This window comes from Streptomyces sp. NPDC040718 (assembly GCF_055593565.1).
Map to the genome: position 1 here is coordinate 1 of NZ_JBVIXO010000006.1, position 55,240 is coordinate 55,240.

General features: G+C 69.7%; 51 protein-coding genes and 15 pseudogenes. 28 read left to right on the plus strand and 38 right to left on the minus strand.

Going from position 1 to position 55,240, the window contains the following annotated elements; translation table 11 throughout:
• Nucleotides 1–149: 149 nt before the first annotated feature.
• Nucleotides 150–524, minus strand: a complete 375-nt coding sequence (locus tag ACZ597_RS16805) for an ankyrin repeat domain-containing protein (protein ID WP_471330161.1) — start codon at nucleotides 522–524, stop codon at nucleotides 150–152.
• Nucleotides 525–584: 60 nt separating this feature from the next.
• On the opposite strand from ACZ597_RS16805, the gene ACZ597_RS16810 reads away from it, so the two are divergent.
• The 3 genes and pseudogenes from ACZ597_RS16810 to ACZ597_RS16820 all read left to right on the plus strand — a co-directional run.
• Nucleotides 585–1,190 (plus strand): hypothetical protein, encoded by a 606-nt coding sequence (locus ACZ597_RS16810; RefSeq protein WP_471330163.1) that lies wholly within the window; start codon nucleotides 585–587, stop codon nucleotides 1,188–1,190.
• On the plus strand, nucleotides 1,187–3,853 hold the full coding sequence (locus ACZ597_RS16815) for a helicase associated domain-containing protein (RefSeq protein WP_471330166.1): 2,667 nt from the start codon (nucleotides 1,187–1,189) through the stop codon (nucleotides 3,851–3,853). The genes ACZ597_RS16810 and ACZ597_RS16815 overlap by 4 nt, the downstream gene beginning before the upstream one ends.
• A 15-nt stretch (nucleotides 3,854–3,868) precedes the next feature.
• Nucleotides 3,869–4,136 (plus strand): annotated as a pseudogene (locus tag ACZ597_RS16820) (IS5/IS1182 family transposase); the annotation flags it as partial.
• 9 nt (nucleotides 4,137–4,145) lie between these two features.
• On the opposite strand, the gene ACZ597_RS16825 reads toward ACZ597_RS16820, so the two are convergent.
• The 5 genes from ACZ597_RS16825 to ACZ597_RS16845 all read right to left on the minus strand — a co-directional run bounded on the left by ACZ597_RS16825 (nucleotide 4,146) and on the right by ACZ597_RS16845 (nucleotide 7,776).
• Nucleotides 4,146–4,736 (minus strand): hypothetical protein, encoded by a 591-nt coding sequence (locus tag ACZ597_RS16825; protein WP_471330169.1) that lies wholly within the window; start codon nucleotides 4,734–4,736, stop codon nucleotides 4,146–4,148.
• Entirely contained in the window at nucleotides 4,733–5,992 is a 1,260-nt protein-coding gene (locus ACZ597_RS16830) for a DUF7224 domain-containing protein (RefSeq protein ID WP_471330171.1), read from the minus strand. Before ACZ597_RS16830 ends, ACZ597_RS16825 begins: the two co-directional genes overlap by 4 nt.
• 3 nt (nucleotides 5,993–5,995) lie before the next feature.
• Nucleotides 5,996–6,787, minus strand: a complete 792-nt coding sequence (locus tag ACZ597_RS16835) for an ATP-binding cassette domain-containing protein (protein WP_471330174.1) — start codon at nucleotides 6,785–6,787, stop codon at nucleotides 5,996–5,998.
• Nucleotides 6,788–6,859: 72 nt separating this feature from the next.
• Nucleotides 6,860–7,276, minus strand: a complete 417-nt coding sequence (locus tag ACZ597_RS16840; protein WP_471330177.1) for a hypothetical protein — start codon at nucleotides 7,274–7,276, stop codon at nucleotides 6,860–6,862.
• 83 nt (nucleotides 7,277–7,359) lie between these two features.
• Nucleotides 7,360–7,776, minus strand: coding sequence for a hypothetical protein (locus ACZ597_RS16845; protein WP_468802323.1), 417 nt, complete (start codon nucleotides 7,774–7,776; stop codon nucleotides 7,360–7,362).
• 701 nt (nucleotides 7,777–8,477) lie between these two features.
• On the opposite strand from ACZ597_RS16845, the gene tpg reads away from it, so the two are divergent.
• Nucleotides 8,478–9,035 carry a telomere-protecting terminal protein Tpg gene (tpg, locus tag ACZ597_RS16850; protein WP_471330180.1) on the plus strand — a complete coding sequence of 186 codons (558 nt, stop codon included), beginning with the start codon at nucleotides 8,478–8,480 and terminating at the stop codon, nucleotides 9,033–9,035.
• A gap of 51 nt (nucleotides 9,036–9,086) precedes the next feature.
• Here tpg and ACZ597_RS16855 read toward each other — a convergent pair whose 3' ends face one another.
• From ACZ597_RS16855 to ACZ597_RS16910, 12 genes and pseudogenes are all read right to left on the minus strand, one after another.
• Nucleotides 9,087–10,160, minus strand: coding sequence for a hypothetical protein (locus ACZ597_RS16855; protein WP_471330183.1), 1,074 nt, complete (start codon nucleotides 10,158–10,160; stop codon nucleotides 9,087–9,089).
• A complete protein-coding gene (locus tag ACZ597_RS16860) occupies nucleotides 10,157–10,906 on the minus strand; it encodes an AAA family ATPase (protein ID WP_471330185.1) in 750 nt (249 codons plus the stop codon). The genes ACZ597_RS16855 and ACZ597_RS16860 overlap by 4 nt, the downstream gene beginning before the upstream one ends.
• On the minus strand, nucleotides 10,903–12,498 hold the full coding sequence (locus ACZ597_RS16865) for a Mu transposase C-terminal domain-containing protein (RefSeq protein ID WP_471330188.1): 1,596 nt from the start codon (nucleotides 12,496–12,498) through the stop codon (nucleotides 10,903–10,905). Before ACZ597_RS16865 ends, ACZ597_RS16860 begins: the two co-directional genes overlap by 4 nt.
• A gap of 1,098 nt (nucleotides 12,499–13,596) precedes the next feature.
• Nucleotides 13,597–13,833, minus strand: coding sequence for a hypothetical protein (locus tag ACZ597_RS16870; protein ID WP_471330190.1), 237 nt, complete (start codon nucleotides 13,831–13,833; stop codon nucleotides 13,597–13,599).
• 95 nt (nucleotides 13,834–13,928) lie between these two features.
• Entirely contained in the window at nucleotides 13,929–15,386 is a 1,458-nt protein-coding gene (locus tag ACZ597_RS16875; RefSeq protein ID WP_471330192.1) for an NF041680 family putative transposase, read from the minus strand.
• Between the two features lie 439 nt (nucleotides 15,387–15,825).
• Nucleotides 15,826–16,233, minus strand: coding sequence for a hypothetical protein (locus ACZ597_RS16880; RefSeq protein WP_471330195.1), 408 nt, complete (start codon nucleotides 16,231–16,233; stop codon nucleotides 15,826–15,828).
• A gap of 89 nt (nucleotides 16,234–16,322) precedes the next feature.
• Nucleotides 16,323–17,345 carry a UDP-N-acetylmuramate dehydrogenase gene (locus ACZ597_RS16885; protein WP_471330198.1) on the minus strand — a complete coding sequence of 341 codons (1,023 nt, stop codon included), beginning with the start codon at nucleotides 17,343–17,345 and terminating at the stop codon, nucleotides 16,323–16,325.
• Between the two features lie 18 nt (nucleotides 17,346–17,363).
• Nucleotides 17,364–18,389 carry a serine hydrolase domain-containing protein gene (locus ACZ597_RS16890; RefSeq protein WP_471330200.1) on the minus strand — a complete coding sequence of 342 codons (1,026 nt, stop codon included), beginning with the start codon at nucleotides 18,387–18,389 and terminating at the stop codon, nucleotides 17,364–17,366.
• Nucleotides 18,386–19,723, minus strand: coding sequence for a hypothetical protein (locus tag ACZ597_RS16895; RefSeq protein WP_471330203.1), 1,338 nt, complete (start codon nucleotides 19,721–19,723; stop codon nucleotides 18,386–18,388). Before ACZ597_RS16895 ends, ACZ597_RS16890 begins: the two co-directional genes overlap by 4 nt.
• Nucleotides 19,724–19,728: 5 nt before the next feature.
• The gene (locus tag ACZ597_RS16900) at nucleotides 19,729–20,457 is read right to left on the minus strand and encodes an LbetaH domain-containing protein (RefSeq protein WP_471330206.1); all 729 of its coding nucleotides are present in this window, start codon (nucleotides 20,455–20,457) and stop codon (nucleotides 19,729–19,731) included.
• Nucleotides 20,458–20,808: 351 nt separating this feature from the next.
• Nucleotides 20,809–21,267: a hypothetical protein gene (locus ACZ597_RS16905; RefSeq protein ID WP_471330208.1), complete on the minus strand. Its 459-nt coding sequence runs from the start codon at nucleotides 21,265–21,267 to the stop codon at nucleotides 20,809–20,811.
• A gap of 221 nt (nucleotides 21,268–21,488) precedes the next feature.
• A pseudogene (locus ACZ597_RS16910) lies at nucleotides 21,489–22,541 on the minus strand (IS630 family transposase).
• A gap of 724 nt (nucleotides 22,542–23,265) precedes the next feature.
• Between ACZ597_RS16910 and ACZ597_RS16915 the strand changes: the two are divergent.
• The 5 genes and pseudogenes from ACZ597_RS16915 (at nucleotide 23,266) to ACZ597_RS16935 (ending at nucleotide 29,056) form a co-directional block, all read left to right on the plus strand.
• Nucleotides 23,266–25,113 (plus strand): hypothetical protein, encoded by a 1,848-nt coding sequence (locus ACZ597_RS16915; protein WP_471330210.1) that lies wholly within the window; start codon nucleotides 23,266–23,268, stop codon nucleotides 25,111–25,113.
• Between the two features lie 127 nt (nucleotides 25,114–25,240).
• Nucleotides 25,241–26,680, plus strand: a pseudogene (locus tag ACZ597_RS16920) (NF041680 family putative transposase).
• Between the two features lie 32 nt (nucleotides 26,681–26,712).
• Entirely contained in the window at nucleotides 26,713–26,979 is a 267-nt protein-coding gene (locus ACZ597_RS16925) for a hypothetical protein (RefSeq protein ID WP_471330212.1), read from the plus strand.
• Nucleotides 26,980–27,074: 95 nt separating this feature from the next.
• Nucleotides 27,075–27,482 carry a hypothetical protein gene (locus ACZ597_RS16930; protein WP_471330214.1) on the plus strand — a complete coding sequence of 136 codons (408 nt, stop codon included), beginning with the start codon at nucleotides 27,075–27,077 and terminating at the stop codon, nucleotides 27,480–27,482.
• 132 nt (nucleotides 27,483–27,614) lie between these two features.
• Nucleotides 27,615–29,056 (plus strand): annotated as a pseudogene (locus tag ACZ597_RS16935) (NF041680 family putative transposase).
• 366 nt (nucleotides 29,057–29,422) lie between these two features.
• Here ACZ597_RS16935 and ACZ597_RS16940 read toward each other — a convergent pair.
• The 3 genes and pseudogenes from ACZ597_RS16940 to ACZ597_RS16950 form a co-directional block, all read right to left on the minus strand.
• Nucleotides 29,423–30,584, minus strand: a pseudogene (locus ACZ597_RS16940) (IS3 family transposase).
• 54 nt (nucleotides 30,585–30,638) lie between these two features.
• Nucleotides 30,639–30,839, minus strand: a complete 201-nt coding sequence (locus ACZ597_RS16945; RefSeq protein ID WP_471331369.1) for a hypothetical protein — start codon at nucleotides 30,837–30,839, stop codon at nucleotides 30,639–30,641.
• A gap of 282 nt (nucleotides 30,840–31,121) precedes the next feature.
• Nucleotides 31,122–31,259: pseudogene (locus ACZ597_RS16950) on the minus strand (hypothetical protein); the annotation flags it as partial.
• 138 nt (nucleotides 31,260–31,397) lie between these two features.
• On the opposite strand from ACZ597_RS16950, the gene ACZ597_RS16955 reads away from it, so the two are divergent.
• The 4 genes and pseudogenes from ACZ597_RS16955 to ACZ597_RS16970 form a co-directional block, all read left to right on the plus strand.
• Nucleotides 31,398–31,640, plus strand: a complete 243-nt coding sequence (locus tag ACZ597_RS16955; RefSeq protein WP_471330216.1) for a helix-turn-helix domain-containing protein — start codon at nucleotides 31,398–31,400, stop codon at nucleotides 31,638–31,640.
• A gap of 99 nt (nucleotides 31,641–31,739) precedes the next feature.
• Complete coding sequence (locus ACZ597_RS16960) at nucleotides 31,740–32,165, plus strand: hypothetical protein (RefSeq protein ID WP_471330218.1); 426 nt, start codon at nucleotides 31,740–31,742, stop codon at nucleotides 32,163–32,165.
• Between the two features lie 386 nt (nucleotides 32,166–32,551).
• Nucleotides 32,552–32,680, plus strand: a complete 129-nt coding sequence (locus ACZ597_RS16965; protein ID WP_471330219.1) for a hypothetical protein — start codon at nucleotides 32,552–32,554, stop codon at nucleotides 32,678–32,680.
• Between the two features lie 46 nt (nucleotides 32,681–32,726).
• Nucleotides 32,727–32,897: pseudogene (locus ACZ597_RS16970) on the plus strand (IS5/IS1182 family transposase); the annotation flags it as partial.
• Between the two features lie 95 nt (nucleotides 32,898–32,992).
• On the opposite strand, the gene ACZ597_RS16975 reads toward ACZ597_RS16970, so the two are convergent.
• Nucleotides 32,993–33,235: a hypothetical protein gene (locus ACZ597_RS16975; protein ID WP_471330220.1), complete on the minus strand. Its 243-nt coding sequence runs from the start codon at nucleotides 33,233–33,235 to the stop codon at nucleotides 32,993–32,995.
• 342 nt (nucleotides 33,236–33,577) lie between these two features.
• Between ACZ597_RS16975 and ACZ597_RS16980 the strand changes: the two are divergent.
• The 3 genes and pseudogenes from ACZ597_RS16980 to ACZ597_RS16990 all read left to right on the plus strand — a co-directional run bounded on the left by ACZ597_RS16980 (nucleotide 33,578) and on the right by ACZ597_RS16990 (nucleotide 35,406).
• Nucleotides 33,578–34,508, plus strand: a pseudogene (locus ACZ597_RS16980) (IS481 family transposase).
• Nucleotides 34,484–34,851: pseudogene (locus ACZ597_RS16985) on the plus strand (helicase associated domain-containing protein); the annotation flags it as partial. The pseudogenes ACZ597_RS16980 and ACZ597_RS16985, both read left to right, overlap by 25 nt.
• A gap of 216 nt (nucleotides 34,852–35,067) precedes the next feature.
• Entirely contained in the window at nucleotides 35,068–35,406 is a 339-nt protein-coding gene (locus tag ACZ597_RS16990) for a hypothetical protein (RefSeq protein WP_471330222.1), read from the plus strand.
• Between the two features lie 972 nt (nucleotides 35,407–36,378).
• On the opposite strand, the gene ACZ597_RS16995 is transcribed toward ACZ597_RS16990, so the two are convergent.
• Nucleotides 36,379–36,681: a transcriptional regulator gene (locus tag ACZ597_RS16995; protein WP_471330224.1), complete on the minus strand. Its 303-nt coding sequence runs from the start codon at nucleotides 36,679–36,681 to the stop codon at nucleotides 36,379–36,381.
• On the minus strand, nucleotides 36,681–37,133 hold the full coding sequence (locus ACZ597_RS17000) for a hypothetical protein (protein WP_471330226.1): 453 nt from the start codon (nucleotides 37,131–37,133) through the stop codon (nucleotides 36,681–36,683). The genes ACZ597_RS16995 and ACZ597_RS17000 overlap by 1 nt, the downstream gene beginning before the upstream one ends.
• A 1,016-nt stretch (nucleotides 37,134–38,149) precedes the next feature.
• On the opposite strand from ACZ597_RS17000, the pseudogene ACZ597_RS17005 reads away from it, so the two are divergent.
• The 3 genes and pseudogenes from ACZ597_RS17005 to ACZ597_RS17015 form a co-directional block, all read left to right on the plus strand.
• Nucleotides 38,150–38,344, plus strand: a pseudogene (locus ACZ597_RS17005) (DUF2201 family putative metallopeptidase); the annotation flags it as partial.
• Nucleotides 38,345–38,562: 218 nt separating this feature from the next.
• Nucleotides 38,563–39,087, plus strand: coding sequence for a hypothetical protein (locus ACZ597_RS17010; RefSeq protein WP_471330228.1), 525 nt, complete (start codon nucleotides 38,563–38,565; stop codon nucleotides 39,085–39,087).
• A gap of 273 nt (nucleotides 39,088–39,360) precedes the next feature.
• Nucleotides 39,361–39,960, plus strand: a pseudogene (locus ACZ597_RS17015) (ATP-binding protein); the annotation flags it as partial.
• A gap of 43 nt (nucleotides 39,961–40,003) precedes the next feature.
• Here the strand turns inward: ACZ597_RS17015 and ACZ597_RS17020 are convergent.
• On the minus strand, nucleotides 40,004–40,546 hold the full coding sequence (locus ACZ597_RS17020) for a DUF6882 domain-containing protein (RefSeq protein ID WP_471330230.1): 543 nt from the start codon (nucleotides 40,544–40,546) through the stop codon (nucleotides 40,004–40,006).
• 610 nt (nucleotides 40,547–41,156) lie between these two features.
• A complete protein-coding gene (locus tag ACZ597_RS17025) occupies nucleotides 41,157–41,423 on the minus strand; it encodes a hypothetical protein (protein ID WP_471330232.1) in 267 nt (88 codons plus the stop codon).
• Between the two features lie 208 nt (nucleotides 41,424–41,631).
• Between ACZ597_RS17025 and ACZ597_RS17030 the strand changes: the two genes are divergently transcribed.
• The 4 genes from ACZ597_RS17030 (at nucleotide 41,632) to ACZ597_RS17045 (ending at nucleotide 43,511) form a co-directional block, all read left to right on the plus strand.
• Nucleotides 41,632–41,820: a hypothetical protein gene (locus ACZ597_RS17030; RefSeq protein ID WP_471331299.1), complete on the plus strand. Its 189-nt coding sequence runs from the start codon at nucleotides 41,632–41,634 to the stop codon at nucleotides 41,818–41,820.
• A 778-nt stretch (nucleotides 41,821–42,598) separates the two neighbouring features.
• Complete coding sequence (locus ACZ597_RS17035) at nucleotides 42,599–42,865, plus strand: hypothetical protein (protein WP_471330234.1); 267 nt, start codon at nucleotides 42,599–42,601, stop codon at nucleotides 42,863–42,865.
• A complete protein-coding gene (locus ACZ597_RS17040) occupies nucleotides 42,862–43,233 on the plus strand; it encodes a hypothetical protein (RefSeq protein ID WP_471330237.1) in 372 nt (123 codons plus the stop codon). Before ACZ597_RS17035 ends, ACZ597_RS17040 begins: the two co-directional genes overlap by 4 nt.
• Nucleotides 43,230–43,511: a hypothetical protein gene (locus ACZ597_RS17045; protein ID WP_471330239.1), complete on the plus strand. Its 282-nt coding sequence runs from the start codon at nucleotides 43,230–43,232 to the stop codon at nucleotides 43,509–43,511. Before ACZ597_RS17040 ends, ACZ597_RS17045 begins: the two co-directional genes overlap by 4 nt.
• Before the next feature lie 44 nt (nucleotides 43,512–43,555).
• Here ACZ597_RS17045 and ACZ597_RS17050 read toward each other — a convergent pair whose 3' ends face one another.
• The 5 genes from ACZ597_RS17050 to ACZ597_RS17070 form a co-directional block, all read right to left on the minus strand.
• A complete protein-coding gene (locus ACZ597_RS17050) occupies nucleotides 43,556–44,248 on the minus strand; it encodes a DUF6215 domain-containing protein (protein ID WP_471330242.1) in 693 nt (230 codons plus the stop codon).
• Nucleotides 44,249–44,297: 49 nt separating this feature from the next.
• Nucleotides 44,298–44,810, minus strand: coding sequence for a DUF3376 domain-containing protein (locus ACZ597_RS17055; protein ID WP_471331302.1), 513 nt, complete (start codon nucleotides 44,808–44,810; stop codon nucleotides 44,298–44,300).
• 268 nt (nucleotides 44,811–45,078) lie between these two features.
• A complete protein-coding gene (locus ACZ597_RS17060; protein WP_471330244.1) occupies nucleotides 45,079–45,297 on the minus strand; it encodes a hypothetical protein in 219 nt (72 codons plus the stop codon).
• 212 nt (nucleotides 45,298–45,509) lie between these two features.
• Nucleotides 45,510–46,175, minus strand: a complete 666-nt coding sequence (locus tag ACZ597_RS17065) for a hypothetical protein (protein WP_471330247.1) — start codon at nucleotides 46,173–46,175, stop codon at nucleotides 45,510–45,512.
• Between the two features lie 327 nt (nucleotides 46,176–46,502).
• The gene (locus tag ACZ597_RS17070) at nucleotides 46,503–47,009 is read right to left on the minus strand and encodes a winged helix-turn-helix transcriptional regulator (protein ID WP_471330250.1); all 507 of its coding nucleotides are present in this window, start codon (nucleotides 47,007–47,009) and stop codon (nucleotides 46,503–46,505) included.
• Between the two features lie 94 nt (nucleotides 47,010–47,103).
• Here ACZ597_RS17070 and ACZ597_RS17075 point away from each other — a divergent pair, with 94 nt between their 5' ends.
• Nucleotides 47,104–47,871, plus strand: coding sequence for a class I SAM-dependent methyltransferase (locus ACZ597_RS17075; RefSeq protein WP_471330253.1), 768 nt, complete (start codon nucleotides 47,104–47,106; stop codon nucleotides 47,869–47,871).
• A gap of 209 nt (nucleotides 47,872–48,080) precedes the next feature.
• Nucleotides 48,081–48,164: pseudogene (locus ACZ597_RS17080) on the plus strand (IS5/IS1182 family transposase); the annotation flags it as partial.
• Between the two features lie 71 nt (nucleotides 48,165–48,235).
• On the opposite strand, the gene ACZ597_RS17085 reads toward ACZ597_RS17080, so the two are convergent.
• The 3 genes and pseudogenes from ACZ597_RS17085 to ACZ597_RS17095 form a co-directional block, all read right to left on the minus strand.
• On the minus strand, nucleotides 48,236–48,667 hold the full coding sequence (locus ACZ597_RS17085; RefSeq protein ID WP_471330255.1) for a VOC family protein: 432 nt from the start codon (nucleotides 48,665–48,667) through the stop codon (nucleotides 48,236–48,238).
• 294 nt (nucleotides 48,668–48,961) lie between these two features.
• On the minus strand, nucleotides 48,962–49,237 hold the full coding sequence (locus tag ACZ597_RS17090; protein ID WP_471330258.1) for a hypothetical protein: 276 nt from the start codon (nucleotides 49,235–49,237) through the stop codon (nucleotides 48,962–48,964).
• A gap of 58 nt (nucleotides 49,238–49,295) precedes the next feature.
• Nucleotides 49,296–49,841 (minus strand): annotated as a pseudogene (locus tag ACZ597_RS17095) (NF041680 family putative transposase); the annotation flags it as partial.
• A 17-nt stretch (nucleotides 49,842–49,858) separates the two neighbouring features.
• Between ACZ597_RS17095 and ACZ597_RS17100 the strand changes: the two are divergent.
• Nucleotides 49,859–50,380: pseudogene (locus ACZ597_RS17100) on the plus strand (transposase family protein); the annotation flags it as partial.
• A gap of 66 nt (nucleotides 50,381–50,446) precedes the next feature.
• Here ACZ597_RS17100 and ACZ597_RS17105 read toward each other — a convergent pair.
• Nucleotides 50,447–51,016: an SMI1/KNR4 family protein gene (locus ACZ597_RS17105; RefSeq protein WP_471330261.1), complete on the minus strand. Its 570-nt coding sequence runs from the start codon at nucleotides 51,014–51,016 to the stop codon at nucleotides 50,447–50,449.
• Between the two features lie 269 nt (nucleotides 51,017–51,285).
• Between ACZ597_RS17105 and ACZ597_RS17110 the strand changes: the two genes are divergently transcribed.
• On the plus strand, nucleotides 51,286–51,495 hold the full coding sequence (locus tag ACZ597_RS17110) for a hypothetical protein (protein WP_471330264.1): 210 nt from the start codon (nucleotides 51,286–51,288) through the stop codon (nucleotides 51,493–51,495).
• 256 nt (nucleotides 51,496–51,751) lie between these two features.
• On the opposite strand, the pseudogene ACZ597_RS17115 reads toward ACZ597_RS17110, so the two are convergent.
• The 3 genes and pseudogenes from ACZ597_RS17115 to ACZ597_RS17125 all read right to left on the minus strand — a co-directional run.
• A pseudogene (locus ACZ597_RS17115) lies at nucleotides 51,752–52,246 on the minus strand (transposase); the annotation flags it as partial.
• 155 nt (nucleotides 52,247–52,401) lie between these two features.
• Nucleotides 52,402–53,058, minus strand: coding sequence for a response regulator (locus ACZ597_RS17120; protein ID WP_471330267.1), 657 nt, complete (start codon nucleotides 53,056–53,058; stop codon nucleotides 52,402–52,404).
• Complete coding sequence (locus ACZ597_RS17125; RefSeq protein ID WP_471330270.1) at nucleotides 53,055–54,197, minus strand: sensor histidine kinase; 1,143 nt, start codon at nucleotides 54,195–54,197, stop codon at nucleotides 53,055–53,057. The genes ACZ597_RS17120 and ACZ597_RS17125 overlap by 4 nt, the downstream gene beginning before the upstream one ends.
• Nucleotides 54,198–54,359: 162 nt before the next feature.
• On the opposite strand from ACZ597_RS17125, the gene ACZ597_RS17130 reads away from it, so the two are divergent.
• A complete protein-coding gene (locus ACZ597_RS17130; RefSeq protein WP_471330273.1) occupies nucleotides 54,360–54,851 on the plus strand; it encodes a DUF6326 family protein in 492 nt (163 codons plus the stop codon).
• The last annotated feature ends 389 nt before the right edge of the window (nucleotides 54,852–55,240 follow it).

Consider the following 55,240-nt stretch of genomic DNA (forward strand, 5'->3'; position numbering starts at 1 on the left):
CTTCGGGCCGGTGTCCTGCGCTTCGCTCCGGACGGTTCGGGTCTCCGCTTCGCTCCGTCCCGAACGGCCCGCTGTGCGGGCCTGGGTGACCCCGTTTCACGGGGTCCGGGCCTTCGGCCCGTTGGGCGTCCGCTTCGCTCCCGCCCTTTTCAGTCCTTCCGGCTTCGCCTCCAGGACCGCAGCCCGCTTCGCGGGCGGCTGACAGCAGCCGAGGTGATCCGGTCTATCAGGCGGTGGGCGATGTCGTGACCGTAGTGGTCGGCCAGGTCGACCGCGCTCATGCGCCCCGGAGGTTGCGGTCTCGGATCGGCCCCGTAGGCCAGCAGGATCACGGTGAGCCGACTGTCGATCGGAGTCCCCGACTGGAGTGCCGAGTCCCCCTCCAGGTCGATGGCATGCTCCAGCAGAGTCATCCCGCGGCACACCTCGTTGACGTCTGCGCCTTCGTTGAGGAGGCGGGTCAGCTCGACGTAGTCGCTGGACTCGACGGCCTGGTGGGCGGGCGTCCAGGGATTCTCGATCATCCGATTCCCTTCATCGGTCGTCAGTCGTGTGCTGACCCTAGCATGATGCAGCATGTACCATTGGAGAAATACCACCACACCTTCCAGATGCATCGAGTGAGGTTTTGGATGCCTGTCTACGCATACAATCCGAGGGAATTAGCACAAATTTCTGTGCTCAGGGAAGCTCTTGGCATAGATCTGCGCCAGGTGAAGGAACGGTTGCGGGCGGCACTCGAGCATGAGGAACTCGCCCTCGCCGCACCCCAGGAGGCAGGCAGGCTGACCGCGCTGGACATCGCCTCGTGGCGGCACATCGAATGGGCCCGCATCGCACGCGTCATGGCTGAGCAGCAAATGGCCGTCTACGCCGCAGATGAGGATCCCCGAGTAGTCCGCCGGGAAGAGCAACGAGCGCAGCGCATGGCCGAAGAAGCCACCTGGGATGAACGGGCTGGCGGCATCCTGCCCGTCGAGGTGCGGCGGCACCGCATCTACCGGATCACGGCCCGGCCTGCTGCGGCGGGAGAGCCTCCCCTGATCCGTCACATCTTCGCCGCCTCCGCCGGCGCGGCCGTCGAACACGCCCAGGCAATGTTCCGCCGGCCCTGCGGCGTCTACCAAGACGGCGAATACCGGATCACCTACGTCGTGCAGGTCCTTCCCGAATCGGGTGATTTCTTTTGATCCAGCTCCGAGAACATCAAGTGGATCAAAAAGCGAGATTCCGCGAGTGGGTGGGATTTCCTGCAAGATCCTCCATTCCACCGGAGGGGGCCCGCAGCACGATCGTGTCCGCGACGGGATCGGGCAAGACGATCACGGCCGCCGCGTGCGCGCTGGAGTCGTTCGCGGACGGCCGGATCCTCGTCACCATCCCCACCCTGGACCTGCTCGCCCAGACCGCCCAGGCGTGGCGTCTGGTCGGCCACCGGGGTCCGATGGTCGCGGTGTGTTCGCTGGAGAACGACCCGGTGCTGAACGAGCTGGGCGTCCGCACCACCACCAACCCGATCCAGCTCGCCCTGTGGGCCGGGCACGGGCCCGTAGTCATGCTCGCCACATACGCCTCCCTCGTGGACCGCGAGGACGCCGATGCACCCAAGGGCCAACAGAAGATTCGCGGGCCCCTGGAGGCCGCCCTCGCGGGCGGAGAGCGGCTCTACGGCCAGCAGATGGCAGGCTTCGACCTCGCCATCGTCGACGAAGCCCACGGAACCGCCGGCGACCTCGGACGACCCTGGGCCGCCATCCACGACAACACCCGCATCCCCGCCGCCTACCGGCTCTACCTCACCGCCACCCCCCGCATCCTCGCCGCGGCCCGACCCCAGAAAGGCGCGGAAAGCCAGGAGGCCGAGCTCGCGAGCATGGCCGACGACCCCGACGGCACCTGCGGGGCGTGGATCGCCGAGCTCGGCCTGAGTGAGGCGATCGAGCGGGGCATCCTCGCCGGGTTCGAAATCGACGTCCTCGAGATCCGCGACCCCGAACCCGTCATCGGCATCCTCTCAGGGGAGTCCCTGCGAGGCCGGCGCCTGGCACTCCTGCAGACCGCGCTCCTGGAACACGCCGCCGCGCACAACCTGCGTACGGTCATGACCTTCCACCAGAAGGTCGAGGAGGCCGCCGCGTTCGCGGAGAATCTGCCCGAGACCGCCGCCGAGCTCTACGCCACCAATGTCTCCGACAGCGATCTGGCGGCCGGGGAGCTGCTGCCGAAGTCGTCGATCGACGCCAAGCTGTACGAGCTGGAGGCCGGCCGCCACGTCCCGCCAGACCGGGTCTGGTCGGCCTGGCTGTGCGGAGACCACCTCGTCACCGAGCGCCGCGAGGTCCTGCGCCAGTTCGCCAACGGCATCGACGCGCACAACCGGCGCGTGCACCGGGCTTTCCTCGCGTCCGTACGGGTCCTCGGGGAAGGCGTCGACATCACCGGCGAGCGCGGGGTCGAGGCGATCTGCTTCGCCGACACCCGCGGCTCCCAGGTCGAGATCGTCCAGAACATCGGCCGCGCGCTCCGGCTCAACCGGGACGGCTCCACGAAGGTCGCCCGCATCATCGTGCCGGTGTTCCTGGAGGTCGGCGAGGATCCGACCGACATGGTCGCTTCCGCCAGCTTCCGGCCTCTTGTAGCGGTCCTCCAAGGCCTGCGCAGTCACGATGAGCGTCTCGTCGAGCAGCTCGCATCCCGGGCCCTGACGAGCGGCAGGCACAAGGTCCACCTCCGCCGCGACGAGGCCGGGCGGATCGTCGGGACCGGCGGCGAAGGCGAGGACCAGGAGGACGACACCGACGCGGCCGCCGAGTCGGCGCTGCTGCACTTCTCCAGCCCGCGCGACGCGGCCACGATCGCTGCGTTCCTGCGCACCCGGGTCTACCGGCCCGAATCCCTGGTGTGGCTGGAGGGCTACCAGGCCCTGATCCGGTGGCGGGCCGAGAACGGGATCACCGGCCTGCACGCCGTCCCGTACGACACCGAAACCGAGGTCGGCGTCACCAAGGCGTTCCCGCTCGGACGGTGGGTCCACCAGCAGCGCAAGGCCCTGCGCGCCGGGGAACTCGAGGACCGGCGCAAGACCCTGCTGGACGCCCCGGAGGCCGGGATGGTGTGGGAGCCCGGCGAGGAGGCGTGGGAGGCCAAGCTCGCCGTGCTCCGGTCATACCGGAAGGCCACCGGGCACCTCGCGCCCCGACAGGACGCCCTGTGGGGCGAGGACGACGAGATGGTGCCCATCGGCCAGTACATGGCCAACCTCCGCCGCAAAGGCGCCAAGAACGGCCTCGGAAAGAACCAGGACACCGCAACAACCCGAGCCGCGCAGCTGACCGCGATCGACAAGGACTGGAACTGCCCCTGGCCACTCGACTGGCAACGCCACCACCGCGTCCTCGCCGACCTGGTCGACGCCGACGGCCACCTGCCCGACATCGCCCCCGGCGTCCTCATGGACGGCGACGACATCGGCAAGTGGCTCCAGCAGCAGAAACAGCCAGCCACCTGGGCGCGGCTCCTGCCCGAACAGCAGAAGCGGCTCACCGCGATCGGCGTAGAGCCCGCTCAGGCGCCGCCTCCGGCCCCTGCCACCGCTCGTGGAGCAAAGGGGCAGGGCAAGGCGCAGCAGGCGTTCCAGCGGGGCCTGGCAGCCCTCGCCCAGTGGGTGGAACGGGAAGGCACCCACCGGCCGGTCCCACGCGCCCACGCCGAGGAGATCACGGTCGAGGGCGAGGCGCAGCCGGTGATCGTGAAGCTGGGCGTGTGGATCTCCAACACCAAAACCCGACGCCACAAACTCACCCAGCAGCAGCTCGACGCGCTACGGGAACTCGGCGTCAACTGGGCACAGTAGCAAGTCGCGCCCTGGCCCCGTCACCGGCGACGGCAACCGTTCGCTGACCGCGGCTACGACACAACAAGTACCGACGTCAGCTTCGCACCCGCGGCATCACGCCGAAGATCGCCCGCGAGGGCACCGGCAAGACCAGACGGTCCTCGAGCGAACCTTCGTTGGGCTCCACCAATTCACAGGCCTCCGGGTCCGCTACGAGATCCGAGCCGGCCTCCACCACCTCGGACTGCTCCACCTCGCCTGCAGCATCATCTGCTTACGCCGACTCCGGACGTCGTTCTGAAACGATCGGTCATAGGGTGACGCGCGGGGGCTTGAGGCTGCTGAATGTCGCCCCGGCGATGAGGACCGCCACGCCCGCCAGGAAGGCGGGCATGCTGGCCGCAGGGTGCAGGACGATGGCCCACGGCTGCGCTCCACGACCGCCGCTCTTCCATCCCCCCACGGCAAGAACCAGGGGGATAGCGGTCAGGACCGGTGATGTGATCCGGGGGCCGGCAAGGGGGACGAGGAGCAGCGCAAGTCCGAGGTAGAAGGCGGTGTTCCGGCCGATGGCCAGGGCCACGGGGGCGGCTCCCGCGAAATGACCGAGGACGGCCATGGCCAGGGTAAGGGCTGCACATCCGCCGGCAAGGAGGGTGTCCCAGCGGTGGACTGCCCGCACGGCCACGGTTTCCGTGGCGTTCCGGGCGCGGCCGGTAAAGGCGAGCCAGATCACGGCGGGGATGACGGTGATCAGCGCGGCGAGAAGGAAGTTCCCGGCACCGCCGACCATCGCGGGGATGGGGATGCGGCTCTGTCCGAACGCCAGGCCGACGACGGCCGTCACAGTGGTGACGGCGGCGAGTATAGGAATGTTGCGGGATGCTGCCCACCAGTTCACCGGCCCGCTCCTTCAGGGTTCAGGGCCGGTTTCTTGTCGCATCCGGTGAGCGCGGCCCGGTTCGCTTCGTACCAGGCGTGCTGACGGGCGGAGGGCAGCGTGAGGATCTGCTGGGCAAGTTTCGCGTCGTCGGGGGAGACACGGCCCTGGGCCGGCGCCGGGGGTGCTTGGGTGGCGATGGCCGTCAGCCATGCGGTGAGCGGGCCCCGGGCGGGGAATGCAGGGTACGTGTGGCTGGTTCGGGCGCATTCGGGTATGGGGGGCAGGAGGGTGTTGGCGAGGTTGGCGGTGATGTCCTGCTCGCGAACCTGGCCCTTGCCTCCGAAACCGGCCTGTCCGGGCTTGAGATCACGGCTTTGGGTGAGTGAGGAAACCGCGGGAAGCCCCGCGTCTTTCAGGCGGCTGCTGTAGGCGCGAGTGGTCGCCACTATCCGCGTGCGCTCCGGGGTCTCGGGCCACAGGCACACTTCCGGAACGCCGGCGGTATCGCAGACCAGCGCGTCGGGGTTCCGCTCTGCGACCGGGTTGTAGCCCATGCTCACGACCATGAGCACCGAGGCCGCTGACGCGACGACGAGGGCGGCCAGAGGCTTCCACCTATCGGTCTGGGCGATCGCGAGGAGGCATGCGGTGATGATCCCGCCGCTGAACAGAAGCGGTGCCCACACAGCCACAGGGTCGATCACCGATCCGACCGAGCAGCAGCTGTCATAGGCGCCCGCGACCAGGTGGCGGGGCCACGGGGTGTCCCAGGACCCGGGGAACGCGGTCAGGCAGAACCCGACAACCATCGCCAGCGGTGCGGCCGCAAGGTGCGGAAGGCGGCCGCCCAAGAGGTGTCCGGCCAGTGTGGCGGCGGCCATCAGCAGCGCGTACACCACGAACATGCCCAGGTGGGAGAGAGACGGAAGAGTTGCCGCGGCCGAGACCGCGACACCGACCGCGATGAGCATCCCGGCAACGCCCATCACCCAAACCGGGGCCAGCAACGGCAGCACGATGGCGAGCCGGCTGCGGGAAGGAGCTTGCCCGAAGACGTTGCCCCTCCGTAGGCGTGCGCCTTCCCACGCTCCGCTCGCCGCGCACGCGGCGGCAGCGAACGGGATGGCATATGAGGCGTTGCCGAGCACCGACGGCCCGTACCCCGGGACAGTGCCCGCGGTGATCGGGGCCGACAGGAGCAGCAGGACGTAGCCCGCCAGGAAGACAAGCATGAATCCGGCGGAGGAGGACCGCAGGAGAGTGGTGATGCGCATCGGTCAGATCTCCCGTCCGACGAGCATCATGTAGGCGGCTTCGGCCTGGTCGCGTCCGCGTGTGGCGGTCGGCGCCAGGGCGTGGAAGTCGGCGGGGCCGCCCTGGAAACAGATCTTTCCGTGGGCGAGGACCGCCACCTGTGTATACAGGTCGGCGAGGTCTTCGGTCTGATGCGTGGAGACGACCACCTGCACACTGTCGGCCAGGTCCTCGACGAGCTCACGGAACACCAGGCGTTGCGTGGGGTCGAGGCCGGCGGTCGGCTCGTCCATCAAGATCAGCTTGCTGCGGTGGGTCAGCGCCCCGGCGATTCCCATGCGGCGGAGCTGACCGCCGGACACCTGGTGGCTCTTGCGCCCCGCAAGGCGGGTGAGGTCGACCCGGCGCAGCGCGTCCTCGGACGCCTTCCACGCCACGTCCTTCGGCATGCCTTTGAGCCATCCCGCATAGGCGACCTGCTCGCGTACGGTCAGCCCGGGCATGGGGGTGATCTGCTGGGGGATCCACGCCACGCGTTCACGGTAGGCGGCCAGATGGCGGCCCTTTGCGGCGCTTCCCTCGAAGGTGACCGACCCGGACGAGGGCGACAGGTGGGACGCGGCTATGGCCATCAGAGTGGACTTGCCGGCTCCGTTCGGGCCGAGGAGGACCGTTGCCCGTGCGTCAATCCGGAGACTGAACTGACTGAAGACGGGCGCATTTCGGCCGTAGCGGAAGGAAACTTGATCAAAAATCAGAGACATGGAAGAACGCACAATCCGCCTTCCCGCTGCCAGCAGGAAGGCCTTGCTCATGGGAGAGTGGAGACCAGAGGGTCCCGGTGCTGAATCCACCGGGACCCTCGTACTACGTGTTCAACGCCGGCACTACCAGCCGACCTTCACGTAGCGGACGGAGATGTACGTGCCGCTGGACACGTCTGTCAGCGCGAAGTAGTAGTTGCCCGCGTCGTCGGGGTCGCCGTAGTCGACCCACCCGCAGTAGTTTCTCCGGGTTCCCTTGCTCCGGTCCGGGGCGCTGGGGACGTCCTTCCACAGACGCAGATCGGCGTAGTTGAACCCGCCACCGCCGTCCGCTGTGCAGCCTTCGAAGTAGATGCCTGTGTAGTCCGAGCTGCTGTTGCTGTCATACCAGCGCCGCGACTCGTTACCTGCCCGCCACGAGCCGATGGACGACTCGAATTGACCTTCCGTCGCCCCGGCGTGTGCCGGAACCACGGACACCGTACCCAGTAACGCGGCCCCGGCCATCGCACCGGCCCACGACCTTGCACCGATCTTCACTCGATCCCTCTCATGTCTCGGGCGCCGCCTTGTCTGAGCGCCGCCTGGGAGCCGGCAGGTCCGGCTCCGGATTCGATCTGCGGCTACCAGCCGACCTTGACGTAATCGATCTTGATGAAGTCGCCTTGGCCGATGTCCGCCAGTTGGAAGTAGTAGTTGCCCGCATCGTCGGGATCGCCGTAGTCGACCCACCCGCAGTAGTTGTTCCTGGTGCCCTTGCTGCGATCCGGGGCGCCGGGAACGTCCTTCCACAGGCGCAGCGACGCGTAGTCGTAGCCCCTGAAGTCGTCCGACTGGCATCCCTGGAAGTAGATGCCGGTGTAGTCGGAGCTGCTGTTGCTGTCATACCAGCGGCGTGACTCGGTCGGGGCCGTCCACCATGAGATGTAGGACTCGAACTGGCCCTCGGTGACGCCCGCGTTCGCCGGCGTGATGCCGCCGATCCCCAGGAGCGCAACACCGGCCATCAGACCGGCTGTCTTCTTTCGCCAAGCACTCATCGGATCTCCTTCCCTTCTCGTTGACCCTGTGTGAGGGAATGACGGAGGGAGGAAGCATTCGTACAAGTGCCTCCCCCCAAGGCGCCTTGAACCATATCCGCAGAACACCTCATTCTGCGGCAGGTGTTCGAGTGTGGCTCAATTGCACACCTGACCCTTACGCCCCGTACAACACGGGCCATGTGCAAGAACCACGGCCAGAGAGATTGCAGATAGTCAACAAATTGTCTCGATCATGAGCCCGCCCCCACACCCGCCCCGCTGGCGATGTTCGGACTCGGGCCCGCACCCTGGCTGCTCTTCGTGGAGAACATCGCCGCGTTCACCGGCCTCCGCGAAATCCTCGGCACCTGACCCGACCTCAGCCAGGTCGGATGGCTCGCCTTCGGCGAAGGCGACTACCTCACGGCCTCCTTCCCCACCTCACTGATCTCCCGCGAACGCAACCACGCCGTGTGCGAACCACCGGTTCCGTGACAGCGCCCGACAAACCCAAACGCCACCCCGTGTCAGTGCAGCAAGGCAAGCACCACCTTCGTGTCAGCGAGCGCAACACCCCTGAAGGCTCCACCAACGGGCGTGGGGGGACCTCTACCGCACCGGGGATGCCAGCGCCAGCCGTATGCCGGATACCGCCCGCCGTCGCGAGGTGGTGGCAAGAGTGGAGTGAGAGGCGGTGTCGTAGGAGGGCTGGTGGGATCGTGCGTGCCATAGGTGAGGGGCTGGAGCGGCTCCTGTACACCCGGCCGGTGCCTGCGACGACGGCTGATCAGCTGAAGGCTCTGCTGCGGTGGGAGCGGGGCTCCACCCGGCGGGTAGCCGTCGTCCTGGGAGTGTCCCAGCGGACCGTCCAGCGGTGGGTCACCCGCAAACCGGGCAGCCAGGGGCGCCCGAGCCCCCGCCACGAGCAGAAGATCGCGGAGCTCGTGCGGGCCCGTTGGCAGCCGCTGATCCGTGCCCGCCGGCGTGCCGCGGCCGAGGAAGGCGGTGTGGTCGTCCACACCCGCGCCCGGTTCGGGTTCAAGGCCGGTCCCGGCAGCTCGGACGACCCGCGTATGCGGCGCGTCACGGGGCGCCTGGACCCCACGGTGACGCGGCAGATCTTCGCCGCCCTGGACGCGGGCGCGAGTGAGGAGCAGCACGAGCTGGTCATCGGCCGGGCTCTGGGGCACATGTACTTCCGCGACGCCGGCATGCGCGCCCACGGTCTCCACGTCACCCTCCGGGACATCGACTTCATCGAGTTCGCCCTCCAGTAGGGCCGAGGGCGTGCTCCGTGGCCGTGGTCAGCGGGCGTCCGGCGCCGGCCGCTACCCGCGTGCTTCCCGTACCTCGCGCCAGTCCCACACCACCGTGCCGGGCCTGCCGGCACGGTGGGTGCCGGGCGGCTGGGGTGGGCGGAGCCTGGCGGTTTCGGCCAGGCGCAGCAGGGCCGGGCGCTCTGACGGCTCGGCCAGCAGATACGCAGTGCAGGTGAGTCGGGCGAAGCGGGTGGCCGCGTGAAGGAAAACGGCGGCCCAGGCGGGGACGGGGTGGGTGGCGCAGCCGTCGGTGAAGCGGGTCCGGTCGTGGAGGGCCAGGAGGGCGGGGGCGTCGTGGAAGTCATCGCTGCGGGCAGTGGCCAGCTGTTGGAAGGAGGCGCCGGTGAAGAGGGTGGAGGCCAGTGCCGCGGCCAGTCGCGGGTGGGCGGTCGCGGCGTGGATCCGGGCGACCGCGTGGGCGGCCTGGGCGGTGGTGACAGGTTCGGGGGCGGGCCGTTGTCTCCAGTCGATCGGGCCGGGCAGGCAAGGGCCCGTGCACGGGCCCGGGCTGTCGTAGGAGACGAGCCGGTCCAGGGATGGCAGGGTGAGCCACCGGCCCGGCCCGCAGGCAGCGGATGCGGCGGCCTGTGCAGACGCGCCGGCCGCAGAAGGGCTCCCGTCGAAGTAGAGGACGCGGGCCGCGGCCAGGGTGGCGGTGCGGGTGTGAGGGACGGCGGCGAGAGCGCGGGTAAGGGCGGCGGTCAGGCGGGGGCGGTGGACAACGAGGGTGAGATGGATGCCGGTCTGCCGCCACAGGGCCAGGAGGCGTTGGAGGCGGCGGTCATCGAGCAGGTGGGCGCGCAGGACCGTCAGGCGGGTCACGGCCAGGGCCGCCGTCCACGCCGAGGCCGCCTCCCACAAAGGCGGGCGGCCGTGCGGGAAACGGCCCGGCAGGTGGGCCGGCTTGCCCAGCGCGAAGAGCAGGTCCCCGGCCAGAGCGGTGTCGCTGGTCGTACCCGGCGCGGGATGCAGGGTGACGCGGCCGGCGTGCGGGGCGTGGGCGGCCAGCGCGGTGTGGGTGAACGCGGCGTCGTCCCCGGAGTCGAGGACGACGGCCAGGCGGGGCGTGGCGGGTGTGGTCATGCGAGGCGGCTGAAGGCCCAGCGCAGCAGGTCGCGGTCCGGGCGCGGGCGGCCGGTGCGTTCCAGGGCGGTGCGCATGTGGGCAGTGAGCTGGGCCCAGGCGCGGAAGTTGCCGTGGGCGGCCTGTTCGTCGGCGAAGGTGATGTCCGCGGGGTCTGCGTCCTCCCAGACGGGGTGGAAGAGCGGGACGACGTCGAGGACCTCCTCGGGTGTGAGGCGGGTGAACTGCTGCCAGATGAAGATCCGGGAGGACAGCATCGGCTCGCGGCGCAGCACGGTGTGGGCGCCTGCGCCGCCGACGAAGACGATCGCGATCTGGGTGGCGGGCTCGTCCCACAGGTAGCGGAAGTACTCGAACGCCTCGCCGTTGAGCCACTGCGCCTCGTCGACGAGGAAGGTGCGGGGCCGCTCGGACAGGGCGGTCTTCAGCAGGCGGTCGAACTCGCTGGGGTGGCGGGGCGGCTCACCGGGCAGGCGGAGCGTCTCGAACAGCTCGTAGCGGACCGCGCGGGCGGTGGGGCGGGCCCGGAAGGTGACCCGGCAGACCTCCTCGCCCCGGGTGTCCTCCAGCTCGTGCAGGCAGGTGTTGACCGCCAGGGTCTTACCGAAGCCGGCATTGCCGTGGATGCACATCATCGCCCGCGCGGCGACCGTGTCCACGATGTTCTCCCGAGCGGTCAGCAGCGCCCTCGTGGTCACGATCGCGGCATCGGGCAGGTCGACGTACTGGTACGTGGGCGCGGTCACCGCACACCACCGCCCGCAGCACCATCCCCGGCACCGGTGACACCGGCCTCCGGTCCGCCGCCGGGCTCGTCTTCATCCGGCGCGGGTGACGTCTGCGGCCGGGTACGGACCGCGAGGGAGGCCGGGGTACGCCAGTCAGACGGAGGCGCCGCCGGCGGGATCAGGTCCGGCAGCGCCAGCCTCGACATGTCCGTCCGATCAGCCGCCGACAGCTCGGCAGCGGCTTCGACCGCGGACACGGCGTCCAGCCGCTCCGGCTTCCCCGGCCGCGTCACCGCGGCATAGCGCTCGCGCTGGACCGCGGCGAGGTCCTTGCGCAGACGCCGGCTGCGCGCGGCCCGCGCGGTGCGGACCTGGGTGATCTGTTCCGGGCTCGCCTCGTCGGCGACGGTCGCGGGGCCCAGGTAGCGGCCGGTCGTCGCGTCGAAGACCTCGATCCGGTGATCGTGGTGCGGCATGAACCGCACCCGCACCCCCGTACCCGCCAGGCCCGTCATCCACGGCCCCACATAGTCCCGCCTGCGGAACCGCACACCGCGGGTGGAGACCACCCTGACACGGCCATCGTCCTCCAGCGTGAACGTCCACAACTCCTCCGGGCTGACCTCCCGCACCGGAGTCGGATCCGCCTCCCAGGCCTGAAGAGGCGACTTCCCGCCCAACGGACCCGGCTGGTGCACGGTGTTCCACCACTCCACCCAACCCAGCAGCCGGGCGGTGAACTCCTCGAAATCAAGCAGCAGCTCGTCCCTCGGCCGGGCCCGGCGCCGGCCCGGGCGCGGCTGACGCACATAGCCGGGCAACGCGGCGAGGAACATCACCTCCACCGCCCGGTTCAAGCCCTCGACCGTGCCCTTCAGATGCGGGGTGTAGGCGGGAAGGTCCTCCACCTCGACCACCAGCGCACCGAACGCCGCCGCGACCGTCCTCGACAAAAAGTCCCTGCCCCGGTCCACCCGGACCTTCTCCGGGAGCCCGCCCTGCGGCCCGAACGGCTCCTCGCGCAGCACCGCCGCCCGCAGCGCGGCCAGCACCGACTCCCGCGACGGATACCCCGCGGTGACCGCCACCCCCATCACCGTGTTCGTCGCGCAGTCCACGAACCACGTCACCCATGGACGACGGCCGGTGCCCTCGACCTCGACCAGGACCGGGGCCTGGACGTGATCGGCCTCCCACACCTGATTCCGCCAGCCCCGAGGCCGGGCCAGGAACACATCATGCTTCCGGGCCTCACCCTCACCACCAGCAAGCCCCGCCCGCTCCCCCGCGGACAGGTCCCGCCGGATCGCACGATGCAGCGTCTGAACCGACGGCGGCGGATCCCCCTCGCCCCGAGCCGCACGAGCAGACAGCTCACGATGGACAGCGGCGACGTTCCCCCTCCACAGACCGAGCAGAGCCCGGACCTCCGGAGTGACCATGAACCTGCCGTAGTACCGGCCACTCTCCCCCGGCACCGCGGCCCCATCCTCCGCAGCGGCCAACCACCGCCACACCGCCCGCTCCCGCACACCGAACGTCTCACCCACCGTCCGCACATGCCCGGTGGTCAGCTTCCCCTCCCGGCGCAAAGACAACAGCCGGCGCACCGCCGGCCCCCGCAACGCCCGAACCGACACCGCAGGCAACGCTCCACCCGAACCCCCCGAGACCGGGAGCTGTACTTCCTCTTCCACCCGCCCCACACAACCGGCCCCCGGACAGCCGATAGATCAGAACTCACGAAACTGAGACAGCGTCACCCCTGGGACGATAAAGGCCAAGGACAGCGATCCCCCACTGATCTCCCACATCAAAGACAGTGACACCAAACCCCAAAACAGACCCCGACCTGCACCAACACCCCACGAGACCACTGTCTCTCACACCACTGTCCCTAAACCGAGAGATCGCACCTGGCACGCCCCCCGGGCCGTCCCGTGGCGGCCCACGGCAACCCGCGGCCACAGGCGGCCCCCTGAGCGCCTTTCAGGTTGCCGCGCGACCGGAGGGGCTGCGGGGTCCTGTGAGGCGCTCAGGAAGGCGTACAGCAGCTAGAACGGAGCTGCTGCGGCCTGCTGGGCAATCTGCTGTGGGCCATGCGCCGATGGGGCGCGTGGCCCTGGCGGCCAGGGCGGCGGCCTCGGCCTCCCGCCGCCGGTCGGCCTTCCACGCCGCCATCCTGCGGCGCACCTCGCTGTCCAGAGCGGTGCCCACAAGGCCCTCGGCAACCAGCCGGCTGCGGATCCGCTGCTCCTCAGCAGCAACCCGGCCCCGGCCAGCAGCCCTGACGAAGCCTTCCGCGGCGCGGGGCTCCGGGAGCTCTGCAACGGCGGCCAACTCGGGGTACTCGGCGGCCAGCTGCTCGCGCAGACGGGCCGTCTCCTCGGCTTCGGCGGCCCGCGCGGCACACATCCGGTCCCGGCGACGGAGCGGGTCCCTGAGCGCTACGCGCTCAGGACCGAACGCCCTCGCTGCGCTCGGGCGAGGCCCTTCGGGCCCGGCTCTTCGCTTCGGACTGGCTCTGCCTCCGCTGCGCTCCACCAGAGCGTGCCTGCTCCGCGCAGACTCCCGTGCTCCGCGCGGGAGGGTTTCACGGGGTCCGGGCCTGCAGCCTGTTTGGGGGTGTCCGCTTCGCTCCCACCCCCGGTTGTTCCGGCTCCGCCTCCGGGTCGTCCTGGAGGCGGAGCCGAGGCGGTTCAGATGCTCTAAATAAACTGGCCGTCGTTCACAGAGCTACCGGCTGTATTGGTGTGGGACGCGTCGGAGCCCGTGTGCTGGTCGACCTCGGGCCTGTTCAAGATCTTGTTTGTGGCGCTGTTCGTGAAGATGTTGCTGAAGACGCCATCATTGTTGACGCCGTCTGCCGATGCCGGGGCCACCCCGGTGACCACAACTGCGACTGAAACCGCTGCGAGGACGCAAGCACGCTTGATATCGATCATGCTCCGATAACGTCGGCACCCCTCATACGGACACGAGCGTTCCCATATCCGATCAACTGATCAGCTCGCCAAAGAGACACGCCCTAGCTTGATCTTTAACCTGTGCGGCGTGGTCGAGGGGTCGTCGACTTCTTGTTCCGGGACGTGACGGTGCCCGTCTTGCGGGGCGTGTGGACGTCGTGGCGTGGGGTGGGCCGGGTGTTCTTTCGGCCGGGTGGTCGTCCGGGGCCGGGGCGGGTGGGTTTCGGTGCCCGAGCCGGGCAGGCGGCTGTCGGGCGGATGTGCCGAAAATCGCGGCGGACACGGGCGGGCGTCAGTCTGTCCGCGGGAACGGGCCTTTCCCAGGGACGGCGCCGGTCGGCCGCCAGCGGCCGGGCCAGTCGCAGTTGGGTGTAGGCGGCGAGGATCAGCCAGGTCCAGCGGTCGGCCGCCTCGGGGGTGCGGATCTTCGGGCAGGTCCAGCCGAGGGTCTGTTTGAACAGGCGGAAGGTGTGCTCGATGTCGAAGCGCCGCAGGTACGCCTGCCAGAGCCGGTTGGTGTCGGCGGCGTCCGCGTCGGTGCCGGACCACCACAGCCAGACCGGCTTCGGGGTGGCTCCGCTGGGCAGGTGCTTGATGTCCAGGCGGATCACGGTTCCCTCGACGATCGGGAGGGTCCCGTCGGCCGCGGCCCAGGACGAGCGGTGGGTGAGCTTGGGGTGGAGCCGGTCCCAGGAGCGGGCGAGGGCGGTGCCGTAGAGGCGAGTGTCGGTGACCGTGTGAGTGTCCGGGGTGCCCCAGGTGTCGGGGTGTCCGAAGACGAACTCGCCGCCGTGCCGGGCCGGCCGGCCCCTGGTGTGAGGCTCCCGCGGCGGGGCCGGCCGCCGCAGGACACGGTCCGACCGCATCCGGGCCAGCACCTCCACCGGCAGATCCCGCAGCAGGAAGGCGAGGCGGGGCGCGTCGTATCCGGCATCCGCGACGATGAGGATGCCCGGGTCGCCGGTCTGCCACTGACCTGCGGCGATCAGCCGCTCGACCAGGTCGCGCAGCTGCCGGGCGGTGACGGTGGCGGTGTCGTCCCCAGGCGCCAGACGCAACGCGTCCAGCGGTGCGGCCCACGAACTGCGGCCGGGTTCCAGCGCGCAGACGATCGAGTAGGGCCAGCCGGGAACGGGGATGTGCTGATCCTTGCCCCGGCCGTAGGTGTGACACAGGATCCGCTGTGGTGAGGTGTGGGCGTCCGGCCGCAGCCAGCAGGTGACGTCGACGGCCAAGACCAGCCGGCCGTCAGCGGCTCGTGGCAGCGGCACCGAGGCCAGGGCTTGTCGCATCCGCTCGGCGTCGACCCGGCCCTGGGCGAGCGCGGCGTAGAGCCCTCCGTGCCCGCGGCGGTGTTCGCCCACCAGCGACAGCTCGGCCAGCGATTTCACCGGCCCGTCACCGCACAGAACCGCGTCCGCCAGCTCGAACAGGGCATCCGAACGTGCGGTGAGACAGGAGTAGAACTCGCCCCGGAAGCGTGACAGTTCGGCCAGCGGCTCTCGCCGGGCATCGTGATGCAGCAGACTCATCCTCACGGCCTTCGTGCTGGACGTGTGTGTTCCTTGGTCGGAGCACATGTTCAGACGAAGGCCGCTTCCGTGTACGGCGGTTACCGAACCGAGTGATCAAGTACGACGCACCGTTCGAGGAACAGCTTCTACCGGCGGCGCAGAGACCCGGGCCCGCAACGAGTAGACCAGTCGCCAGCTGGCCAGAGCCGCTCTCCGCTGGCCCGCACGACGACAAGCCTGTCGCCTTCGAAAGCAATTCGATCGCCGGTGTCCAGGAAGAGCGGGCTCGCCAGCTCGAAGGCATACCCGTCGTCAGTCTCGAGGTCCTTCACCAGTACCAACCGCGAGGTCGGCGTGGCTCCGTCAGCTACCAGGCGCATGCCGAAATGATCCCACGCAGCTTCACGTCGTCTCGACCCTATTCAGCAGCTGGCCAACGCCACAGTTAAAGATCAAGTTAGGGGCGGGCGTCCATGCGGTGGATGAGCCGGCCGTCGGGGCCGAAGACGTCGATGAAGTAGCCCTTCTTGAAGGACGCCCCCTCCTTCGCAATCAGGTGGGCGGTGACCGAGGTGTTCTGCCGGCGGAAGATCGCCTCCTCCTGATCCGCGTTGCGGGTCCGGATGACCACCCGGGGCACGCCTTCCGGCCCCTCCTCGATCTGGATCCCGTACACGTCCGGGTCCCCGCCGCCCGCCCGGTAGCGCTCGGCCAGGGCCGCGGCGTCCCGGGGAGCGGCCGTAGCCGTGGACGTCGGGCCGGGCATGACCTGCTTCCGGGGCTCCTCCGTGCAGGCCACCAGCAGAGCGGCTCCCGCCACCGCCGTCAGTGCCGTGCGGGCGCCCCGTCGCAATGTGTGCCCCATCGCCAACTCCCCTGATCGGTAAGGAATCCGACGACCCTACGCGAGGCCCGCCGCGCCACGGAGGCCGGTCGGCCCTTTCGCAACAGCCTTTAGACGGCAACCGGCTCCGGGTGCAGGGCGATGCCCGTAGCCGTGTGAACGCTCCTGGTCATCGCTTCCAGCGCCTCGCGGAATCCGATCGCGGTCGCCCCGGCCTGCGCGGTGAGGGTGAGAGTGCGGTGGGTCGAGCAGTGGATGCTCGTTGCGACCTTCGTGCCGGGCCGGTAGCCGCAGGCCTCCAGGAGCCAGCCCGCGCTGGTCCGCCAGGTGTGTGTTGGTGTGCGGTAGATGGGTGCGCCCTGGCTGCGCAGGGCGCGGGCCTGGTCGTCGGTGACGGTGCGGTTGAGGAAGCAGGAGCCGGCCTGGCGGTGGTCGTGCCCGCTGTCCGGGAGGAGTAGTCCCCGCGTGGCGCGGTCGTGGAGGACGGCGGAGGCGGCTTCGGCGAGCGGGGGCTGGCTATCCAGCGGAGTGCGGAGTGCTGTGGCGAGGTGCTGGTAGGTGACAGGGGCCGCCGCGGCAGAGGGGGTCAGGTGGAGGGTGAGGGAGAGGATCGTCCAACGGCCGGGTTGCTGCTTGAACCGGCTGGTGCGGTAGCCGAACCGGCACTCGGCGGCGGGGATGCGGGCGGTGCGGCCGGTGGTCCAGTCGTGGGCGGTGACAGTGGCGAGCCGGTCTCCGATTTCCTGCCCGTACGCTCCGGCGTTCTGCACCGGGGCGGCGCCCGCGGTGCCGGGGATCCCTCCGAGGTACTCGATGCCGGAGAGGCCGTCGGCGACGGTGTGGGCGACGAGGTCGGTGAGCGGGTGGCCGGCGGCGACGGTGACCTCGACCTGGCCGTCGGCGCGGTGGCGGGTGCGGATGCCGCGGGTGGTCACGTGGATGACGGGCCGGGTGGTGCCGTGGTCGGCTGCGAGGGTGTTGCTGCCGCCGCCGAGGGTGAACGGCCGCTCGGCATGTGCGGCGGCGGCGCGGGCGAGGTCGGGCCAGTCGGGGTCGTGGCTGTGGGTGAGCCAGAGCGGCGCTGGGCCGCCCAGGCGCAGCGTGGTGTGGTTGGACAGCGGGTGCTGTCCCATGGCGGGCCTCCCCGGGGGTCAGGTGGCGGTGATGGTCTTGAGGGCGAGGGCCCGAAGGGGAGCGATGCTGCGGCGGGCTTCGCCGTGGTACACGGCATTGGTCAGGATGGCCAGGTAGCGGCCGGCGGCGGGGTTGAGGTAGAGGCTGGTGCCGGTGAAGCCGTGGTGGTAGGCGATGTTGCCGGGGGCGCAGATCCAGGACAGGCCTCGGTCGAGTCCGGTCTCGATCGGCGCGAAGGGGAGCATGGAGGCGCGGAGCCAGCCGTGGAGGTTACTGGCGGGGTCGATGAGGTACTCGGCGTAGCGGGCGAGGTCGCGGGCGGTGGAGAAGACTCCGGCGTGGCCGGCGACGCCGCCGAGGAGGGCGGCGTTGTCGTCGTGCGCCTGGCCCCAGATCCGGGGGGCGCCGGGGATCCGCTGCTCGGTGGGGGCGACCTGCGGGGTACGGGCGACGGGCCCGTACGTGGTGGCGCTCATGCCGAGGTCGTCCCACAGGGTGCGGGCGAGTTCGTCGAGCGGGCGGCCGTGGGCGTGGGCGAGGGCCAGGCCGAGGAGGATGTAGCCGCGGTTGATGTACCGGTGGGTGCCGGGCTCGTCTTCGAGGGGTTCGCGGCACAGGAGTTCGTGCAGCGGCCGGTCGGTGCCGCGGTAGTGGTCCAGGCGGGTGGAGGCCTTCAGCCCGGCGGTGTGGGTGAGGAGCTGCTCGATCGTGGCCTCCCCGCTGGGAACCGGGCCCTCGATCGCGGGCAGGTAGTCGCGCACCGGGGCGGTCCGGGAGAGGACCTCCGCGTCGAAGGCCTGGCAGGCGAGCGGCCAGGTGGCGACGACCTTCGTGAGGGACGCGATGTCGTAAACCGTATCCGGGCCGGGAGCGGTGTCACCGAGTTCGTCGGCGATGCGGCCGGCCTTGAGGAAGCGCGGGGGCTCGCCGAGGGTGCCCAGGGCGATGGTGCCGCCGGGGGTGGTGCCGTCGGCGACGGCCTGGTCGAGGGCTTCGGCGAGGCGGGCGATGTCGGCGGACGTGAACGGAACGAGTTGCGTCATCGGCGGGCCTCCGCGGCGGTGGTGGTGATGTCGGCACCCAGCGCGGCCAGGTTGGGCGGCAGGCGGCTGTAGCCGCGCGCGAAGTGGTACATGCCGCCGATAGTAGAGGTGCCGTCGGCCGCGAGGGCGGCAATCAGCAGGGCGGTGACCGCCCGGATGTCCGCCGCCTGTACGTCGGCCGCGCGCAGGCGGGCCGGGCCGTGGATGCGGATGTCCTGCCTGTCGGTGGTGATGTCGGCGCCGAAGGCGCGCAGGGTCCGACGTGGGTGTCGCGCTGGGGGTAGACGGCTTCGAAGACGTGGCTGGTGCCGGTCGCCTGGGTGAGCAGGGCGGCGAGCTGGGGGGCGGTGTCGGTGGGCAGGCCGGGGTGCGGGCCGGTGCGGGCCCGCACCGGCCCGCAGCCCGTCGGGCCCGGCGGCGGCCCGGATGCCTTCGGGGAGAGCGGTGAGGATCAGCCCCGCGTTGGCGAGGACCTGGCGCTGGGCTTCGGGGAGTTCGGGCAGGGTGATGCCGTCGAGGTCGATGGCGCCGCCGGTCACCGCCGTCGCCATGATCATGGTCGCGGCCTCAATCCGGTCGCCGGCGACCGTGAACTGGCTGCCCTCGCTCCGGTCGGCGCCGTGGACGTGGAGGCCTTCGTCGTCCCAGGCCGCCCCGACACCGCGGCCGGTGAGGAAGCGGAGGGTTTCGGTGACCTCCGGCTCGATGCTCGGGCTCGTGATCAGAGACTCCCCCGGGACCCGGGCGGCCAGGAGCAGGGCGCTGACCGTGGCGCCGAGGGAGGGCCCGTACGGAGTGGAGACGTCCACGCGGAACGGGCGCAGTGTCCGGCCGACGGGGAGGGCGGCCTGGATAGAGCGGCCGTGCTCGTCGACGCTGACCGTGGCGCCGGCGGCTTCCATGGCGGCGAGGTGGCGGTCGATCAGGCGGGGGCAGAAGGCGTCTCCGCCGGGGACGGGGAAGGTGACGGATCCGGCGCGGGCAAGGACGGCGGCGGCCAGGACCGCGGTGGTGCGGACCTTCGCGCCGAGGTCGTGGTGAATGACGGGCCGCAGACGCGGGGTGGGGACGACGTGGAAGGTGCCGTCACCGGGGGCGTGGGTGTGGGTGCCGGTGTGGGTGAGGATCTGCGCGCAGACGCCGGTGTCGAGAATTGCGGGCGCCTGGTGCAGGACGAGTTCGGTGTCGGCCAGGAGGGCGGCGGCGTAGAGGTGGAGGGCGATGTTCTTGCTGCCCTGCACGCGGATCCGGCCCGTGAGGGGGCGGCCGCCGGTGACCTGGAGGAGCTGCCGGTCGGCGGCCTGCGCGGTCAGTGCCGCGGTGGTGGTGATCATGGAAGTCACCGGACCCGGGAGCCGGCGGGCATGAAGCCGCCGAGCTGGGTGCGCGGGTAGATGACGGTGCCGGGGCCGATCAGCGTCCCGGGGCACAGGACGGTGCCCGCGCACAGGGTGACGCCGTCGCCGATGACCGCGCCGAACTTCGTCTGCCCGGTGTTGTACCTGCGTCCGCCGAGGGTGACGCTGATCTCCTTGAGCGCGGGCTCGGTGACGGGGCGGTCGCCGGTGAGGAGGGCCGTGGTGGAGGAGAAGGCGCCGATGTTCACGTCGGAGCCGACGATGGAGTCGCCGATGAAGCAGGCGTGCTTGGCGAACACCCCGGCGCCGAGGAGGCTGCGGGTGATCTCGGCGCCGAACCCGACCTGGGTGCGTGGGCCGACGACGACGTGGTCGCGGACGTACGCCCCGGCGGCGATGACCGCGCCCTCGCAGACTAGGACCGGGCCCACGACCCGGGCGCCGTCCTCCATGCGGGCGCCGGCCTGGACGATGACGGTGCCGGTGACGTGCGCGCTGTCCTCGATCACACCGCTGCCGGCCAGGCCGTGCCGGTCCGGGTGGGCGAGGTCGGCGGTCAGGGTCGGCTTGATGTCGAAGACGGTGGCGCAGCGGCCCAGCAGGCCGGATATGTACGCGCCGAGCTGGTCGTGGCGCAGGTAGTAGGCGGGGGCGAGCTCGTCGGCGACGGTCTCGAATCCCGGGGCGGGGGTGAGCAGGGCGGGGCTCATGGCGGCTCCTGTGCCAGACGGCCGGTGGGATGGGTCCAGGAAACCGCCGCTGTCCTAGTGTCCTGCGCCAGTAGTTGATCGTTAGTTGTTGTGTGATTTCTACTGCTGGTGCGATTGTTCCTCGCGGGGCCTGCCGGTGGCCCGGGGCCGTGTCGGAGCCGCCCCCGGGCCCACCAGGCCCGCACCGGGGCGAAATCCGGCCATCCCGGGACGCGCCCGGGCACTCGTTCCGCACCGCCGTATTCGTGGCGGTGGTTGCCTTCACGGTCTGGGCCACCCTGACCCGCCCGGGGGCCAGCCCACCGAGCGGCATCTCACCGCCGCTGGAGGGCTGGTAGTCCCGGGGGGTGACTACTCCACGACGAGCGCGACCTGCAGCGCGGCCGAGGTCTTGGTAGCCGTCACGTTGACGCTCGCCTTGACGGCCTGGACACCCACCGGGGAGCTCTGCACCTCGTATCCAGCGGATTCGAGGGCGGTGGCGTAGGCGGCGAGCGCGGAGGTCGTGTCCGAGATGGTGTAGGAGAGGACGTAGGCGCCGGTGGTGCCGGTGACCGAGGTCAGCTCGCCCTGGGGCAGGGGGAGGTCTGCGGGGAGGTCCGCGGGCTTCTGCTTGCCGTTGACCACGATGCTCGGCGTGGCGCTGGGGGTGGGCTTCGCGCTGCTGCCCGCCACAGGGCTGCTAGCCGCAGCGGACGGGGAACCCCCCTTGCCCTCCGAGGTGTCGGAGTTCGTCTGGGAGCAGGCGGTGAGGCCGAATCCGGCGATGATCACGGCGGCGAGCAGACCTGCGGGGTGTTTCGTGGGCATGGTGACGGCCAATCTCATGAAGGGTTTACGAGCGAAGTGAGATTGACATATGAAAAGTGACTTTGACGAGCGAAATCCGGCTCTTCGGCGGCGAGTTCACGGACCACACGCTCCCCGAGGCCGCAGCCCGGGGAGCTGCGGCCTCGTTACCTGTCACCTCAGGAACGCTTCTGCATCCGCCAGTGCTAGCCCAGTGCCTAGCGTCCTGCGCCGGAGATCCGTCAGCAGACGCGGGCGAGGGAGTCGAGGATCTCCTGGGCTGTCTTGGTCCAGATGAAGGACTTGGGGGTCTTCGTTCCAGTTCTTGACCCACTTGCGGATGTCGGCTTCAAGGGTCTGGACGTTCTTGTGTGCGCCACGGCGGATCATCTGGTCGGCCAGGAAGCCGAACCACCGCTCGACCTGGTTGATCCAGGAGGAGCCGGTCGGGGTGAAATGCAGCTGGAACCGTGGGTGCTTGCCCAGCCACGTCCTGACCGCGGGCGTTTTGTGGGTGCCGTAGTTGTCCACGATCAGGTGGACTGGAGGTGCGCGGGAACCTCCTTGTCGATCCTGATCAGGAACTTCTTGAACTCCGCTGCCCGGTGTCGGCGGTGCAGGGCACTGATGACCTCGCCGGTGGCCACGTCGAACGCGGCGAACAGGGTGGTCACGGCATTGCGAACGTAGTCGTGGGTCCGGCGCTCGGGCATGCCGGGCAGCATCGGCAGGACCGGCTGGGACCGGTCCAGGGCCTGGATCTGGGACTTCTCGTCCATCGAGAGCACCACCGCGCCCTCGGGCGGGTTGAAGTACAGGCCGACGACGTCGTAGACCTTCTCCACGAAGAACGGGTCCGTCGACAGCTTGAACGTGTCCGTCAGATGTGGCTTGAGTTGGAACTTCCGCCAGATACGGCCGACGGTGGACTTCGACAGTCCGCTGCGGTCCGCCATCGACTTGCGCGACCAGTGGGTGGCGTTCTTCGGGAGTTCCTCCAGTGTCGTGACCACGACCGACTCCACCTGGTCAACGCTGATGGTGGGCGGCCGGCCCGGTCGGGGCTCGTCGACCAGCCCGTCCAGCCGGTCGGCCAGGAACCGTCGCCGCCACTTGCGGACCGTGTCCGCGGTCACCCGCAGATCTCGGGCGACCGCGACGATCGGCGGCACCTCCGGCCCCGCGCACGCCAGCACAATCCGTGCGCGCAGGGCCAGGGCCTGGGCCGACGTCGCCCGACGCGTCCACCGCTCCAACACCGCCCGCTCATCACCGGACGGCAGCAACGGCTCCAGTTTCGGGCCCCGACGAGGAACAGACGCACCAGCAGCAGAAGTCACATAACAACTAACGATCAACTACTGGCGCAGGACACTAGGACTGGGCAGGCTCACAAGGGGGGCTCACGACTCACAAACCGGCAACGGCCCGTGTGCTGCGGACCTACCCTGCTGCTCCAGATACGGGCACGCTCCGCCGTGGCCGGGTCTTCGCAAAGGAGGTGCCCGTGACGGCTCCGAGCACACGCCGGGCCAAGCCGCCCAACGTCGCCCTGGAGCACCTGCTGACGTCCAGCGGCATGAGCCATCACGCGCTGGCGCGGCGGGTCAACGAACTCGCCGGGCAGGCGGGGCTGCACGTGGCCTACACCCATACGAGTGTCGTGAACTGGACCCGTCGCGGCATGGCCCCCAAGTCGCCGGTGCCCGAGTTCATCGCGCGGGCGCTGGGCGAACGGCTCGGCCGGCCAGTCGACATCGCCGAGATCGGCATGCACGCGGTGCGGGAGAACACGGCGGAACTCGGGTTGGATTTCCCGCGGGAGACAGCCGAAGCCGTTCGGCACGCCGTTCACTTCTGGAGCACCGTGGAACACCTGGACCGCCGCGCCTTCCTGAACAAGGCCTTCGCCGTCGGCGCGTACGCCACCCCCGTCACACGCTGGCTCGGCGTGCCAGCCGACCCCGGCGCCGGACACCACGGCAGCGGGCGGGTTGGACGCGAGGATCTGGCGGAGCTGTGGCAGGCGGCCGACGAAGCCCAGCGCTGGGATTCGAAGTACGGCGGCGGGACCTGGCGGGCCTCCTCGGTCACCCGCTGCTCCACGGCTCCTACACCGACGACGTCGGCCGGGGTCTGTTCGCGGTCACCGCCGAACTCGCCCGCGTTGCCGGGTGGAGCGCAGTCGACACCGGGCACCACGACATCGCGCAGCGGCACTTCGTCCAGGCACTGCGGATGGCCAAGGCCGGAGGAGCCGTGGACATCGGCTGTCACGTCATGGCCAACATGGCGCTCCAGGCGCTGCTGCGCGGCTACCACGAGGAAGCCATCGACTTGGTCCAGGGCGCCTACGACCGCGCCCGCGGGCGGGCCGGCCACCGGGTCCTGGGCTTCGCCAAGCTCATCGAGGCCCGCGCGCACGCCAAGGCGAACGACGCACGGGCGGCGTCCGCCGCTCTCGCCGTCTCCGAGCGCTGCCTGGAGAAGGCCGAGCACGATGCCGATGAGCCGGCCTGGATCCGGTACTTCACCCACACCCGCCTGTCCTCCGACGCCGTCGAAGTCCACCGCGACCTACGCAACCCCGCCGCGGCCTGGCGGTGGAACGCGCAAGCCGACGCAATGAACCCAGACAGCTTCGCCCGCTCGGTCGGCCTGCGCCTCACGGTCCTGGCCACCACCCACCTACAGCAGCACGACCTCGACCAAGGCCTCGCCGTCGGGCACCGCGCCATCGACATCCTCGGCCGCGTCGCCTCCGCCCGCGCCCGCGACTACGTCGCCGACATCACCACCAGCATCGCCCCCTGGCACCGGGAGCGACTGGTGGCCGAGTTCCTCCACCGGGCCGTACGGAACTGGCCCTCGTCTCGTGAACGCGCGTGTCGTGTTGCCCGGTGCACGGTCAGCGGTGTGAGATTCGGAGCACCGGTCTCCAGGAGGCCGTGCCCTGGCGCCCACCCGACCTTGCGGGCGCCCTCGCCAGGGGCAGAAGCGGGCTCCGTCCACACCGATAGCGTTCTCCAGCCCGCGATCCTGCCGCGAGCCGGTGTCGGGACGCCCGTGGTCGAGGTCCGCATGGGTATCACCGCGCTCCGGCGTGACGCCGAGCTGCTGGCGCTCTACACCGGTCTCCCCTACCAGAGCGCGCTCGGCATCGCCGGGACTGCGCCTCGGTGTCAGCCCCTGATCCCGGCACCGGAACCCCGGCAAGAGCGCCTTGAACGGTGGTTTCTGCGGCGTCTGGCCTGGCCGTCGTGTGATCCCGTCTACCCGTGGGGCATCAAGTGGGTTCACCCCACACCGGACCGTCTGACCGTACGGTTCGAGGGGGATGGCATGGCCAGGGAGCTGGCTCGTGCACTGCCACCGCGGGCAGACCCGACCGGCGAGTTGTACGGCATCCCCGGCGCACGGTTCTCGCCTGCCTCCTCCGAGGGGATCACGATGATCTGGCTGGGCACACCGGCCCGCATTCTCCTGGCCGGGATCTCCCCGGCGGCCTGGAAGGCCGCGCTGAAGGCGGAGGAAGAGGAGGCCCGGCAGTGCGGGCTGGTGTCGTGCTACCGGGTGTCGCCGACCTCGTGGACGGAGCACGAGCGGGACTACGTCGGCGGCAACGGGCCGGCCCTCGTGCCGCGCGCCGTTCGGACCGCGTCGACGGCGTGGCTGGGCAGCGGTCTCCTTCGACGCGTCGGGCTGTGGCGCACTCCGGGCGTCCCGCTGTCGACGACGTCGTGGGTCAACCACGCCCGATCCGGGGAGCAGTGGATCGTCGACCACATCCACGAGCCCACGGCATCCACCGTGCGCCATGACGCCTTCGTCCGGCTGCTGACCGCCCCCGAGTGGGGCTGCCACTGAGCTTGCCGTTTATGGTCCGCCGTCGAACGGGGCTCGAACCTGTTCGGAGTTTTCCCAGTTCACCAGATGCGTGAGGAGCCGTGGGCCGATCCTGTCCTGAGCGACGACGCAGCACCGGGGCCGGGATTTGGTCGAGCACGAGGTTCAGCGAGACGCGTTGACGGTGGTGACGGAGTTCCGGTCGGAGTTGTACGCGTGCCTGACCGCGCGGAGCGACGCCCTGCTGTGCACGGACGGTCCGGTCCGCACCCTCGTGGATCTGGCGCTCGCTCCCGAGCATCGTCGGGGGCACGGGGCCTTGCACTCCGGGATCAACCACGGTCGGATCGACGTCGCCTGGCTGCGGCGGGCACTGACCGGTGTCCCGCTTCCCCGAGCCGGCGATGGTCGGCTGGTGCTGGCGGTGGACGTCTCGCCGTGGTTGCGGCCGGACGCCGACACCTCCTCGGACCGCTCCTTCTGCCATACCTTCGGCCGGGGTCTGGGCAAGCACGAGATGGTGCCCGGCTGGCCGTACTCGATCGTCGCCGCGCTGGAGAGGGGCCGGACATCGTGGACCGCGCTGCTGGACGCGATCCGGCTGGAGCCGGGCGCCGCCTTGGCCGCGGTCACCGCCGACCAAGTCCGTGACGTCGTCCAACGTCTCGTGGACGCCTGCCAGTGGCGCGACGGGGACCCGAAGGTCCTGGTCGTGCTGGACGCCGGCTACGACGCGCCCCGCATCGGCCACCTCCTTGCCGACCTGCCCGTGGAAGTTCTGGGCCGGCTCTGCTCGGACCGCGTGATGCGCAAGCCCGTTCCGGTGCCGTGGATCTGCCCGCCGCAGGGCGGTCGTCCGCCCAAGCACGGCGGTGAATTCGTCTTCGGTGACCCGGTCACGTGGGGCGAGGTCACCGCGGTGACCGTCACCAACACGTCCCGGCACTGAACAGCGACGGCGCAGGCATGGGACCGGCTCCACCCCCGGCTGACCCGGAGGGCGGCCTGGGGTGATCACGAAGGCTCCCTCCGGTCATCGAGGGCACTGTGATCCGGTTGACGGTCGAGAAGCTGCCCAGCGACGGGGTGAACAAGCCCGTCTGGCTGTGGTGGTCCGGCACTGGTCCCACCACGCAGGACGTCGACCGGTGTTGGCAGTCCTTCCTGAGGCGCTTCGACGTGGAGCACACCTTCCGACTGCTCAAGCAGACGCTCGGCTGGACCCGGCCCAAGCTGCGGGACTCGCAGGCCGCCGACCGCTGGACATGGCTTGTCCTGGCCGCGCACGCTCAGCTCCGCCTCGCCCGACCCCTCGCGCGCGATCTCCGCCGCCCGTGGGAGAGGCCGACGGAACCGAACAGACTCACCCCCGCCCGGGTCCGCCGGGGGTTCAGGAACCTCCGAGCGAAGACCGGCACGCCAGCTGGTGCGCCAAAACCCACCCGCCCCGACCCCGGGAGGCCCGCCCGGCTCAAAGAATCGGCGGCCCGCTACCCGCTACGACGTCGGACGCGTCCTCGTCACCGGCGAGGCGTATGCCCGGCCCGCCCACCACAGCGTCGGCACCAAACCCCGCAGAACAGGCTGACAAGCGGCATCGAGGATCAGCACACTGAGCGCATGCGATACGAGGAGACGGCGAAGCTCACCGCCGCGAGAGCCCTGGTCCCGGCAGCCATCCTCCTCACCTCACCAGTGCTGCTGATAGCCGGAGCACCCCTCCGCCGCCGATACCTCCGCTACGTCTACCGGGAGGAAGCCCCAGCGATCCTGGACAAGGAGCAAGGCCGAATCAGCGTCCACTGGTTCGTGGTCATGAGCCCACTTCTTGGTTGGCTCTGCTGGCCCACAGAGGCGCTCGCCCAACTCATCTCGCGCCGAGGTTAAACGGCAAGCTGAGCTTGTTCTCTAACCTCGGACCTTCTTGTCAGTGCCTGGTTCTATCCTCCGCTGAACGTCGCGGATGGACTGGGAGTCAGGCTGTGCAGATCGCAGGGGTAGACCTGTATGTGAATCACCCGGTGATGGCGCTCGGTTCGACCGAGTGGATCCCCACCACGTTGGCCCTCGACGGCGCTCCTGCCGCTGCGTGCGACACGCACCTCATCGTTCGGGTGCGGGCCCAGGTTGCGCTGGTCAAGGTTCGAGTCTTTCAGGATCACGGTGACGCGGATGACCACGGAAGTGACAGAGAGCCTCTGACCACCGTGTTCGACGGGCATCTTCTGCTGAGCGACGGTCGGCTCGTAGTGGGGGATGTCGTTGGCGAGAGCCGATTCACCACTTCCCTGCTCGGGAAGCCAGGTAGGCGGCGGGTTCGGGTCTCGGTTGACGATCCGCAGGGGTGGGCTCGCGCGGTTGACGTCGTCATCAGCGCCGAGACAGTGTGACGGAGCCGTGTATCAGCTCGAATGATCTTCGAACTAGGTGGCTCACGTGTGGATTCGCCGGACGTGGGGGCGGCCTTCGTTTGATCCTGTGCTCCGACCAAGGTGCACGTGACCAAGACGAAGGCCGTGAGGGTGAGTCTGCTGCCTGATGCTGTTTGGAGGGAGGCGCTCGCGGAAGCGTCACGCTTCCGGGGCGAGTTCTACGAGTGTCTGACCGCGCGACGCGACGAGCTGTTCGAGCTGGTGGACGCGATGCTGTGTGCGGACGGGGCGGTGAAGACGCCGGTGGACCTGACGTTGCTGCCCGAGCATCGACGTGGCCACGGAGCGATGTACGGCGGCCTGAACCACGGCAGGATTGACGCCGACCAGCTGCGTATGGCGCTGGCCGGGCTGTCGCTGCCGCGGTTCGACGGCGGACGCCTGGTCCTGGCGGTCGATGTCTCGCCGTGGCTTCGTTCGGACGCGCCTTGTTCGACGGACCGGCTGTTCTGCCATGTCTACGGCCGTGCGAAGACGGCCTCGCAGTTCATCCCGGGCTGGCCCTACTCCTTCGTCGCTGTGCTGGAGCCGGGCGCCACGTCCTGGACCGCGATCCTGGATGCGGTGCGGCTGGGTCCAGTGGCCGACGCGACCGCCATCACGGCCGACCAACTGCGAGGTGTCGTCGAGCGGCTCATCACCGCTCGCCAGTGGAAGGCCGGGGACCCGGCCATCGTGATCGTCAGTGACGCGGGCTATGACGTCACTCGTCTGGCCTGGGTCCTGCGCGACCTACCGGTCGAGCTGGTCGGCCGGGTCCGCTCCGACCGCGTCATGCGCCTGCCGAAGCCACCGAGGATGCACGGCGTCAATGGCCGACCGCCTAACACGGCCCGGAATTCCGCTTCGCCAAACCGGAGACCTGGCCCGAGCCGGCCATCACCACGATCGCGGACACCACCGACTACGGCAAGGCCGAAACCCAGGCATGGGACCGGGTCCACCCCCGGCTCACCCACCGGTCCTCATGGCTGGACCACGAAGGCGAATTGCCCTTGGCTGAAGGGACGCTGATCCGCCTGAAGGTTGAGCACCTGTCGAAGGAACGGGATGCTCCGCCGGTGTGGTTATGGTCCTCCAAGACCGGCGCCACCGCGGATGACGTGGACCGCTTCTGGCAGGCGTTTCTCCGCCGTTTCGATCTGGAACACACCTTCCGCTTCGCGAAACAGACCCTCGGCTGGACCACCCCGAAACTCCGTACTCCTGACGCCGCGGACCGCTGGACTTGGCTCCTGATCGTCGCGCACACCCAGCTCCGGCTCGCCCGGCCCCTGGCCGCGGACCTCCGCAGGCCCTGGGAGAAGCCCACCACCTCCGGCCGGCTCACCCCGGCCCGGGTCCGCCGAGGGTTCAGGAACATCCGCGCTCATCTCGCCTGCCCGGCCCGTGTTCCCAAACCCCGCGGCGCCGGCCCCGGACGGCCACCCGGTGCCAAGAACAAACACCGGGCACCCCGCTACGACGTCGGCAAAACCGTCAAGCGCCCCGAGCCCCTCAAGGCCATCGGCAAGCCCGGAAGATCTTGGTAGATAAAGAACAAGCTGAGTACCTGTTCCTGAGCCATGCATGACAGAGAGGGCGTCGAGTGCGGGTCTGGCTGGGTATGGTCGGCATGTAGGTTCTGGCGATGGGTGAGGGGGCGGTGTGATCGGGCTTGGTGTGTTACTGGGGGCGGCGGTGTTGATGGTGGTGACCGTGCTGCGTCGAGGGAAGCGGCGGCGCACGGAGAATGTGGATGGCCTGCTCATTGAGCAGGCTCGAACGGCGCAGGCAAGAGCTGACCGGAGTTCTTACAGATCGGATGAGGCCTTGCTCGCCTCGATGCTGAGGGATAAGTACAAGCCCTAGCTGGCGGATCCCTCCGGGTCTGGTGCAGGTTCGGGTGACAGGTTTGGTCACGCGGCCTGGAGGGCCGGTGTGGTCATGACGGTCTCGTATTCGACGGGGTCAGCCGGCCGAGTGCGGCTTGTCTGCGGCGTCGGTGGTAGGTCCGCTCGATCCAGGTCATGATCGCGATCCGCAGTTCCTCTCGGGTGGCCCAGCTGCGGCGGTCGAGGACGTTCCTCTGTAGCAGGCTGAAGAAAGACTCCATGGCCGCGTTGTCGCCGGCTGCCCCGACTCTCCCTATCGTTCCGGCCATCCGGAGGCGGTCGAGCGCCCGGACGAACTTCCGGGACCGGAATTGCGATCCGCGGTCGCTGTGCAGGATGCATCCGTCGACGTGTTCGCGCCGGGCCACGGTGTTCTCGAGAGCGATCACGGCCAGGCGGGACTTCATCCGCGTGTCAATGGAGTAACCCACGATCCTGTTGCTGAAGACATCCTTGAACGCACAGAGGTACAGCTTGCCGCCGCCGGTGGCATGCTCGGTGATGTCGGCGAGCCACAGCCGGTTCGGGCCGCTCGCGTTGAAGTTGCGGCTCACGAGATCGTCGTAAACCGGCGGCCCGGCTTTCTTACCCCGGCCGCGTTTCTTGCCGGACACGCTCCACCAGCGGTCCTCCCGGCAGATCCGCCACGCAGTCCGGTCGGCCATGGTGCCCCCGGTGGTGCGGGCCTCATCGGCCAGGAAGCGGTAGCCGAACTCCGGGTCCTCGCGGTGAGCGTCGAAGAACGCATTCGCGCGATACGCCTCAGCGAGGACGGCGTCGGCCACCGGCTTGTCGAGCCAGCGGTAGTACGGCTGTCTGGCGAGCTTGAGCACCCGGCACGTCACCGTCACGGGCGCCCGTCCGCGGCCAGCTCCTTCACGAGCGGGCAGATCCCTTTCCCGGCAGATGCGCCTGCGACAGACAGGCCGCAGCCCGGCGCAAGACCTCGTTCTCCTGCTCCAGCAGCTTGGTCCGCCCACGTGCCTCCCGCAGCTCCACGCTCTCCTGGCTGGAGGTCCCGGCCCTGGCCCCGTCATCGATGTCCGCCCGGCGCATCCACTTCCACAACGTCATCCGGCGGACCCCCGAAGTCGGTGGCCACCTGCTCGACCGTCACACCCGGGCCGCGGTTCCCCGCCACCCGCACGACGCCCTGGCGGAACTCCTCCGGATAAGGCATGGGCACAGCGACATCCTTCCCACCCACCCCACAAGGCAAGCCAGATCAAATGTCACCCGATCATGCGGCAGACCCGAGGTCGGCGATGTGGCTGCGGACCATCTGGTAGGTGACGGGCGCGTTGTCGGCGACGAGTTCATTGCGGAGGCGGGTGACACTGGTGCATCCCTCGGCGAAGCGTCGCTCCAGGTAGGGCTTGTAGGGGTCCTCTGCTGGGCCGGGGGCGGTTCTCGCGGATGGTGTCCTGCCAGCGTGCGGCATTCGCGTACCGGAGCACGGTGTTGAGACCCCAGCCCAGGTGCCGGGCGTTCGCCCGGCGCGAATGGCCTTGGGTAAGGCATCTTGTGGACCAGGGCATGTGCGGCCTTCATGCGCTCGGCCCGCCGGCCGACGGGCTCCGAGTCGTCCTACGGCCGACCGGAAGCCAGTCGGAGGGCCTCCGGCAACATGCCGACGGGCGACAGGACCACGCAGGCAGTCGCGATGCGCGGCGACGCAGGTCTCCACGGCTCGGCCGAGGCCCTGCCACAGGTGGAACCGGTCGGCGACCTGCAGAGCGTTGGGGGCACCGCGGCGGGCGCCTTCGGCGTAGGTGCCGGCCCGGTCCCGGCAGATGATCTCCACGCCGGGATGACGGACCAGCCAGGCGGCCAGCAGCCCGGCTTCACGTGTCGGGAGCACATCGCGACCACGCGATGGTCTTCGACGCTGGTCAAGACGGTGGAGTAGATCTGACCGCGGCGGATCGCGCCTCGCCCAGGCCGTCGCGCGCGACGTCGAGGCGGCCAGGATGCAGACCGAGCTGGACGAGGTGATCTGATGCCGATCGCCGTCGACATCGACATCGACGTGATGCTGGCCAAGCGGAAGATGTCCGTGGGCGAACTCGCCGAACGCGTCGGGATCACTCCCGCCAACCTGGCGGTGCTCAAGAACGGCCGGGCCAAGGCGGTGCGCTTCGCGACGCTCGCGGCGCTCTGCGAGGTGCTGGAGTGCCAGCCGGGGGATCTGCTGCGCTGGGAGGCCGGCGGCGATGGTGAGGGCGCCGACGGCGGTACGTGAGCGCGGTCCGCCAATACGACCAGTAGAGTGACGGTGTGTCATGGCTGGGCCTGAAGGCCCGAGTCGAATGGATCACATCGAGAGAACAAGGTGCTCAGGTTGAAGAAATTCAAGGCTACGGTTGTCGCCATCGCCGCCATCGCAGGACTGGCCGTGGCCGTCACGCCGGCTCAGGCAGCCGATACCTGCAATGCGGGGGGCGGCGGCCTGTACATATGTGATTACGGCGTAACGAACCACGCGCTTCCGAACGGCCAGAAGGAACAGTTCCTGGTCGGCCTCGACTATGCGGTGTGGACGCGCTGGACCATCAGCAATCAGTGGACCGGATGGGTGTCCTTGGGCAAGCCCGATCCCCTCGGTTCTGCCCGCGCCACGAACGCTGTCAAGGTGGAGGATCAGCAGGTGGGGGGCGACTTCCGAACGACCATCTACCTCAACAACAGCAACGGCCCCGTCGTCAGCAGGACGCGCCTCGCCCTCGGGTCGGGCTGGACGCCTTGGGACTGGCCCAACTTCAACTGACCGAGTGTTCCGCCCCCGCCCGAGGCGGTGTCACGGACGCCAGCGGGGGGTCTCGTCGTCCGGGGTGTGCGGGCTCGCGAAGTGGAACGGGACCGAGAGGCGGGCGGCCAGGGCCCGGTCGGCCCTGTCGGCCACGGCCGCCGACGGGTTGAGCGGCCCGGGGTCCTCGTCGCCGAGGTAGCGCTCGGCCGCGCCCCAGTAGATGGTGGCCAGCGCCCAGTCGCCCGGGGGGCGGTAACGGCCAGCAGGTTCACGAACCAGTCGTGCACGGTGTCACCGTCCCAGACGGCCTCGATGGCCTCGACGCGGCCGGGGCCGTCCCAGGCCGAGGCGGCCAGGGACTCCGGGTCGAGAGGGCTGTCCGGGGTGCGGGCGACGGCGCCGCCGTGGTGGAGGTACCGGTCATTGACGACGAGCTGGGCGTCCATCAGCTCCAGGCCGACACCGCGGCCCGCTTCCAGACGGTCCGGACCGCCTGGACTCAATGGTGGCTGAAGGCGCAGATCAAGCTCTGACAGCTCGGCTCACAGAGCCACCGGGGAACGATGAGATGATCTTGGTGTGGCTGGTGTGATCACGGCGTCGGAGCGGTCCTGGATAGCCCCCTTCTCCGGGCTGAGCCCACGGCAGTTCGGCAAGCTGGTGACGGTTCTGCGGCGCGAGGGTACGGGCGCGATCCGCAGGGGCCGGCCATGGGGTCCTCCGCTGGAGGACCGGGCACTGCTGTCGGCGTACGGACTTTCCTGGCTCTGGCAAGAATTTCGTAGCCGGAGATCATCTCGGTGACACAGTCGGCCGGTCCGCGTAGCGGTGGCGGAGGTGGGCGATCAGGACGACGCGGTGGCGGAGGAGCGGGACGCGGCGCGTCCGGCCATTAGGCGTTTCTGCGCCTTGACGTCGGTGATGCGGCCTTCGTTGACGCCGGAGTTGTAAGGGGTGGTGATTCCCTGGGCGACAGCGTGTTGGTCTTTTCGGAGGGCTCCGGCGAGGCCGATGAGAGGGGCCAGACCGCTGCCTGCGAGGTCGTTCAACCAGCCCGGGAGGAGTGTCGCGTCGCGGTTGTCAAGCATGGCGGCGAACCGGCGGACCAGGTCGTGGGCCTGCCTGAGTTCAGGGCAGTGCTCCAAGAGCCGGGGCAGGCGGTCGTTGATGTGGAGGCTGCGTCGGTGCGGGTGAGTGTGATCCAGCGGGCTGCTTCACGCGGTGAGGGTGGCCCCTCGCGTGGCTCGTCCAGGGGCAGTCCTCGTCGGAGGGGGGCGACGGCCATTTTCACGCGCTGGTAGTGGCCGAGATAGCCCTTGATTGCCGAGGACATCAGGCAGTTCCGCGAAGTCCTCGCTCAGGTGCTCGGATACGGCCGTGCGGACGCAGTGCCCCGCCCGTGTAGGTATCTGACGTGTCATCTGTGCGGAATGCGCGACCGTCGGCAGCCCGCTACGCGGGCCGGCCTACTGTGTCACCGAGATGATCTCCGCCTACGAAATTCTTGCCAGAGCCACGTTCACGTGTACGCCGACACAGCCCAGCGGTGGGCGGCCCGCTACCGGGCTGGGGGCGAGGCCGGCATGGCCGACCACTCCTCCCGCCCGCACCACAGCCCCCGCCGCACAGCGACCCGCACCGAACACCGGATCATCAAGGTCCGCCTCCTGCGGCGGTGGGGGCCGGCCCGCATCGCCGGACTGCTGAACCTGCCCGCCTCCACCGTCCACCGGGTCCCGACCCGCCCGCCTGACCCATCTGGACCGCGCGACCGGGACCGCCATACGCCGCTACGAACGCGAGAAGCCCGGCGAACTCGTCCACGTCGACATCAAGAAACTCGGCAACATCCCCGACGGCGGGGGACACAAGGTGCTGGGCCGGTCGGCGGGCCGCAAGACCAAGTCCGGCGTCGGCTACGGCTACATCCACACCGCCGTCGACGACCACTCCCGCCTCGCCTACAGCGAGATCCACGCGGACGAGAAGAAGGAAACCGCCACCGCCTTCTGGACCCGGGCCCAGGCGTTCTTCACCTCATGCGGGATCACCGTCGAACGCGTGCTGACCGACAACGGCGCCTGCTACACGTCCCACGCCTGACGGGACCTCCTCGCAGCGGCCGGAATCACCCACAAACGCACCCGGCACTACCGGCCCCAGACCAACGGCAAGGTCGAACGGCGCAACCGCACCCTGCTGGACGAGTGGGCCTACGCCCGCCCCTACCGCTCAGAGCAGGCCCGACGCGACGCCTTCCCCGGCTGGCTGCACTCCTACAATCACCACCGCGGACACACCGCCCTCGCAGGCACACCACCCGCCAGCCGCGTCCCCAACCTCACTGGGCAATACACCTAGTCGAAGCCGACGGACAGCTGCCCGACATCGCCCCCGGCGTCCTCATGGACGGCGACGACATCGGACGCTGGGTCCAGCAGCAGAAGCAGCCGACCACCTGGGCACGGCTCCTGCCCGAGCAGAAGGCACGGCTGACCGCACTGGGCGTGCAGCCCGCTCAGGCGCCGCCTCCGGCCCCGGCGGCCGCTCGTGGAACGAAGGGGCCGAGCAAGGCGCAGCAGGCATTCCAGCGGGGCCTGACAGCCCTCACCCAGGGGATCGAACGGGCACCCGTAGCAGGCGCCACAAACTCACCGAGGAACAGCTGCACGCACTACGGGAGCTCGGCGTGGGGTGGGTCTGACCCCGCGCGGCCTGGTTCTCCAACCGAAGCCCCGTGGTTCCCGGGAATCGTGACGGTTTACCCGACAACGCAGCAGGCGCAATCATCGGGAGCCCCGGTGGATCTCCTCGAGCGCCGGGGACCGCCTCTTCAAGTGGTTCGGTGCCGCAGGCACCCCGGCAGCACGTGCGAGGATGAACGAGAGTTCCGCCCTGTCCGCTTTCGCAGAGGCCGCACATGAACAGCAAGTTCCTCCCCTTCCGACGCAAACGCGGGACCAAGGTCACCTACGAGGTAACCGGCACCGGCTCCTTCGAGGTGGCCTATGCCGTCGGTGACCCTCTCAAAGGAGAGGAGAAGCGGGTCAAGGCTGGCGTCGCGCCGTGGAAGCAGGACGTCGTGATGTCGGGCATCGACGCGATGCCCATGCTCACGATCATCACGTCCAACCCCGAGCATCCCGACGGCTGGCTCCAGTGCACGATCTCCATCGACGGAGAACTCGCGGTGGAGGGGGCGGTGTCCTCCCGCTCAGCCAGCGCCACCTTCACGGCCCTGCCCGGGGCAACGGGTTGACCCCAGCGGGCACAGACGCTGGACCTGGCGGCCCTCGCGCAGTGGGTGGAGCAGGAAGGCACGGGGCCTGAGGTCTCTCGCCTTCATGTCAGTGCATGACCTGCGCATCCCTCACCTGGCTTTTTACGCGTCGAAGAGCAGCGTTTTGACAGCAGTTCGGGAGTCGCCCTGGCCGTCGGCGCCGACCCGTTGTTCATGACGTCCGACGGCACCGCCCGGCGCCGGGACGTAAGGCCGGCGGTCCGGGCGTCCTCGGGAGCCGGGTCGCTGGGACAAAGCGCTGGCTACGGAGCGAGGTGACCGGTGCCGCGGCTCCGATGCCGTCTCGCGGCCCGCTGCCGTGTACTGCCTCCGGTTCTCGTGAACATCAATCTCCGGCCTCGGCCGGTGCCTCCCGAAGTCATGACGAACGGGCTTCACAACCCGTGAACATAGCCACTCACCCGATGACAGTGAACAGACCCTGCTCTCTCTCACTTCCGTGACTGCGAAGGGGAAAGCTGAAATCCTGCGGAGCTACCCCGGCACCGCCGGGTATGAGGACTTCGCGCGTCGCCGGGCAGGAGCCGATGCCGGACCGGACCACATGCGTCACCACCCGAACGCCGGCTGGGCTCTACATGCACTGGAAGATGCCTGCAGAGACAGGCGCCAAAGAGGAGCGCCTGGAACGCGTGTCCGCGATGGCCCGGAAGTACGCCGGGCATCGCTACGAGGGACGACGTCGCCCGAGCCCGCTCCGGCCGGCTCGCACCCGGACCGGCCACGGGGACCGCAGGTCCCGTGGTCCGGCAGTGGCCCGGCCGCGGGGCTGCCCCCCTGGCCGGGTCGAAGCACGGCGGGCCCTCGCACTCCGGGGCCGGCCACTGCGGCATCAGGGCGACGGCCTCGGCCGGCAGCAGACCGGGGCCCCTCCGCCAGGTGGACGGTCACCCGCCGTCGAGGTGCTGCGCGGTCCGAGTCGGCGCGCGGCTATTCCTGGGGGTTGCGTGCCGCCGCCACGATCCGCTCCAGTGCGGAGGCGTGCCGCTGGAACGCCTGCCGCCCGTGGGAGGTGAGGCGGAGGTGGGTGTGCCGGCCCGTGCGGCTGCGTGTCTTGCGGACCTCGACGTACCCGGTGTCGGTGAGCGCGGTGACCTGCTTGGAGAGCGCCGAGTCGCTGGTGCCGACGGTGTCCCGGACGAAGCCGAAGTCCACCCAGTCGGCGGGGGCCAGCAGCGCGACGATCGAGAGCCGTGCCGGAACGTGCAGGAACTCGTCGAAGTCGGGGTCCATCAGCCCTGGCCGTTCCTGCGGATCAGGCCCTCGACGACCGGGCGGAGCGCGTACGAGGCGCCCACGGCCGTCAGCGCGGTGACAGCGGCGGCGAACGTGTGCCGTGCCGGGAGGCCGGTGAAGTACGCGGCGATCGCCACCGCCCAGAAGAACACGAGGAGCAGGACGCCGCAGACCGCGTAGAGCAAGGCCTCGGGGGCCGTGGCCTTGCGGCGGACGGGAGCCCGGCGCTGGTGGACGAACAGGCCGCCGACGATGAGGGCGTTGCCCGTCAGCACCGCGGCGGTTTTCCAGGGGCCCGTCAGGTCGAAGGACGAGCAGGCGGCGAACAGGCCCAGCGCCGAGACGAACAGGTGGGGGCGGGAGTAGGCGTGCCGCAGGTACTCGTCGAACGTCTGGTGGCGGCGGTGGTGGATGGCGTCGAGGGCGGTCTGGGCGTCGTAGGCAGTCATGTGCGGCATCCGTGATCGTGTGTTCGGCAGGTACTTTCCTGTTAGGAAAGTAGCACCTGTTTTCCTGTAGGGAAAGAAGGCTGGCCGTTGTGGTCCCCCTCTCGCCGGGCACAGCCGTGATCGCGCCATTCGCAGCGACGCGTTCAGGACCTCGTGCGGGTGCCTGAAGCGCAGCGTGCAAGGAAGGGCGGACCCCTTCCTCGCACCTCTCTGCCGGGGCAGGCGAGGATGGGCGTTCGAGCTGCGAACCCTGCGCACCCCCGCCTCACCCAAGCGCAGCAGACGCCGGTAGACGCCACCCCGGACCACTGCCCGGTCGGCATACCCGCCGACCTCCTCCCGACCGTCACCGCGGCCGCGTTCAGCTCCGCCTCCGCCCCGCCTCGCTGCCCTGGGACGGCGGCTCCCAGCCACTTGCCGAAAGCCGCTACGCCACTGGCCCGACTGGTCGAAGTTCCTGCCGACCGGAGCTGCGGCGGGGAGCGAGCCTCCGCCGGCAACACCCGAGCCCGGCCGGGAACGACCGGGTTCAGGGCTGCGAGCGGGACGGGCTTCGGGCGGGTGGCGCGCACCGCCCGCCAGTCCGCCGAGGGGCGCGCTATGGGAAGCAGGGCGACGTCCTCGGCGCAGTACAGCGGGACCTCGGTCACGCCGCCGTGGCGCTTGCAGTCGATCACCACCGACCGGGCCGGAGGCAACCACCCGGGTCGGCCGGCGATCTGATCGAAATCCGCTCGACGGACACCGAGCCGGCGGGCGGCCTGGCTCGCGCCGAGGGGGACATGCCGGTCGAGGGGGCCAGCAGGTCCCGGCGGCATGCGAGGACGGCCACCTGGTCCGGGTCGACGTCGGGAAACTCCGGGTCCCCGCCGAGGTAGACCAACAGACCCGCGCGGACGAGGTGGCCGACCACCACCGCGGTCACCCGCGGCCCGGCACCGCAACGGCTCCCCCAAGACCTCCGCGAGCCGGTACGCCGCCAGCCGGGCGCCGATCCGGCCCGCGCAGAACCGCTCCGGGGCGGCACGGTGCTCCAGCCGGGCATCGACCTGCTCCAGCGCGCCGAGGACTTCCCGCCCGCGGCACCGCTCCTGGTCATCACCGACGGATGGTGCGACACCCTGCGCATCCGCCGCGAACACGCCTACCTGATCCCCCAGGGCGCCGGCCTCCCCTTCACCCCGAAGAGCCCGGTCTTCCGCCTGACCTGACCGCCTCGTACGACGGAGGCCGCGCAAGCGGATTCACTGCCCGATCCGAAATGTATTTCCGTTCGTCCAGGAGCGATGCCACAACCTAAGATCAACTTCGCTGGCGGCTCCGGACCACCCGCTCATATCACCGTTCCGAGGGGGAGCGGCGGGGCCGCATTCGCTTCTCGTGAGGCGTACAGCCGTTGTTCCGTACTTCCATGGGGGGAAATCAAGCCATGAATCGTAGCCTTTTTCGGGCCTCCGCAGTCGGCGCTGCCGTAGTCGCCTTCTCCGGCGTCATCTCCGTTTCGCAGTCCGCCAGCGCGGCGGAGACGTGCACGACGATCGAGAACAGCCGGATCCAGTCGATGCCCGGCGGCATCCCCGAGGCGGTGATGTACGTTCCGACCTGCATCGAGGCGGTCCCGGGCGGCAAGGTCCGAGGAAAGGCCGACGTCAACTGGAGCTTCACCCACGACGGCCAGATCGACCGGAGCAAGCGCTTCAGCTCGTTCAAGGTGACCGTCCGCCTGGAGGGCCGGGTACCGGGCGGTACCGACACCGTGGTCACCAGCAGGACCTGTGACGTCACGAGCCGCATCAACTCGATCGACATCGGCAACCTGGAATGCCTGACCCCGTCGGCCGCACTCGACCCTAAGAAGCAGTGGTCCGCCGGCGCGACCGTCGTGTACGACATCACGGGCGACACCAAGGGCCCCATCACCTGGCAGCTCACGAACTCGCCCCTTATGGGTTAACCGTATTCCGGGTCCCCGCGCGACGAAAGGCGGCTCCTTACCACGGAGCGGGATCACCGGCCCGCGATTGATATCGCGGGCCATTCCTTCGGCAACCGGGAATTCGGCCATATCGGCGGGTGGAGAACGGGACGAACGCCGACGCCGTATTCGAGCGGGGGTCAGGGACCGTGGTGCGGTCGGGCCGGGAGCCCGCACCGCCTCCGGGCCGGCGGCCTCCACCACCGCCCGCGACCACAACCCAGGCCCGGCGTCCGCCGGCGGGGGGCCGCCCTGGAGGAGTTCGACTTCACCGCCTCCTCGAAGCTCCCGGCCGCCCGGATCCGCGACCTCAGAGCCCTGCGCCGGCTCCGTTCGGGCGAGTCGGTCATCCTCTTCGGGCCAGTGGGGGTCCGGAAGACACACGTGGCCCAGGCCCTCGGTCACCTCGCGGTCCGCCGGGGCGCCCACGTCCGATTCGCCAAGACCAGCCGGATCCTCGCGGACCTCGCCGGCGGCCACGCGGACCGCACCTGGGACAAGCGGATCCGTGAACTGGTACGGCCCGACGTGCTCATCCTCGACGACTTCGCCATGCGCCGGCTCGGAGCATCCCAGGCCGATGACCTCTACGAGCTGGTCAGCGAGCGGCAGGGTCGGTCCCTGATCATCACCAGCAACCGGGCGCCCGGCAACTGGTATCCCCTCTTCCCGAACCCGGTCGTCGCCGAGTCGCTGCCGGACCGGCTGATCAACACCAGCCACCAGGTCATCATGAACGGCCCCAGCTACCGCCCGAACAAGCGGCCCAGCAACCCACTGACCAGAACGGAAAGACGACCTCATAGGCAGATCTGCCCACCGCATCGCTGGGGTCGGTGCCTGCCCTGCTGAAGGCCAGGCACCGATCCCTCACGGCACCGCGCTGCCGGTTCCGCTAGTCGATATTGATGTTGAAGGTGGACGTGCTGCCATCCGCAGCGGTCAATGTGACCGGCCCGAACGTGATGATCGCGACGGAGTTGCCGCCCGGGCCCCTGTAGAAGCCGGTTGCCCTGGTGATCCGGACGGCCAGAGCCGCGAGGGTTGCCGCCGTCTGCTCGTCGGCGTCGATCTTCGGTTGGGCCAGAGCGTGATGGCCATGTGCTTCTGCCCAGTCCCGAACGCTTCGGGCGTCGCGGTTCATCTCCGGGAGGATGCTCTCGTTCGCCCAGGCCCACAGCCACGAGCCCGACGAAGGGCTGAAGCTCGCCAGGATCTGCGCGGGCGCCGTCGCGGTCTTCTCGGGGAAGGTCCACGTGATGAGGCCCGTCCTCTGATCCAGGCCCCAGCGGTCCGCCGAGCCCAGCCCCCAGGACACGTGCGCCCGAGCCAGCTGGTCGATCGCGTCTTCGCCCTGCAGCAGCAGCGCGCTCAGGTCAGCCGGATCCACTCCCTGAGCAGGGCTCTCCGACTTCCTGGCCCGCTTGAACAATCCCATGCCGCGAAGTCTGCCAGAGGCCGCAGACCACCCGACGACCCCCTCGTGCCCAGGCCCCACGCCAGCCGACCAGGTGGGGAATTACGTGAACTTACCCCTGGGGAATAGCGCGAACGTTCACAACAAGCCGCCTACGCGTACGCGAGGGCCGGATTCGCTCCTGCGGGGAAGCGCCGACGATGTCCTGGGCGCGATCTGCCGGAATCCTGCGCCAGGCATGCGAACAGGGCCGTCACCCCCTTGGCCGACGGCCCCATCTCGATGAGTGCCTGTTCCCAACTCCGACCCGGCGGATTCCCCCACCTACCAGAACTGCTCACCCGGTGACGCGGGCGGCCGGCCCACATCAGCGCCGCCATGACGTCCGCCGCCTCACCGGGGAAGATCAGCAGCCCACCACCCAGCACGCCAGTGACGCTCAGGTACCTGAAGGCGGCCCAGAAGTGGGCGGCGCCCCACTCACAACAACCCCATCCCCCCAGGACCACGAGCACGGCCAACACCTGCACGGCCAGAACCGACACCCCACCCTTCGCTCGACCCCGGCCAACCGTCATCCTCGCGGTCCCACCTCGGCACGCCGAGAACGGGACCACCGTGCGGCCTGCACTCAGCCCGCCGCCGTTGCCGGGCCCTTCCCGAGCCGGGGTACACGGGACGTCACGGTTCCCCAGGCCGCAGTGAACCGCACCCCCTCGAAAGGGTGGCCGGGGCCGGCCGCGGCGAGGAGCTCGCCGACCTGCCGGGAGGCGTCCGGGCGCAGGGGTACGGTCCGGCCGACCGCGCGCAGCCGGTGCTGCTGGTCGTAGCGGCCGAGGACGAGGAGCCCGGGGCGGGTCAGGGTGCACGCGAACGCCGCGTTTTGGCAGGACACCATCCGCGAGAACCGGCTCCGGTCGAGCAGGCTGGACCCTTACAAGCCCTACCTGGAGCGACGCTCCGCCGAGGGATGTACCAGCGTCACCCGCCTCCACAGCGAGCTCGTTGCCAACAACGCGCCCGTCAGCTACCAGATGGTCCGCAGCCGTGGTCCTGCTCCAGTAGCAGCTTGTAGTGTGGGGAAACTGTCATGAGGGGTGATCGATATAAGCAGGCGACGGTACGTGGCCAGGGGGGTACCCGGCGGGTATCGCATTTGGGACAACAAGGGGCAGCGGTGGTGGGGTGACCACTACGAGCTCTGCCCTGACGCCCTCCTGACGGAGTTGAACGGCGCTGCCGAACCCGCGAAGCTCACCGCTCTCCTCAAGCGGTACCGGGCACTGAAGCGCTGACGGATCGAGCGACCGGAGTGGCGGCGGCGTCCAGCTCAGCACTTCGCCCCTTGGACGGCCGACCCGCTCCCCTGATGTCCAGGAGGCACCTCCTCGAACATCGAGGTGACGCTCCGCGACGGCTCCCCAAGATCTGTGCCAGAACCCCGTTCTCGTGGACAAAGCCAACCTGCGTCACGTCGGCCACCAGCAGCCCGGCCGCCCCGCCTACTTCTCGCAGGCACAGCCGGCCCCTGCGCCTGCGGTCAGGACCGCATGGTGGGCCACTCCCCCGTGCCACGCGGCGGTACCCCGCAGAGCGGACGGCCAGGTGCGTCACCCCCGACCACGCGTACCCGGCCCAGCACCGCCAGCGGAGCCGCTCCGGGTGCGGTCAGCCGGCCCGGCGACGCCCCAGACTCCCCCGCCGTCAGGGCGGCGAGCGCATCGGCGCCCTCGTCAGTGGACCAACCGGACCGCTCATCCTCCCCTTCCGCGTCGTCGGCCAGGACCAGGTGCGGACCATCGAGCCGCAACCAGGCCGTGCGGCGCCCGGCGCCGACCACGGTCTGCGAGGCCGGACGACATGCCCGAGGGCACCTCGATCTTGTCGTGGGCGAGCAGCCACGCCACGACAGCCGCCCGATCGGGGCCTGCCCGGCCCGGGTGAGCCGTTGGCTCGTCCTTGCCACTGCGATACCCGCGCCGGCATGGTCGGCTCCTCACAGCGAATAGTTCCTGCGCCTGCATTTGTCAATCGCGCTTGCGTTTGCGGTACGCGTGGGGCAGGGTCGCCCTCATGACGACTTCCGGCCCCGTACCCCGCGTCGGCCTGACTGCGGCGGAAACCCGCGAGCTCGACCGGCTCACCCAGCATGTGGAAGCGTGCGCGGCCGCCCTGGAGCAGGCCCGGGCCGCGCTCGGCGAGGCGGCCGGGCGGATCGCCGCCGGCCACGGGCGCGGCGGGCCGGCCGCGGTCGCCGCCCGCGTGGGATGGTCACGCCAGCACGTCTCCACCCTGACCGCCGCCCACCGCCGGCAGCAGCCCGAACGGGAGGCGGCATGAGCACCGCCCCCGAACCCTCCCACGAGCCCGGCCTGCCCCAGCCGGCCGCCCGCGCCGAAGAACTGCGCGCAGCGCTCTCCCGTATCGCACCCGACGCGGTCGCGACCTTCGACACGGAGCGGGCCGAGGCCGTCGCCCGCGCCCGCCAGGACGTCAGCTCCGCGCCCATGCGCAGGTTCCTACGCCAGTGGGCCCTGCACGTCGCCATCGAACGCCACCCCCAGCAAGCCGCCCGACTGCGCCTCCTTGAGGCACGGGCCGCCGAGGTCACCGACCTGGAAGAGGCACGGGCGATCGCCGCAGAGATCGGACAGATCATCGACAAGGCCGCCGCCGAGGCCGGACTGCCCCACGGCGGGGAGTCTTGAGCAGCTGGCGGTGGGAATACGACCCTGACGCCGAGCACGTCGTCAAAGGACTCCCCAGCCACGTCGTGGCCGAGGTGGAACGGCTGTCCGACGAGCTCGTCGCCCTCGCCAACGTCGGTGTCGACGTCACCGACATCGGCGAAGGCTCCCGCCGGGGCGTGCCGGGCGGACTCCGCCGCATCCCGCTCCTGGCCGACGGCTGGTTCTACGCCCTGCCCCTGCCCCGCCTGACGCTGATCGCCATCGTCCGCATCATCCCCCCGTACGCCGACTCGTAGGAAACCCGGCGACGACGCAGCCGGCGGCTTGTGCTGCCGCGGCGTCAGCCGGCTGGGGACCACCCCGGGACGGTCGACAGGACCTTCTCCGCGACGCGCAGCAGCGCCGCATCGTCCAGAAGGCCGCCGTCGATCCGCCAGACGCTCAGTTCGAACGAATCGCCCTGATCCTGACCGTCCTTGGCCACCGACAGGACCCGCGCCGGAACGCCCGGCCCGCTGGAGGAGTCGCTTCCGTCGAGCTGGAACCGGATCTGCAGGGTCTGGTCCGAGTAGAGGGCCGCCGGGCGGCCCAGTACCGTGCGTCCCGGCACGGTGTCTCCCATCAGCCGAGCGGTACGGCCCACCGGGAGGCCGCCGTAGCTGGCGTCCAGCGTCACCGTGTACCCCTCGAACTCCACCTTGGCGGTCGGCGTGACGATCGCCTCGCCCGTGCCGCCAGGCCGGAACGACCTGCTGCCTCCGTTCACCGTCCGCGCCTCCCGGCCCGGTATGCCCAGCAGGGCGTCGAGTCCGGGCTGGTACAGGGCCTCACACAGTTCCCGGCCGGACGCGCGCCCGGGCGTCTTCGCGGTGTCCGCGTCTGCACACGTGGGCGGCTTCCGACGGTCATAGTTCCCTTCGCCCTCCCCCCACCACCACAGGCCCAGTGCGAGCACCGGCACCAGCACCAGGGCCGCGGCCGCCTGCCCCCACGCACGGCCGCCCTTGTTCGCGGCGTCGGCATCCTCGCCCATGTCCCCCCTGTCGTTCCCGCGCCCCACAACGTGCCGGGATCCTAACCCGTCAAGATCGACACGTCGGGCGCGGGCCGCCGGACCCGGATCCCGATGCCGTCGATGATCCCGGGTGATCTGGGACGAACAGACGCAGTAGGTGATGGGAGCCGTCCATCCGGTCCCATGTGAAGTCGGACAGCCGCCATTCGGGCTTGACGAAGGCGCCGAAGTGGCCAAGACGCACCCCGTAGAGCTTCCGCTCACCGAGCGGAGCGTACGCGTCGAGTGGAAATACAGGACTCTGCCCGTCCGGGCCCAGTCTCAGGAACTCGAAGGGAGGTGTGTGTTCGCTGAGTTCATCCGGGGAGGCGAATGCCTGCGCGATCACTTCGGTCTCGAGGCATGCGCGCAGGGTCGCCGCGAAGGTCGGTGCTGGGGGTTGGCTCGCACCATACGTACGCACTCGCTCAACTGCCCCAGCGCCCTGGTCAGTCCCGCGTAGACACGCGCGCGGGCCTCGGCAGCCTCCGGAGTGGGTGCGCAAGGCGGCGGAGCCGCCTCCGGGCCCTTCCCCCCGCATCCGGTCGTTGATGCCTCCAACGAGCGTCCAGATCAGCCGCTGGGCAGCCCCTGCACCCCAGGCCCGGGTGAGGCGGTCCGGTGGCTCCGGTGTCAGAGTCGCGCTGGTCCTGGGCACCCAACTCAGTTTGCGCGCATCGAGGATGGCCCCCACATCGTCGTGCGCGATGCCGACCAGGGTTCGTACCCCGAGGCCTTCGTCACGAAGCTGGCGCACCTTCCACACCACCGCACGCACACGACTGCGGCGGTACTCCGGAAAGAGCAAGTCAGAACGTCGCGCGAGGCGGCAGCCCTGCCGGGCGCGAACAACGCGAGCGCCCCTCCACCAGGCGGAGGGGCGCTCGGGTCCACATCGTCACGGTCTGCGGTGCCGGCGTGAACTCCACCCGCGTGTCCCAGCGGCCGGCCGCGATGTCCGGCAGCCGGTCCTGCTCCGCCTCGTCGACGGCGAGGCCCCAGCGGAGCGGCTTCGAAGGCCCGGGCACGCGTGGAGACCGCGGCGCGGAATGCCGAGAAGCTCACCAGCGCCGAGGGGTGAAGCGCAGCCGGTGTCCGAAGGCGGTTGCGCATGACCCACCCGCCACCGAACTGATCAACGCCCTGAGGCCGACGACCGTGTATGTCGGCCTCGGGTGCGGGACTCCGCCTCGCTCGCACCCCGTCCCGGTCAGGTCGTGTCCGACGGCGCCGGACGCGCTCAGCCGAAGCGCTTGATCTTGGGGGACTTCGCGGTGGTGTCGACGTAGTACTTGCGGACCAGCGGGCCGAAGCCGGCCTCCTCGTCGCCGAGGACCATCGACTTGACGACCCCGAGGCTCCTCGCCGCGGTGAACTCCTCCGGCTTCGTCTCGGGCTCCCCCGCGACCAGCGCCTTCCACGCCGCCCGGGACTCCGTCGCGGCGCTGACGTCCGGGTCGAGGCCCAGGTGGTAGACGCGCTCGTCGGCGTCCTTCCCGACGGCCAGAAAGACGATCACGTGGAATCCGCTGGTGAACTTGCTCTTGGCCCCGCCCACTTTTTCGGCCGGACCGTTGACGTACACGGCACGCTCGGCCTTCAGGGCCGCGTCGATGCCGGTCCACGCGGCGGCCGAGGCACTGAGCACCGACCCGAGGTCGGCGGGCGTGAAGAGCCCGTCCTTCCCTGGGCTCAGCAGAGCGCCGAGCTCCTTGGCGCGCCCCTGGCAGTTGCTGTCCATCATCTTCCCGAACGCGGAATCGACCAGCATCTGCAGCCAGCACGCGAGGCGCTTGAGGCCGGTGCTGCCCTCCGTCGCATCCACCGCTTTCGCGATCCGGTCCCTGATGTCCTTGAGCGCCGGCGTGGGCTTGTCGCCGACCTGAAGGTACGCCTGCTCGATCATGAAGCATCCCCCCGAGTCCTGGCTCCCCTTGGGCCCCACCATGACGCACGGACCGTACTCACGAAGGAGCGGAGCGTGAAGACCCCGGGAGGACGCCACTGCACCTCCGGGTAAGGGGCAGGTCCCACCGCTGCCCCCACGGTCGGCTCGGGGCCGCCCCTCCCCGTCGCTCTCCCGCTGCACCGGCCGGTGGAGCGGGGGAGCGTACCGTCGCCGGGGGTGGCGCTTACAGCGCCGGGGCGGGGGCCGTCAAGGGCCGGAACAGCCGCCGGTGGATCGCGCGCGAGATCAGCCAGGGGTCGACGGCCGGCCTGGAGCGGGCCCCGGTCACTCCCCACCGCGCGCGGCGATCAGCGGCCCGAGCAGCAACGTGCCCGGCCCCGCCCGGCCATCGGGGCCGGGCAGCTGGGTCGTGTCGGTCACCAAGAGGGGCTCCCGGCAGACGTCGCAGGCCACGACCGGCGTGGCCAGGTGTCCGCAGGCGTCGTGGCGGATCCGGGCCGGGGGCCCCGCCGGCTCCGCGTACCACTTGTCGCCCCATGCCATCAACGCCAGCAGGACGGGGTAGAGTTCCCGGCCCTTCTCCGTGGCCACGTACTCCTCGCGCGGCGGGGAGGCCTGGTAGCGCTCGCGCGTGACGACACCCTCCTCGACCAGTCGGGCCAGGCGCGCGGCGAGGGTCTTGCGGGACAGGCCCAGGTCCTCCGCCAGCTCGTCGAACCGGCGGATGCCGACGAGCACATCGCGCATGATCAAGGCCGTCCACGCGTCGCCGAACAGATCGGTCGCGCGGGCGATCGAGCACGCAACGCCGGAGAGCGGGGTACGGGTCACGGGCCGATCGTAGCGCCGCCGGGTTCCCTGAGGAAACCTGAGAATGTTAGGTTTACTCAGGGAACCCCACCGCGACTTGTTGAGGGAGCCCGCCATGGCCACCACCCCGCACATCGCACTCGACACGGCCGGACCCTCGGCCGTGGACGGCCGTCACATCCGGGCCGTGACCTTCCAGTCCGCCCGCCTCGAGTACCTGCGGCGCGTGCTCCTGCCGACGGGTGCCGCTGCGGCCGGGAGCCGGGTGCTCGTCGTCGGAAGCGGACGCGGCGTGCTGGCCCGGGGCCTGGCCCGGCTCGGCTTCGAGGTCACCGCCGTCGACCCGTCCCGCGCCGCCACGGCCCTCGCCCGGGAAGCGGACCACGGCCTCGGCATCACCTACCTGACGACACCCGCGGAGGAACTCGGCCTACCGGGCGGCTCCTTCGACCTCCTGTACTGCGCCGACACCCTCGAAATCACCGAACGGCCGGACGCGGTCCTCGCGAAGGCGGCCCGGGTGCTGCGCCCCGGCGGGGTCTTCGCCTACGACACGGTGAACCGCACCCCCGTGTCCCGCCTCGTCTACCTGGGCGCCTTCCAGGCGGTGCCGGCCACACGGATCATGCCCCGCGGCCGCTACGCCGGACACCGGCTGCGCCGCCCCGCGGAGCTCGCCGAGGCGCTCGAGCGGGTGGGGCTGGCCCCGCAGGACGTCACGGCGTTCAAGCCGCGCGACGTGCGGAGCCTCGTGCGGGCGGCGCGCGGGCGCCGACGCGGCACGTTGACCGATGAACAGCTGCCGGAGCTGGTCGAGATGGCGCTCGACCCCGGAGGCAGCCCGCTGGTGACGTACCTGGGGCACGCGATCCGCCAGGCATGAGCCCCCCGGCCCGGGAGCCGTGCGGCCCTGTCCGGCTTCCTGGGGACCGGCAGACGAACGGCCCGCGCAACCTGGGCCAGGCGCCCCGGCCGGACACCGGACGCAATGCAGGCCGCGGGCAGCCGGACGACCCCGATCCGCGGCTTCGGGCCTCGTCAGCTCGCGTCGGCGTCCGCGTCAGTGGACCAGCCGGACAGCTCGTCCTCCCCCTCCGCGACTGCCGGCTCAAGGGCGACGGCGTCCGACACGCCATGCTCGGCATCGCCCGACCGCACAACCTCGCCCTCACGGGACGGCTTCTGCCGCAAACGAGACCTGAGAAGTCCCCGGGAGACGGCTCCCCCCTCGCAGTCTCGGAGGAGAATCAGGCGAGGCAGAACTCGTTGCCCTCGATGTCCTGCATCGTGATGCACGACTCGTTGACGCCATCGGCACGCTGCGTCAGCACGTGTTTCGCGCCGAGCGCCGTCAGCCGTGCGCATTCGGCCTCGAGTGTGGCCAGGCGCTCGTCGCCCACGAGGCCGGTGCCGACCCGCACATCGAGATGCACCCGGTTCTTGACGACCTTGCCTTCGGGAACTCGCTGGAAGAGCACGCGCGGGCCCACGCCCGAGGGATCAGTGCACGCGAAGTAGATCTCATCCTCAGGCGGCAGCGAGTGGTGGTACTCCTCCCACGTGGTGAAGCCCTCCGGGACTGCCGGTAGGACGTATCCCAGCACCTCGGACCAGAAGGCGGCGAGGCGCGCAGGTTCCGCGCAGTCGAAGGTCACTTGGAACTGCTTGATCATTGACATCGGCGCACGATAACAGGGGCCCTGCTCGTCTCCCCGGGCGGGTGGATCCACACGTTGCCGGGAGGACGGCCCCTGCCATCCGCTGCTGTGTCGTGTGTCACGGGGGTGAACCGAGGTTGGAGCCTCTCCCAAAGGGTGGGACACAGGATCCGATCTCAGCCGATCGCTCTCGTGCCGAAGATCAGTTACGGGACAGCCCCTCAGCTTGTTCTTTATCTTCGAGACTGTCCTGTGTCATCGACAGCTGGGCGGCGTGCCATCGGATCCTGAGCACGCGCGCTCCTTCGCGCCGCGCTACACGTGCCGGACGACCTGATAGATCGTCTGAGAAACGGGCGCCGGGTGCGGGGCCTTGTTCCAGCCGAGCTCCTCGGCGCGCTTCTCGATTGCCTTGTGTGCGGCGTGAGCTGCGGCTTCGTCCTCGAAGAAAGCGACAGACAGTCCGTTGCCGGTAGCAGGATCGACAAGGTGATACGCGCCATGGACGCCGGGCACGGCCGCTGCAGCATCCAGCACCCAGTCGCGGTCGTCAGTCGGCATTGGTTCCCACACGGCCACCCTCGCGATCATCGCTGCCTCCATCTCGCTGGTCTGAGCCTCCAGAATGAAGCAACCTTCGTGAGGACGCTCAATCGCTGTCGCAGGACAGAGACGTGTGGAGTTCGGCGAGGGTCTCGGCGCGCTTGACGGTTTTGCCTACGTCGTAGCGGGGTGCCCGGTGCTTGTTCTTGGTGCCGGGCGGCCGTCCGGGGCCTGTTCCGGTGGGTTTGGGAACACGGGTCGGGCAGACGAGGTGAGCCCGGATGTTCCTGAACCCCCGGCGAACCCGGGCTGGGGTGAGCCGGCCGGAGGTGGTGGACTTCTCCCATGGTCGACGGAGGTCCTCGGCGAGCGGACGGGCGAGCCGGAGCTGGGTGTGGGCGATGATCAGAATCCAGGTCCAGCGGTCCGCCGCCGCGGGGGTGCGGATCTTCGGCGTGGTCCAGCCGAGGGTCTGTTTCACGAAGCGGAAGGTGTGCTCCAGATCGAAGCGGCGTAGAAATGCTTGCCAGCATCGGTCCACATCGTCCGGGGCGGCACCAGTCTTCGAGGACCACAGCCACACCGGTGGGGCGTCTCGTTCCTTCGATAGGTGCTCGACGCTTGGCCGGATCAGCGTGCCTCGATCAAGGGGAGGCTGTCGTCGAGCACCTGTCCGGTCGGGCACCCGGCCTGCTGCGTGTCCTGCGGGAAGCCGATCCTGATCACGTCCTGCTCGACGGGACGCTCGCCGAGTGCGACCGCGTCGGCGAGAGCCGGGCCGACTTCTCCCAGAAGCACCGCCGTCACGGCGTGAACGTGCAGGTCGTGGCCGATCCCACCGGCAAGCTGTTGTGGATCTCACCCGCGCTGCCCGGCCGCACCCATGACCTGACCGCGGCCCGCGCACACCGCATCAGCCGGATCTGCGAACGCCAGGGCGTTCCCGTCCTAGCCGACCGCGCCCACATCGGCGCCGGCCCCTGGGTGACCACACCGATCAGACGGCTTCCGAACCGGGACCTCACCACAACCCAGCGGACGATTAGCCGAGCCCTGTCAGCAGCACGAGCACCGGTCGAACGAAGCATCGCGCGACTCAAGTCCTGGCAGATCCTCCGCCGGGCCCGCTGTAGCCCCAACCGCATGACCGTCATCGCCGCAGCCATCCTCACCCTGGAACGTCAACGCTGATGAATCTCAGTGCCATACCAGGGTGAGGACGGATTGGCAATGGCTGTCATCCAGTTGGGAACCGTCTCAGGACCAGACAAGTCGACCTTCGGTGAACCGACAGACCGGGGAGCTTCCATCGGCGATCCTCGTCAGCGTCTCCGCCACGGAGCCGAAATACCGGGCCATCGATTCGTACTCGCCCGTGACCGTGGGGTCACCCACGAACCAGCTGCCGACGCGCCCGTCCCGCACATCGATAAACTTTCCCATCCAGCCGTCCTGGTCCGACAGGAACGGGATCCACTCGTTACGCCAGAACGGGTAGTCCGGCTGGTCCGGAGGGTCGAATCCGCAGGACGTGGAGCGGTTCGCGTAGAGCCTCTCCATGGCCCGGATGCCCAGAAAGAAGCTTCCCTCGTCTGGGAACCCGTCGAAGCCGCAGCACATCACGTCGTCGTCGAAATCTTCCTCCGGCAGATCCAGATTGTTCTGCAACAGCCACGTCCGCAGGTCCCCATGAAGGGAGATCCCCATCCGTTCCTCGGCTGCTGCGAGCATCTGCTCCGTAGCGGGCCCCGGCAGATCCGCGTGATCGGCCGGCGCGTGCTCCCGAAGAAGACTCATCACAAGCGACCAACTCTCAGCCACACTCATCGCCCTCTGTCCTCTGTCCTCTCTACAGGGATGTCTCCGTCCGACTACGCCACTGCGGAGGTTGGGAAGTACCGGCGGGAGAACCTTGCAGGGATGGTACTTCGAGCATGCGTTCCATCCCTCCCCACGATCATCTTCCGCCCCCAAGCGCAGGGCCGGCCCCTCAACGAAGTGACCGCCCGCGACTTTTCACAGACAACCCACCGTGCCCGGCGGGCCCAGCCTCGGAGCTTCCAGGACTCAAGCGAGGGCCACGGTGTCACCCTGGAGTGGCGAAGCTGAAAACGCTCAGTGACGAAGGAATTGGTGAAGTCGTCCAGGACCTCGAACCACAAGGTCTGGCCGTCGAGCGCGAGCATGGCACGCAGCCGGCTCAGGTAGATCTTCCCGTCCAGGCCGGACCGCAGCCGGGCGGCGGCCATGGCGCGAAGGTCGGCCAAGGTCGCCGCGCAGCGGGCGACTTATCGTCGGCGCCGTGAGGTTGAAGGAGGCCACCCGCTATGGCTCCGGCCAGATCGAGCGCCCAGTCCCCGGCGTCCTCGGTCTTCGCGATGTCCGCGAGCTGCGGCAGTGCGGCGATACTCGCCGGGGTGATCGTCCCCTGGTGGCACAAGCGCCCCCAAAGCCGGTCAATGGCCTCCTGGTCACGACCGATGGCTCGATCCAGCAGCCCGGGTATCGCGTGTGCCGGGCCGTAGGCGTCGTGGAGTGTGGACCAGTCGATCACCCTGTGATTCAAGCATGCTGTGGAGTGACCTCTGGGGACTGTGAGTCATGCCGCGGGATCACGTACGCCACCGCCAGTGCTGGGGCCTGCGGTGCCGGGAACGCGGTGTGCTCATCGAACAGACGGCGGTTCTTTGAGGCAGTGGTGGAGCTGGCCTAGCATCCGGTTGAACAGATTGCGCTGGCCAGCGGCGTGCCAGTCTCCGTGGTCGTCACGTCGCCGCCGGTAGTGGGCTTTGGCACCGGGCGAGGCAGTGATCGCTGAGAATGCCCAGAGGTAGCCAGCGTGGTTGAGCCGGTCGTTCTCCGGGTGACGGGTGAGGCGCCCGCGTAGGCCTTCAGTTGGCGGGTGTCCGCGAAGCGGGCGCGGTCGTCTCCGATTTCGGCCAGCACCCGGGCGGCAAGCTGGATACCGAGGCCGGGGAAGCTGAGGACAATTTCGGAGTCCGGATGCTGCGGGAACGCCTCCTCGACAGCCTGGGCGAGGTCGGCGGTGGCGGTGCAGGCTCGCCGTCGCGGTCAGGGCTGGATCTCCGACGCAGAGATCGCCGAAGCCCCTTTCACGGCCTTGGCGTAGGAACTCCCAACGTCCCAGGTCAGCAGGCACCTCTTCTCGTTCCGTCGTCCACAGGCTGACTACTGCGCGGTGGATCCAGGGTTCAGGCCCCCACCCGGCCGGTGTCGTACGCCCACATCGCGATCTCGACCCTGTTTCGGGCGCCGATTTTGGTCAGCAGGCTGGCGACGTGGGTTTTGGCGGTCGTCAAGCCGATGAATAGCTCGGCGGCGATCTCGGCGTTCGTGCGGCCACGGGCGACCAGCGTCAGCACCTCCTCCTCGCGTTCGGTGAGCGGCTCGATCGGTTGGGTCCGTCGGCCCGACGGTTCCCTGGCGGCGAGGGTGGCCAGCAGCCGCCGGGTGACGTTCGGCGCGATCAGGGCGTCGCCGACGGCGGCGGCATGGACGGCCTGGACGAGCAGCGCCGGCCCGGCGTCCTTGAGCAGAAAGCCTCGGGCGCCGGCCCGGAGCGCGCCCTGGACGTACTCGTCGAGGTCGAACGTCGTGATCACCACCACCGCGATCGGGTCCGGGACGCCCCGCCCTGCGAGGAGCTTGGTCACCTCGATGCCGTCGAGCCCGGGCATCTGGATGTCGACCAGGCACACGTCGGGGCGGAGCCGATGCGCCAGCTCGACGGCGGCGTGGCCGTCGGCGGCCTGGCCGACGACCTCGATGTCGGGCTGCGCGTCAAGGATCATCGACAGGCCGGTGCGCACCAGATCTTGGTCGTCGGCCACCAGCACGCGTACCGTCATCGGCGTACCTTCGTCGGCATTTCGGCGTCGACCGTCCACCCGCCCTCGGGCGCTGGCCCGGCACGCAGCGTGCCGCCGAGCAGCTGCACGCGCTCGGTCATCCCCAGCAGCCCGAAGCCGTGGTTCACCGACCGTGCCGGGTCGATCTGTCCGTCGTCGGTCACGCGTAGTCGCAGCCTTCCCGCGCCCTCTACGACCCGGATCTCCACTCGCGAGGCGTTGCGGGCGTGCCGCAGGGCGTTGGTCAGCGCTTCTTGCGCCAGCCGGTAGACCGCCGCGTCGACCTGGGGCGGAAGTTCGTCCATGTCATCTGGCAACTCTACGTCGACGACCGGGACCGGGGCGCGTCGGGTGAGGGACACCAGGTCGGCAACGCCGGGCTGGGGGGCGCACTCCGCCGGCGCTCCGTCGCGCAGCACCCGGACCATCGCCCGCATCTCCGCGAGCGTCCGCGACGCTTCGCCTTCGATGACCACCAGCGCCTCGAGCGCCGCTTCAGGTCGCTGCCCGGCCATCGCCCGCCCTGCCTGCGCCTGCACAGCGATCGCCGAGACGTGGTGGGCGACGATGTCGTGCAGCTCGCGCGCGAGGCCGACCCGCTCCTGGCTGCGGGTCTGTTCCAACGCCCGGCGCCAGCTCTCGGCGCGGTAGCGGAACGCCGCTCCGTCCGCCGCCGCCGCGGCCAGGACGGCGAACCCGCCGATGACGTTGGCCGGCCCGGTGTAGTCGGCGACCGTACCGATTCCCGCAGCGACCGCCACCACCGCCAGCCCGATCACGATCTCGCGCCCTGAGCCCCAGCGGACCAGCGCGTAGACGAGCACCAGGAAGTAGATCATCGTGTCGAGGCCCACGCTCGGGGCCCCGCCCAGCAGGCTCGCCAGTCCCAACGCCATCGCGGTGCCGAAGGCCACCACGACACAGGCCAACGGGTGGGTACGCCGCCACAGCAGCACCGGCGCAAGTCCGACCGCCACGATCGTCGCAAACGGCCGCCAGGCGACGTCGTCCCGGAGGACTCCTTCCAGTAGCCCCGTCACCATCAACACGCCGACCAGCACCCAGTCGTGCGCAACCCGTTCGGGAGCGTCCTTGGCACGGGGCTCGGCCCACAGCGAGCTCAGGGCGTTGGTGGTCACACACCCAGCCTAGGGACCGCCGAGGCGTCAGGGACCGACCGAAAGAACGAGACGCCGATCCTCCCAACGGCCGAGGCGGGTCCGGCCTCGACGCCGACGTGCCCGCCGCCGGGCTCAGCGATCGTGGGCCTACCAGTCCTCACCACAACAAGGGAGCCTTCGATGGGAACGCGTCAACCCACCACGACCGCACTGGAAAACCAGCGGATCCCGGTGAGAGCCAAGCTCGCCGCAGCGTGGACAAGCTTCATGTTCCTGTACGTCTACGTGGACATTCTCGCCTTCTTCAAGCCCGGCGTCATCGATGACATCGAGGTCGGCATCGTCTGGGAGTTCAACATCAGCCAGACGTTGTTTACCGCCTTCCTTGTGCTCATGGCGATCCCGATCCTCATGGTCGTGCTGTCGATGACGCTGCCCGCCCGGGCGAACCGCATCACGAACCTCATCGTGGCCTCCGTACAGGTCCCCTTCGCGGCATTCAACGCGCTGGGCGATTCCTGGACGTACTTCTACGGCCTCGGCGTCGCACTGGAAGTGATCGTTCTCGCCCTCATCCTGCGGTACGCCTGGACCTGGCCCCGCACCACACCGTCGGCGACCACGGCGACCAGCCCGGACCGTGAAACCCTTCGCTCCCAGCAGCAAGCGTGAACCCAAGAGCAGTCCCCGTCCTGTTCGGAGCCATCTGCCTCGGTGCCGCGGTGGGGGCTGCCTGGCGGTGGGACACCAACTACCACCAGGTCGTCGCGTAGGGGCCTTCCCAAGGCCCCTACCGGCAGGTCGGGTTTCGGATGCGCACACAGGCTCACCGCATCGTCTCGTGCCGTGAGGCAGCGGGTCCAGCTGTCATTGGCGTATCCGGCCCATCGGGTGGCGGTGTCGGGGCAAAGGCCGAAGAGGTCGGTGACGACGAGGGGCGGAAGGCCGGTGACCGCTTCGATCATTACGGTGTTGCGGGCGGCGCCGACGGGCAGTCCGTGCGGGCGCATCAGGTTGCCGCCGCCGAGGGGCTGCGGGACCTACACCTTCCTGTACCTGTA

Coding starts and splice junctions, on each gene's coding strand:
- ACZ597_RS17075 (WP_471330253.1), top strand. CDS start 47,104: ATGGCCACCACCCCGCACATCGCACTCGACACGGCCGGACCCTCGGCC.
- ACZ597_RS17025 (WP_471330232.1), bottom strand. CDS start 41,423: ATGGTGTCCTGCCAAAACGCGGCGTTCGCGTGCACCCTGACCCGCCCC.
- ACZ597_RS17010 (WP_471330228.1), top strand. CDS start 38,563: ATGAATCGTAGCCTTTTTCGGGCCTCCGCAGTCGGCGCTGCCGTAGTC.
- ACZ597_RS16900 (WP_471330206.1), bottom strand. CDS start 20,457: ATGAGCCCCGCCCTGCTCACCCCCGCCCCGGGATTCGAGACCGTCGCC.
- ACZ597_RS17020 (WP_471330230.1), bottom strand. CDS start 40,546: ATGGGATTGTTCAAGCGGGCCAGGAAGTCGGAGAGCCCTGCTCAGGGA.
- ACZ597_RS16955 (WP_471330216.1), top strand. CDS start 31,398: ATGCCGATCGCCGTCGACATCGACATCGACGTGATGCTGGCCAAGCGG.
- ACZ597_RS16805 (WP_471330161.1), bottom strand. CDS start 524: ATGATCGAGAATCCCTGGACGCCCGCCCACCAGGCCGTCGAGTCCAGC.
- ACZ597_RS17105 (WP_471330261.1), bottom strand. CDS start 51,016: ATGAGTGTGGCTGAGAGTTGGTCGCTTGTGATGAGTCTTCTTCGGGAG.
- ACZ597_RS16995 (WP_471330224.1), bottom strand. CDS start 36,681: ATGGACCCCGACTTCGACGAGTTCCTGCACGTTCCGGCACGGCTCTCG.
- ACZ597_RS16975 (WP_471330220.1), bottom strand. CDS start 33,235: ATGCTTGACAACCGCGACGCGACACTCCTCCCGGGCTGGTTGAACGAC.
- ACZ597_RS16895 (WP_471330203.1), bottom strand. CDS start 19,723: ATGATCACCACCACCGCGGCACTGACCGCGCAGGCCGCCGACCGGCAG.
- ACZ597_RS16830 (WP_471330171.1), bottom strand. CDS start 5,992: ATGCGCATCACCACTCTCCTGCGGTCCTCCTCCGCCGGATTCATGCTT.
- ACZ597_RS17000 (WP_471330226.1), bottom strand. CDS start 37,133: ATGACTGCCTACGACGCCCAGACCGCCCTCGACGCCATCCACCACCGC.
- ACZ597_RS16845 (WP_468802323.1), bottom strand. CDS start 7,776: ATGAGTGCTTGGCGAAAGAAGACAGCCGGTCTGATGGCCGGTGTTGCG.
- ACZ597_RS17035 (WP_471330234.1), top strand. CDS start 42,599: ATGACGACTTCCGGCCCCGTACCCCGCGTCGGCCTGACTGCGGCGGAA.
- ACZ597_RS16885 (WP_471330198.1), bottom strand. CDS start 17,345: ATGGGACAGCACCCGCTGTCCAACCACACCACGCTGCGCCTGGGCGGC.
- ACZ597_RS16945 (WP_471331369.1), bottom strand. CDS start 30,839: ATGCCGCACGCTGGCAGGACACCATCCGCGAGAACCGCCCCCGGCCCA.
- ACZ597_RS16875 (WP_471330192.1), bottom strand. CDS start 15,386: ATGAGTCTGCTGCATCACGATGCCCGGCGAGAGCCGCTGGCCGAACTG.
- ACZ597_RS16890 (WP_471330200.1), bottom strand. CDS start 18,389: ATGACGCAACTCGTTCCGTTCACGTCCGCCGACATCGCCCGCCTCGCC.
- ACZ597_RS17040 (WP_471330237.1), top strand. CDS start 42,862: ATGAGCACCGCCCCCGAACCCTCCCACGAGCCCGGCCTGCCCCAGCCG.
- ACZ597_RS17050 (WP_471330242.1), bottom strand. CDS start 44,248: ATGGGCGAGGATGCCGACGCCGCGAACAAGGGCGGCCGTGCGTGGGGG.
- ACZ597_RS16905 (WP_471330208.1), bottom strand. CDS start 21,267: ATGCCCACGAAACACCCCGCAGGTCTGCTCGCCGCCGTGATCATCGCC.
- ACZ597_RS16925 (WP_471330212.1), top strand. CDS start 26,713: ATGCGATACGAGGAGACGGCGAAGCTCACCGCCGCGAGAGCCCTGGTC.
- ACZ597_RS17085 (WP_471330255.1), bottom strand. CDS start 48,667: ATGTCAATGATCAAGCAGTTCCAAGTGACCTTCGACTGCGCGGAACCT.
- ACZ597_RS17120 (WP_471330267.1), bottom strand. CDS start 53,058: ATGACGGTACGCGTGCTGGTGGCCGACGACCAAGATCTGGTGCGCACC.
- ACZ597_RS17065 (WP_471330247.1), bottom strand. CDS start 46,175: ATGATCGAGCAGGCGTACCTTCAGGTCGGCGACAAGCCCACGCCGGCG.
- ACZ597_RS17130 (WP_471330273.1), top strand. CDS start 54,360: ATGGGAACGCGTCAACCCACCACGACCGCACTGGAAAACCAGCGGATC.
- ACZ597_RS16880 (WP_471330195.1), bottom strand. CDS start 16,233: ATGGGGCACACATTGCGACGGGGCGCCCGCACGGCACTGACGGCGGTG.
- ACZ597_RS16990 (WP_471330222.1), top strand. CDS start 35,068: ATGAACAGCAAGTTCCTCCCCTTCCGACGCAAACGCGGGACCAAGGTC.
- ACZ597_RS17090 (WP_471330258.1), bottom strand. CDS start 49,237: ATGATCGCGAGGGTGGCCGTGTGGGAACCAATGCCGACTGACGACCGC.
- ACZ597_RS16870 (WP_471330190.1), bottom strand. CDS start 13,833: ATGATCGATATCAAGCGTGCTTGCGTCCTCGCAGCGGTTTCAGTCGCA.
- ACZ597_RS16855 (WP_471330183.1), bottom strand. CDS start 10,160: ATGACCACACCCGCCACGCCCCGCCTGGCCGTCGTCCTCGACTCCGGG.
- ACZ597_RS16835 (WP_471330174.1), bottom strand. CDS start 6,787: ATGAGCAAGGCCTTCCTGCTGGCAGCGGGAAGGCGGATTGTGCGTTCT.
- ACZ597_RS17055 (WP_471331302.1), bottom strand. CDS start 44,810: ATGCGGGGGGAAGGGCCCGGAGGCGGCTCCGCCGCCTTGCGCACCCAC.